Raw genomic sequence first — 57,671 nt, 5'->3', positions numbered from 1 at the left:
TCGAGGCACTCGTCCGCCGGGCCTTCCCCGAGACCCCGCCGCGGCCGTCCTTCGTCGACACCCTCACCGCCGTGACCGGCGGCAGTCCCCTGGAGCTCCAGCGCATCCTGCACAAGTTGCGCACCGCCGGGATGAGTCCCGACGACACGGGCGCCCGGCGGATCACCGAGCTGGGCGGACGGGTCGTCGCCACCTCCGTGCGCGAGGTGCTGGACAGCCAGCCGGCCGGCGTGCGCGAGGTGGCCCGGGCGCTGGCCGTGCTCGGTCCGGAACGGCCCGAACACCTCGCCGCCCTCGCCGGGGTGTCCGCCGTGCGGGTCGAGGAGGCCGTGGACGTCCTGCGCCGATCCGCCCTCGTCCGGCCCGACCGGACCGAACTGGCGCACGATCTGGTGCGTGCGGCGGTTCTCTCCACGGTCGGTTCCGCGGCCCTCGCCGATCTGCGCACCCGGGCCGCCCAACTGCTCAGCGACGTCGGACGCTCCCCCGAGCAGATAGCCGGCCAGCTGCTGCTCCTCCCACGAGCCGACCAGCCGTGGATGACCGCCGTCCTCCTGGACGCCGCCGCGCAGGCGGAGCAGCGGGGAGCTCCGGAGGCCGCCGCGCGCTACCTGGAGCGCGTCATGGAGACCGGGCCGGACACACCGGAGATCCGGATGCGGCTCGCCGGAGTCCTCTCCGAGACGGATCCGGCCCGCTCCCTGACACTGCTGCACGAGGCACTGGAACTCACCGGTGACGTCCGCACCCGCGCGACGGTCGCGACCCGGCTCGCACTGATCTGCCTGCGCGTCCAGCGGTCACCCGAAGGCGCCCGCATACTGACCGAGGCCCTGGACGCCCTCCACACCGCACTCGGCACCGATCCCGAACCCGCCGACCGCGAACTCCTCACCCTGGCCGAAGCCACCCTGCTGATCGTCGGTGCCGACGAGAAGAGCACCCTGCCCGCGGTGCGCGAGCGGGCCGCCCTGCTGACCCCGCCGCCGGGGGACACGCCCGCCCAGCGCCAGCAGCTCGCCATGCTCACCGTGCTCACCGCGATGGACGGCCGTTCCGCCGCCGAGTCGGTCCGCCAGGCCCGACGTGCCCTGCGCTCCCCGGACGCGGCACTCGGCGCGTGGTCGCTGCTGCCGGCCTCCCTCGCGCTCTCCCTCGCCGACGAGACCGGCGAGGCACTCGACGCGCTGGAGACGGTGCTGCGCGACAGCCGACGGACCGCGGCGGTGTGGACGTACGTCCTCGCGCTCTCCACCCGCTCCTTCGTCCACCTCGACCAGGGCGGCGTCCCCCAGGCACTGGCGGACGCCCACACCGCCCTCGGCCTGCTCGAGGAGGGGAACTGGGGCGAGGGCGCCGCCCTCCCGCAGATCGCCTGCGCGCTCGCCCTCACCGAACGCGGTGAGCCCGACCGGGCCGAGGAGGTGCTCGGCACCATCAAGCGCCCGCGCATCGAGGCCTTCGCGTGGGAGTACCACTGGTACCTCATGGCGCGGGCGCGGGCACGGTACGCGCGCGGCGACTCGGAGAGCGCTCTCGAACTGCTGCGCACCTGCGGGGACTCCCTGGCCCGGGCAGGACTCGCCAATCCGGTCCTGGCTCCCTGGTGGCTGGACGCCGCCTGTCTGCTGGCGGAGTCGGGCCGCTTCGACGAGGCCCGGGCGGCGGCCGGCCAGGGTGCCGGACCCGCCGGACGCTGGGGAACTCCGCGTGCCCTGGGCTACGCCGCCCTGGCCCGCGGCGTCGCCACGCCCGGCCCGGAAGGAATCGCCGGGCTCCGGGAGGCGGTGCGCCGGCTGGCAGCCTCACCGGCCCGTGCCGACCACGCCCGCGCGTTGCTGCTGCTGGGCCGGGCCCTGCTGGCCGACGGTGCGCCGGGCGAGGCACGCGAACACCTGCGGGAGGCGGTCGCGCTCGCCGGCCGCTGCGGCTGCTTGGCGCTCGCCCGGCGGGCCCGCGAGGAACTGGTCGGGGCCGGCGGCAGGATGCGCGAGGTCACGGTGTCACCGCTGGACATCCTGACCGGCACGGAACGCACGGTGGCCACGCTGGTCGCCTCGGGAATGACCAACCGGGAGGTCGCGGAGTCCTTGTTCGTGACGGTACGCACAGTGGAGCTCCACCTCACGAGCACCTACCGCAAACTCGGGATCACCCGCCGCGCCGAGCTCGCGGGCGTCCTGCGCGAGGACACCCCGCCCGCTCCCGATCTCCGCGAGGGGCACACCGGCCCCGATGCGGCCAGGTGAGGCCATGTCGGCACAAGGCGATGCGATGAACGTCCCGGACCGGACGGACGAGGAAGGGGGCGGGCGTCCCCGCGGCCACGAGCCGCCGCTCGCCGATCTCCCCCTCCTGGAACGTGACCGCGAGCAGGCCGTGCTGTCCGCCGTGATCGGCGAGCTGCGATCGGGCCGCCCGGCCGTGGTCACGGTGACGGGAGAACCCGGCGCGGGACAGGGCGAGCTGCTGCGGTGGGCGGCCCGGCACGCCGCCGAGCGGGGACTGCGTGTTCTCACGGCTCGCGCGACACCCGCGGAGCAGGACCTGCGCTACGGTGTGGTCGGCCAACTGCTGGCGGGACACGAGGAGTTCGCCGGTCATCTGCCGCACCTCCTCCTCGACCAGGGCGGACCCGGCCGGTTCCCGGGGCTCACCCGTCTGCTCACCGTGGCCCGTGACCGGCCCACCCTCCTGGTGGTGGAGGACGTCCACCAGCTCGACCCCGACTCGCTGCGCTGGCTGGAGGCCCTGATACGCCGGTTGCCCCGCGCACCGCTGGCTGTGCTCACCGGCAGCATCCGCACGGCGGACATCGGCCTCGACTGGTGCGCGGGCAGCCCGCTCACCGGTTCGGCCACCACCGTCGAACTGGCGCTGCCCGGCCTCACCCACGCCGGGACGGCCGACGCCGTACGGGCCGTCTGCGGCACCCTCGGCGACCGTTCCTTCGTCGCCGCCGTGGCCGAGGCGACCGGGGGCAACCCCGCCGTCGTACGCGACACCCTGCGCCGCTTCGCCCGAACGGGGCACCCGCCGGACGCCGAACACGTGGAGCACGTCCGTGCCATCGCGACCGACGTGACCGGCGAGCACGCCGCCGCGGCGCTCGGCGGGGTGCGGGACCCCGCCGCCCTCGACGCCCTGCGCGCCCTCGCGGTCTGTGACGACCTCCTCGACTTCCCGTTGGTCCTGGCCCTGGCCGGGCCGGGCGCCCTGTCCGAGACCCGGCTCCGCGCCGCCCTGCTGGACAGCGGTCTGGTCGCCGTGCGCGACGGCCGGTTCCGGGTGCGCGGTCCGGTCGTGCGTGCCCGTGTCATCGAGGAGATGCCCATCGCCGCACGTGCCGACCTGTACGCACGCGCCGCCGAACTGGCCCACCGGGCGGCCGCGGACGACCAGGGCATCGGCGATCTGCTGCTGCCGGCCCGCCCGGTCGGCGCTCCGTGGGCGGTGGACACGCTGTGCCGTGCCGCCGCCGCCGCGCTCCGCGGTGGCCGCCGCGACCGTGCCGCCGCCTATCTCTCCCGCGCCCTGGCCGAACCGCTGTCCGAGGAGACCCGTATCCGTATCCTGCTCCAACTGGCCGGCGTGGAGCTGGTGATCGCGCCCGTCGCCGCCGGGCGCCGCATGGACGGCATCATCCGCGACCCCGGAGAGGCGGCCGAGGCGTTCCGGGCGCTGGCCGGCGACCTGTGCCTCCTCGGCGGTGACGCGGACACCGCCTGGCATGCCCTTGCCGAGTGCCTCGCCGGCAGCCGGCCGGACGGGGAGCGGGCGGCACCGTCCGACCCGGGGGCGGCGGAGGCCGCCACCGCCCGGCACGAGGAACTCACCGCCCTGTTCCGGGTGGCGCAGCCGTTGCGCCGGGCGCCCGTCGGGATCGCCTTCCCGCCGGCACCGGACGTGCCTCGTGCGTCGTGGAACCCGGCCATGAACGGTGTGCGGGCGTGGGAGGCCGCCGTGCGGAACGCCGACCGCGAGGAGGCCCGCCGGCTGGCCCGTGCGGCCCTGGCCCCCGATCCCTCCGGCCGGCCCCCGCTCACCGTGCCCAGACTGCTGGCCTGCCGCACGCTCCTGCTCACCGAGGACGGGGAGGAGGCCGAGACACACCTGTGCGCCCTGCTGGCCGAGGCCCGCCGCGAACACTGTTCCGTGGCCGTCGCCCGGGTGCTCGCCCTCCGCGCCGAACTCCACCTGCGGCACGGCCGTCCCGACTCCGCCGCCCGAGATCTGGCCGCCGCCGACCTCGAACTGCCTCCGGACAGCAGGCACCCGCTGTCCTACCCCTACTGGACGGCGCTCGGTGTCCTCACCGATCTGGCCAACGGCCGGCCGGACCGGGCGCGTGCCGCCGCCGGGCGCCCCGTGCCTCCTGTGGCCGAGGAGTCCGTCGGTGTTGCCCCCCTGCTGTTCGCCCGAGGCCTGCTGGCCCGGGCCGACGACGATCCCCACCGGGCCCGTTCGCTCTTCCGGGCCTGCGGGCGCTGGCTCCTGCAGTACGGCTGGACCAACCCGGCGCTCCTGCCCTGGCGCTCCCAGGCCGCCGAGGCGGCCCACGCCCTCGGTGACGCCGCACAGGCCCTGAGGCTGGCGCGGGAGGAACTCGAACTCGCCGAACGCTGGGGCACGCCCGGCTCGATCGGCGCGGCCCAGCTCTGCCTGGCCATGATGAGCGGTGAGGAGCGCGTCCAGTGGCTCCGGTCGGCCGTCGACAGCCTCGGCCGGGCTCCTTCCCGGGGCGCCTACACGCGCGCGGTCGTGGCACTGGCCTCCGCCGAGAGCGGCGAGCCCGACCGCGGAACGGCTGTCGCCGCCCCGATGGCCGGCACGGCCGGCACCGCAAGCGCCGGACCGCACGGTGTCGCGGTACGGCGGCCGGGCGTTCCCGCGCCCTCGCCCACGCGGGCCCGGACCGACGAACCGCCGCCCGCGTGGCGGACCCTCGCACCGGGGGAGCGGACCGCCGCCGCGCTCGCCGCCCGGGGTCTCGCCAACCGGGAGATAGCCGCCGCGCTGTCGGTGACCACCCGCACCGTGGAGCTGCGCCTCAGCGGTGTCTACCGCAAGCTTCGCATCCGAGGACGCGACGAACTGCGCACCCTGGTTCAAGGCACGAAGGATGACTGACCGCATGCTGCTGGAGCGCACCACCGAAACATCCCTGGTCGACGCGGCGCTGGCCGCCGCGGGTCGGGGCAGATCCTCTCTGATCCTGGTCACCGGACCGCTCGGCATCGGGCGGTCGGCCCTGTTGCGGTCCCTGCCCGCGCTCGCCGACGGCCACGACGACATCCGGGTGCTGCGGGCCAACGCGGCGCCCATGGAACAGGACTTCGCCTTCGGAGTCGTACGGCAGCTCTTCGAGAGCCTGCTGTCCGACTCGTCCGAGGACACCCGCGCCCGCTGGATGGACGCCCACGCCTCCTTCGCCCGGCACGTCTTCGCCGACGACAGCGTCTCACCCGGAGCGGACCAGGCCGCCGCGGCCACCGAGGCGGTCCTGCACGGCCTGCTGTCCCTCCTGGCCAACGTCAGCGCCGACGGCAGGCTCCTCGTCCTCGTCGACGACCTCCAGTGGTCCGACGTGCCTTCCCTGCGCTGGCTCACCTACCTGGCCAAACGGCTGCACGGCCTGCGGGCCGTGGTCGTGTGCGCCCTGCGTGACGGGGACCCCCGCACCCATCACACCCTGGTGCGGGAAGTCAGGGAGGCCGCCACCCAGTCCCTCCGGCCCGCGTCGCTCAGCCTCGACGCCACCCACGAGCTGGTGCGTGAGCGCTTCGGTGAGCCCGGCGACGACACCTTCGTGCGCGCCTGTCACGAGACGGCCGTCGGCAACCCCCTGTTCCTGATGTCCATTCTGCTCGGCATGGAACACGCCGGCCTGCGGCCGCTCGCCGAACACGCCGACCGGGCACGGTCGCTGCGCCCCTCGCAACTGCGGGAGCGCCTCGCCGGCATCCTGCGCACCCAGGCCCAGCCGGTCCGTGACCTCGCGGCCGCCATCGCGGTACTCGGCGACCACGTCGACCCTGACAACGTTGCCTGCCTGGCGCGCCTCGACTCCGTGGGCTACCCGGCGGCGCTGCGCACCCTGGCGGCCCTCGGCCTCGTCACCGCGGACGACGAGCCGCGTTTCGTCCACCGCGTCGTACGGGACGCCGCCGAGTCGACCCTGACCATGGTCCGGCGTGAGCAGCTCCACGACGAGGCAGCCGCCCTGCTCTACGCCTCCGGCCGTCCCGCCGAGCAGGTCGCCGCACAGCTCATGGCCGTCGTCACCCGGCACCAGCCCTGGATCGTGGACGTCCTGCGGTCCGCCGCCGACACCGCCCTGCGCCGGGGTGCTCCCGACGCCGCGGCCCGCTACCTGCGACGCGCCCTTCTCGACAGCGCCGCGCAGGGCATCGACCGGGCCCGCCTGCTCGTCGAACTCGGCACCGCCGAGCGCGTCTTCGACCCGCCGTCCTGCGAACGGCACATCGCTCAGGCGATCAGCCTGCTGCCCGAGGCACGGGACCGCGCCGCGGCGGTGCTGCGCATCGCGCCCACCCCCCTCGGCCCCGCTCCGTCCGGTGTGGTCGACCTGCTGCGCCAGGCCGCGGAGGGACTCGGGCCGGCCGCCGCGCTCACCGGAACCGATCGCGACCTCGCCCTGCGCCTGGAGGCCAGGCTGCGTCACTGCGCCTATGAGGATCCCTACGAACTCGCCGACGCCGCCGAGCGGTTGCGGCAGCTCGGTTCCGCCCCGCCGTTGGACACCGGCGGCGAGCGGGAGCTGACGATCGCCCTGCTCCTCGCCGCCACCTTCGGCGCCGGCCTGCCGGCCGCGGACGTGGTCCGCCGGGCGGAACGCGTTCTGGACCGGGAGCCGGCGACCTCCGCCCGCGTCCAGTCCACCCTTCCCCTGGTGGTCATCACCATGGTCGCCGCCGACTCCGTGGAGGCACTCGACTCCTGGCTCGCCGTCGAGTACCGGGCCCGGGAACAGCCCACCACGCCGACCGACGCGCTGGTGCACATCGAACGGGCCCTGATCCACATCGGCCGGGGCCGGCTCGACCAGGCCCGCGAACAGTCCGAGACCGCCCTGCGCATGACCGAGGCCGACCGGCACAGTCTCGGCACGGTCGCCACCCTCGCGCACGCCATGGTGGCGTTGGAGACCCGGGACCCCTCACTGGCCCGACGCGTGGTCCGGCGTGCCGAACACATCCGCGGCGAGGGACTGACCGTCACCACGATGCTGCGGCTGCTGCGGGCCGCCGGTGACGTGGCGGCCGGCGACCTCACCGGAGCGCTGGACTCCCTCCAGTCCTGCGGCCGCCGCCTGGACGCCGCCGGCTGGCAGAACCCGGTGTTGTTCCCCTGGCGTCCCTGGGCCATCGGTGTCCATCGCCGCCTCGGAGACCTCCGTGCAGCGCGTTCCCTCGCGGAGGAGGAGCACGCACGGGCCGAACGGTGGGGGGCGCCGGTGGGTCTGGGCCGGGCGCTGCGCCTGCTGGGCGTGCTGGAGGAGGGCGGCCGGGGAACGGCTCTGCTGCGTCAGGCGGTCACCGTACTGCGCGGCTCCGCCCATCAGCTGGAACTCGCCCGTGCCCTGCTCGCGCTCGCCGAACGTCTGGGCGGGGGAGCGGAGTCGGAGGCCCTGGCCCGGGAGGCCGCCACGCTGGCCACCGCGTGCGGTGCGCCGTGGCTGGTGGAACGCGCTGCCGTCGGCGCAGGGCCCTCGCTCTCCGCCGTCCCCGCCCCGGAGGTCGTCCTCACCCGCACCGAACGCCGGGTCGCCGCCTTCGCGTGCAAGGGGCTGACGAACCAGGAGATCGCCGAGACCATGGGAGTCAGCTCCCGGGCGGTGGAGAAGCACCTCACCCATTCCTACCGGAAACTCGGTATCGCCGGCCGAAGAGAACTGATCGCCCTGATTTCCGGAACGTAATGGGCATCCGGCCCGAGAGAATGAGCAGTTTCCGAACGCCCGGAAACGGTGCGCAGAATTCAACCACCGTGCCCGGGCGTTTCCGTGTGGCGGGCCCGCGGTGTGGCGAGGGCTCCGTCCGGAGGGCGCCCGCCCGCCCCGTCGGGCCGACCCCATCGACCCCACGTGCCGAACGTACTCCTCTGACTGCTCCCACCAGGGATTTCGTTCGGTATGGGCGGTGTGCCCGCTCGCGGTCGCCACGGGCACACCGAACCCCCGGACACCGAACCCCTTCGGTACGGGACCGTACCTGCCGAAGGGACGACCACAGTATTGGCGGACCGGCCCCGGTTCACATTGACCTGCGGATACCCGTCTCCGTAATCTCCGCATCATTCAGTCACCAGCACGGCGTTTCAGCGGGACCGGGCACTTCCGTGTCCTCTCCGAAAGACGTCCGTTTCCTGGTTCCCTCGCCGCACGACGCAGAAGGGTCTGAGTTCCTTGACGCTCTTCCCCCACGACCTCGTCATGGATCGTCCGCACGCCGTCGACGGGACCGAGGCGCTGGACGCCGCGGCCGCCGGTGTCCACGGGTCCCACACCTCCGTGGCCTGCCTGGATCCCACCCTGACCATCCAGCAGGTCAGCCAGGAGTTCGACCGCCGGTTCGGCAGTCCCGTGGAGGACCTCTGCGGCCGGCCCTTCTGCGACCTGGTGCACCCCGGCGTCCGGCAGCCCCTGATGCAGCAGTTCTCCCGCATGCTGGAGGGCAAGCGGCACCGGTTCACCACCGAGGCCATCATCGTGGGCCAGGACACCGCGCACACGCTTCCGCTGACCGCGATGGCGGTGCGCGGCGGTCACATCCCGGACGTCGCCGCGATCCTGGTGATGCTGCCCGCGGCGGAAGGCGAGAGTGCGGACGCCGGGGTCGTGGTGCCCCGGAAGAAGCTTCTCAGCGAGGTCGACGCCCGTATCCTCGAAGGCATAGCCGCCGGTGTCTCCACCGTGCCGCTCGCCTCCCGCCTCTACCTCAGCCGCCAGGGAGTCGAGTACCACGTCTCCGGTCTGCTCCGAAAGCTCAAGGTGCCGAACCGGGCCGCCCTGGTGTCCCGGGCCTACTCCATGGGCGTGCTCAAGGTCGGCACCTGGCCGCCGAAGGTCGTCGAGGACTTCATCAAATGAGTCCGGTACCAGCTGAGCGGTGCGCGCTCCGCCGAGGGGGCGACCGGCTGCCCCTCTCTCCCCGACGGGTGGCACGGTGGGCTCCACGACCGAACTGAACGGCTCGCCCGCCGACCCGCAGGCGCTGCGGACACTGGCCCTGACCAACTACGGCCACTTCACCACCATGGCGGTCGAGGACGGCCGGGTCCGCGGACCGGAACTGCACCTCGACCGGCTGGCCCGTGACTGCCGCGTCCTCTTCGACGTGCCGCTCGACCTCGGGCGGGTGCGGGCCTGGGCGCGCCGGGCGGTGCCGGCGACAGGCCGGTGCACCGTACGGATCACCGTCTTCGATCCGGCCCTCCACCTCGGCAACATCGGCCAGGACGCGGATCCGCAGGTTCTGGTGACGGCCAGGCCCGTGCCCGCCACCGGGGTGGAGCCGCTGCGGGTGCGGTCCGCCGTTCACCTCCGGGACCTGCCGGAGGTGAAGGGCGTCGGCCTGTTCGGCGTACTGCGGCTGCGGCGCGAGGCGCGCAGGGACGGCTTCGACGACGTCCTGTTCACGGACGGCGACTCGACGGTGCTGGAGGGCAGCACCTGGAACGTCGGCGTCGTCCGCGGGGGCCGAGTGGTCTGGCCCGCCGGCCCGGCCCTGGCGGGCACCGCCCGTGAGCTCCTGCGCCGTGCCGGGGCCGGGACGACCGCCCGCGTCGCATTACCCGAACTGGCCGCGTGCGAAGCCGTGTTCGCGACCAACGCCGCCGTCGGGGTCGTCCCCGTCACCCGGGTGGACGACCTCGTGTTCCCCGTCGACCACCCCACGGTGACCGGCCTCGCCGAACGCTACGCGTCGCTCCCGGCCGAGAGGCTGTAGTCGGCACGCGCCCCGGCCCGGGGCGCGTGCACGCCACACCATTGACAGGTCTACATCAAAGCGACACGCTTGAGAGCGCTCTCAGATCCTCCCCCCACCGACGAAGTCGAACGGAGACGGAGCATGTTCCGCTTACCCGGACGCCACATCCTGACCGTGGGGACGGCCGTCGCCTCGGTGATCGCCGGCTCACTGCTCACCGCGGGGACGGCCACCCCCGCCCACGCCGCGGTCCCGGACACCATCCCCCTGACCATCACCAACAACTCGGGCCGCGGCGAGCAGGTGTACGTGTACAACCTCGGCACCCAGCTGTCGACCGGCCGGCAGGGCTGGGCCGACGCGAACGGCACGTTCCACGCCTGGCCCGCGGGCGGCAACCCCCCGGCCCCCGCACCCGACGCGGCGATACCGGGCCCGGCGCCCGGGCGGTCCGCGACCATCCGCATCCCCAAGTTCTCCGGGCGCGTCTACTTCTCCTACGGGCAGAAGCTGGTGTTCAAGCTGGCGACCGGAGGGCTGGTGCAGCCTGCGGTGCAGAACCCGACCGACCCCAACCGGAACATCCTGTTCAACTGGTCCGAGTACACGCTCAACGACTCGGGTCTGTGGCTCAACAGCACACAGGTCGACATGTTCTCCGCGCCCTACTCCGTGGGAGTGCGGCGCGCCGACGGCAGCACGGCGAGCACCGGGCGGCTCAAACCGGGCGGCTACAACGGGTTCTTCAACGCCTTGAGAGGACAGTCCGGAGGCTGGGCCGGTCTGATCCAGACCCGGTCCGACGGCACCGCGCTGCGCGCGCTGTCCCCGCTGTACGGGGTGGAGACGGGCGCTCTGCCGGCGTCGGTCATGGACGACTACGTCAACCGTGTCTGGCGGAAGTACTCCACCTCGACCCTGACGGTCACACCTTTCGCCAACCAGCCCGACGTCAAGTACTACGGCCGGGTCTCGGGTGACGTCATGAACTTCACCAACGGCGCGGGAGCCGTCGTCACCAGCTTCCAGAAGCCGGACGCCTCGTCCGTCTTCGGCTGCCACAGGAGGCTCGACGCCCCCAACGACCAGGTGCGCGGCCCGATCTCGCGCACCCTGTGCGCCGGATTCAACCGCTCCACGCTCCTGACCAACCCCAACCAGCCCGACTCCGGCTCCGGCGGCTTCTACCAGGACTCCGTCACCAACCACTACGCCCGCGCCGTCCACGCGCAGATGGCCGACGGCAAGGCCTACTCCTTCGCCTTCGACGACGTGGGCAACCACGAGTCGCTCGTCCACGACGGCAACCCGAGCCAGGCCTCACTCACCCTCGACTCCTTCGACTGACCGGTCCGGTGGCGGCGCGCGGACCGGACGCGCCGCCACCGGACCACCGGAGGACGGCGGTCAGCGCGGCGGTACGGGCCGTACGGCCAGGACGGCGATGTCGTCGTCGCTGTCGGCGCCCAGCCCGATGAGCAGCTCGTCGCAGAGCACGTCGAGCGGCTCCCGGGCCAGCGCGGCGGCATGCCGGCGGAGCCGCTCCATGGCGTCGTCCAAATGCTCTCCCCGGCGTTCGATCAGTCCGTCGGTGTACAGCAGCACCGTCGCATGCGCCGGGATCGCGTCCCGGGCCCGGGGCCGGAGCATCCGTGGGTCCACCCCGAGCAACAGCCCCGAGCCGTCCTCCAGATAGCGGGTGCGGCCGTCCGGCTCGATGAGCAGCGGCGGCGGATGCCCGGCGGAGGAGTGCACCAGCTCCCACGGGCCGTCCCCGCGGCCCTTGACCAGAGCGTAGACACAGGTGGCGGTGGACTCGCGGTACAGGCTGTGGTTCGCCAGGTCCAGGCGGTGCAGCACGGTCTCGGGCGGCTCCTGACGGTCCACGGCGATGCCCCGCAGCATGCTGCGCAGCTGGCTCATGGCGATGGCCGCGTCCAGGTTGTGCCCGGTGACGTCACCGATGACCAGCGCCGTGTCCCCGTTGGACAGGACGAAGCTGTCGTACCAGTCACCGCCGACCTGGGCGGTGGCGGAGGAGGCCGCGTAGCGGGCGGCCAGCCGCAGGTTCTCGACCTCCGGCAGCCTCGGCAGCAGCGAGCGCTGGAGACGTTCGGCGATGTTGCGCGTCTCCTGGTAGAGACGGAGGTTGTCCACTCCCAGGGCGAGACTGCGCACCAGGTCGTGGACCAGCGGCAGATCCTCTTCCGTGAACGGCGAGTCACGTCCGCGGCGGGCCACGGTGAGGACGCCGATGATCTGCCGACGGGCCCGGAGCGGGGCGACGACCGCGCTGTCCGCGCCCATGGTCCGGAACAGCCCCAGGTAGTGGGCGTCCAGAGGGCTCGTGACCTGGCTGGGCGACGGCGGCCCGGTGAGCAGCAGCGGGCCCGCCCCGCGCAGCGCACGGGCCAGGGGACCGCGGGCGGCGTCGGACACCGGCGGGAGCCGGCCCTCGTACTCCTCGGGCCAGGGACCGCCGGGCGGACGGTGGGTGAGGGAGACCCGCTCCACCTGGCCGCTCTCCGTGAACAGGTCCACCGCGCACCAGTCGGCCAGCCGCTGGGTGAGGATCCGGCCCACCTGTTCCAGACCCCCGTCCAGGTTCGGGGCGTTGCTCAGCGCGGCCGCGGTGTCGGCCAGCAGCGACAGCCGCTCCAGCGCGGACCGGTCCGCGGCCCGGCCGGTGGCCGGCGGGGGCGGCAGCTCCGGTTCCCCCTGTGTCAGGGACCGGACACGGCCGGGCGGGTCCGCGGAGGGACCGGGGACCGCCGCCCGCGGGGCGAGCTGGGCGACGAAGACGGTGCGGCCGTCGGCCGTCTCCTGCGGCTGGATGAACAGCCGTACGGGGATCAGCCGGCCGTCGCGGTGCAGCGCGGGCAGCGGCACCGAGCGGTCCAGGATCCGCGGCTGCCCGCTGAGCAGCAGGGACGTGAACGCCGCGACGTGCCGTCTGCGGAGGTGCTCCGGGATGAGCGTGGTGAGCGGTCGTCCGGCGAGATCGTCCGGGTGCCAGCCGAGCAGGTCGGCCGCCGGACCGTTCGCCGCGATGATCCGGTTGCGCTCGTCGGCGGCGATCGTCGGAGTTCTGCTCGCCTGCACCTGCCCGGCGTCCCACGCCACGGGTTCCGAGGGGCTGGCGCCCGGTTCCCCGGGCACCACCGTCCACGCCGTGGGGTGCGCCCCGGCCAGCTGTCCGACGATCTGGTCGAACAGCCACTGGTGGAAGAGGCGCTGCCGCGGCAGCGCCGGGAGCGTCAGCAGGCGTTCCTCACGGGCTCCCTCCTCGGCCAGGTCGAGCACCGCGCGCAGGGTCTGTACCGACGGCTCGGCGTCCGGCGGCACCGACAGGGGCAGTGAGCGGATCGCCTGTCCGGAGGGCTCCCGCCGCAGCGCGGCCGTCACGGACGTGGTGATCAGCTGGCTCATGTCCAGCGCGACGGCGAGGTCCTTCGGGGGGACACCGAGATCGTGGCCGGCGCCGACGGCCAGGGTCACCTCGCGCAACAGGGTGTGCCGGTGCTGCTGAGCCGCCGCGTAGAGCGCCGCCGGCACGTCGAGCAGCGTCACCGTCGTTCCGGAGCCGGAGGGTGCCACGACGGGCTCCCAGTCGTCCGGGTACCGGGGCGGTCCCCCGGGCCGCAGCTCGAACCACACCGTCTTGCCCCCGCCACCGGTTTCGACGCCCCGCCGGGACGACAGCCTGGCGACCAGCGGCAGACCCTGTCCCGTACCGGCGTAGGGCGGGCATCCGTGCGGCACGAGCCCGCGGTCCGGCCGGCGGTCGCCGACCCGCACATGGACCGTGCCGTCGTCGACGCGGGCCGCCACCTCGACCTCGGTGCGGGCATGCAGGACGACGTTGGTCACCAGCTCACTGACCAGCAGCTGAGCCGTGTCCACCAGGTCCGGCGCGGCACCACCGAGAGCGGCCCGCACGAACCGCCGGGCCTCCGCCACACTCTCCGGAGCCTGGGGGAAGCGACGCGATGACGTCCCGCGGGCCTTGAGGTGGTCGCCCATGTCCTCAGTCTGCCCCACCGGACCCGGCCGTTCCCCGGCCGACACGGCGCGAATCCCGCCGTACGCCCCTCCCGAACGGGTCCCTGACGATCACCGCGAACGGCGGGCCCCATAAGGTGCCTCCATGTCTGCCACGTTGAACGCGGGGAGAACCCGCGCCGCGCTGCGTACGTCGGCGCGTGTCTCCGGTGAACTGCTGCTGGTCCTGGTGGCGTCGGCGGTGGCGCTGTGGGTGCTGGGCCGGATGTGGTCGGTGGTCTGGCCGCTGATAGTCGGTCTGCTCCTCACCACGCTCACCTGGCCCCCGACCCGATTCCTGCGCCGCCGCGGGCTGCCACCCGCGCTCGCCGCGGCCCTGGTGACCGTGCTGTTCCTGCTGGTGGCCGCGGGCACCGTGGCACTGATCGCGGTGCCCGTGGCGTCGGAGTCCGGCGAGCTGGCCGACGGCGTCGTCGAGGGCGTCGAGCGGCTGCGCGAATGGGCCGCCGGGCCGCCGCTGAACATCGACGACGCCCAGATCGCCGGTGCCTTCGACACCGCGACCGCTCGCATCCAGGACAGCGCCGGCGCCATCGCCACCACCGCCGTCACGGGCGTGAGCACCATCTTCAGCGGTGTGGTCACGGCGCTCCTGGCGCTCTTCCTGATGTTCTTCTTCCTCAAGGACGGCCCGCGCTTCCTGCCGTGGCTCGGCCGGCAGCTCCCCGGGCGGCTCGCCACCGACGTCCCGGCCGTGGCCGAGCGGTGCTGGCTCACCCTGGGCTCGTTCGTGCGTTCCCAGGCGCTCGTCGGCCTGCTCGACGCCGTCTTCATCGGACTGGGCCTGTGGATCCTCGACGTCCCCCTGGTGCTGCCGCTGGCGGTGCTCACCTTCGTGTCCGCGTTCGTCCCCATCATCGGCGCCCTGTTCGCCGGCTTCGTCGCGGTACTGATCGCGCTGGTCTCCAACGGGCTGACGGACGCGCTGCTCGTGCTGGCCGTCATCATCGTGGTGCAGCAGCTCGAGGGCAACGTGTTCCAGCCCATGATCCAGAGCCGCGGTCTCGGACTGCACGCGGCGGTCGTCCTGCTGGCGGTGACGCTCGGCGGCAGTCTGACCGGCATCGTCGGCAGCCTGCTCGCCGTACCGGTCGCCGCCCTGATCGCGGTCGTCTGGAACTATCTGCGCGAGCAGCTCTCCGACCCGCCGCTCGAACCGCGGACCGACGGCCCCTCCACCTGACCGGCGCCCTCACCCACCGCATCGACAGGAGGCCTCACGTGACGTACGACCTCACCGCCCTGCGCGCCCAGGTGCCCGCGCTGGCCGCCGGCACCGCGCACTTCGACGGCCCCGGCGGCACCCAGACGCCGCTGCCCGTCATCGAGGCGATCGCCGCCGCGCTGTCCCGGCCGCTCTCGATCCGCGGCGACGGTCTGCCCGGCGAGCGCAACGCCGAGACCGTCGTCGTGGAGACCCGGCGCGCCATGGCCGACCTCCTGGGCGCCGACCCGGCGGGCATCGTCTTCGGCCGCAGCGCCACCCAGCTCACCTACGACTTCTCCCGCACCCTCGCCGACACCTGGTCACCGGGCGACGAGGTGGTCGTCACCACGCTGGACCACGACGCCAACATCCGCCCCTGGGTCCAGGCGGCCGGGCGGACCGGCTGCACCGTCCGCCGGGCGGACTTCGACCCGGCCACCGGCGAGCTGACCGCCGACGACATCCGCGCCGCGCTCTCCGGACGCACCCGGCTGGTGGCCGTCACCGCGGCCTCCAATCTGATCGGCACGATGCCCCCGATCGCCGAGATCGCGCGGATCACGCACGAGGCGGGCGCCCTGCTGTACGTCGACGGCGTGCACTACGCCGCACACGCCCCGGTCGACGTCGAGGCGCTCGGCGCGGACTTCTTCGTCTGTTCCCCGTACAAGTTCCTCGGCCCCCACCACGGCGTCCTGGCAGCCCGACCCGAGCTCTTGGAGACACTGCGCCCGGACAAACTGCTGCCCTCCACGGACGCGGTGCCCGAGCGCTTCGAACTCGGCACGCTGCCCTACGAGTTCCTCGCGGGCACCCGTGCGGCGGTCGACTTCCTGGCCGGGCTGGCCGCCGGGCCGGGCGGCAGCCGCCGTGCACGGCTCGCCGCGGCGTTCGAGGGGATCGAGGAACACGAGGGCGTCCTGCGCGACCGGCTGGAGAAAGGGCTGGCGGCCCTGGAGCAGGTCACCGTCCACTCCCGGGCGGCCCGGCGCACCCCGACCCTGCTGCTCACCCTCGACGGCCACCGCACCGAGGACGCCTACCGCTTCCTCGCCGAGCGCGGCGTCCACGCGCCTTCCGGCAGCTTCTACGCGCTGGAGGCGTCCCGCCGCCTCGGCCTCGGCGACACCGGCGGCCTGCGCGTCGGACTGGCCCCGTACACCAGTGGCGAGGACGTCGACCGGCTGCTGACGGGCCTGTCCGCCTTCCTGGGGCGGAAGACGGACGCGCGTGGGTGAGGACGGCGGTCTCACCTACGGCCCCCGCGGCGCCACCGCCCCGCAGGCCCTGGTCTGGTCTGCCTCCCCGCCCGGCTTCCGCCGGTTCGAGACGACCGTGACGATCGGACGGGGAGAGGACGTCTGGACCGCCGCCAGGGAGGCGGTGCTGCGGTGGGAGGTCAAACGGCGCAGCGGCTTCGCCGTCGCCCCGGCCGACGGGGGCGGCGTCGGAGTGCGCGAGCGCGGACGGTACACCGTCACGGCGGGCCTCGGCCGGTGCGTCGTGCGGGAGCCGGTCGAGGTCGTCGCCGTGGTGGCGAGCGGGGACCGGTGCGGTTTCGCCTACGGCACCCGCCCGGGCCACCCGGTCAGCGGGGAAGAGGCCTTCATCGTGCACCGGGAGGACGACGGCCGGGTCCTGCTGACCCTGCGTTCCCTGACCCGGGCGGCGCCGGCGGGCCCCTGGCGCCCGCTCTTCCCCGTTCTCCTGCTGGCACAGCTCCACGTCCGCAGGCGCTACCTCCGTGCCCTGCGGGACGCCGGGGTCAGGAGTACAGCGCCTCGATCTCGTCCGCGTAGGCCTCCTGCGCCGCCCGCCGCTTGACCTTGAGGGACGGCGTCAGGAGTCCGTTCTCCTCGGTGAACTCGCCCTCGATCAGGGTGAAGGCGCGGATGGACTCCGCGCGGGAGACGGCCTCGTTGGCGTAGTCCACGGCCTTCTGCACGTCGGCGCGCATCCGCGGGTCGCGGACGACCTCGGACATCGGGGTGCCGGCGGGCAGCCTGCGCACCGCCAGCCAGTGGGCGACCGTCTCGGGGTCGAGGGTGATCAGCGCGGCCACGAAGGGCCGGTTGTCGCCGACGACGAGGCACTGGCCGACGGGCGGGCGGCTGCGCAGCCGGTCCTCCAGGACGGCCGGGGAGACATTCTTGCCGCCGGAGGTGACGAGGATGTCCTTCTTGCGGCCGGTGATGGTCAGGTAGCCGTCCTCGTCCAGTGAACCGAGGTCGCCGGTGGTGAACCAGCCCTCGTCGAGCACCTCGTCGGTGGCGGCCGGGTTGTTCCAGTAGGAGCCGAAGACGATGCCGCCGTTGATCCGCACCTCGCCGTCGCCGGCGATGCGGACCGCGGTGCCGGGGACCGGGAGTCCGACCGTGCCGGGGCGGGGGCCCAGCGGCGGGACGATGGTGGCCGCGGCGGTGGTCTCGGTCAGGCCGTAGCCCTCGTAGACCATGATCCCGGCCGCGTAGAAGAAGAGGTTGAGGTCGCGCTCCAGCGGGGAGCCGCCGCTGATGGCGTAGCGCATCCGGCCGCCGAGTTCCTTGCGGACCTTGCGGTAGACCAGCAGGTCGTACAGTGCCCAGGCGGCGTACAGGCCGGGGCCGGGGCCCTTGCCGCGGCCCAGGAACCTGTCGAGGTGGGCCTCGCCGAAGCGGACGGCGACGCGGTGGGCGCGTTCGAAGGAGGCGCCGCGGCCGATCTTCTCGGCGGTGGCCCGGCCGGTGTCGTGGATCTTCTCGAAGAGGTAGGGAACGCCGACCAGGAACGTCGGGCGGAACGACTTGAGGGCGGGCCGGAGTTCGTCGGGCCTGATGCTCGGGAAGTGGCCGATCTCGATGCGGGCGAGCAGGCAGGCGATCTGGATGGTGCGGCCCAGGACGTGGGCGAGCGGGAGGAAGAGCAGGGTCGAGGCGGCCTGGCCCGTGACCTCCTTGAAGACGGGGTGCAGCAGCTCGACGGTGTTGGCGGCCTCGGCGTACAGGTTGGCGTGGGTGAGGACGCAGCCCTTGGGGCGTCCGGTGGTGCCGGAGGTGTAGCAGACGGTCGCGACGCTGTCGGGGGTCAGGGCGGTACGGCGCTTGGTGACCTCCTCGTCGGGGACGTCCCGGCCGAGTGCGGTGAGCTCGGCGAGGGCGTCCGCGTCCAGCTCCCACACGTGCGGGGGCCGGGGGTGGGCGGCGGTGCCGGTGGCGACGGCGGCCGTGTTCTGCGCGGTCTCCGTGACGACGTACCGGGCGCCGGAGTCACGGACGATCCACCCCACCTGCTCCGCGGAGGAGGTGGGGTAGACCGGCACGGTCCGGCCGCCGGCCGACCAGACCGCGAAGTCCAGGACCGTCCACTCGTAGCGCGTACGGGACATCACGGCGACCCGGTCGCCCGGTTCCAGCCCGGCGGCGATCAGCCCCTTGGCCACGGCGGTGACCTCATGGGCGAAGGCCGCCGCCGTGACCGGGCGCCAGACACCGCGCTCCTCGCGCCGCAGGACCACCGCGTCGGGGGCCTCGGCCGCGTTGGTGAACGGGATGTCGGCCGTACTGCCGGTGGTCCGCCGCGGGGCCAGGGCCGCCGTACGGGCCTCACGCACGACGCCGTGCTCGTCCCTGACGATCTCGACTCCGGTCCTGCTCGCCAGATCCGTGCGTCGTTTCGCCCGTTTCAGATCCTTGCGTACGCCCATGACGGCTCCCGGTCGCGGCTGATGCTCTCGTGCTGGCCCTGCCTTACTTACTCGGGAGTCAACTTACCCGTGCGTAAGGAGGAGTCAATGGGCCGGGGTCACTCCAGGCGGTTCGCCGCGCGGATCGACTCGGCCAGCTCACGGATGTCCTCGTCCTCCGTCCGGTCCGCCAGGTCGTGGACCCGCTCGGAGAGTTCACCCAGACCGGGGGCGCCGGGCAGCGCGCTGTAGCGGTGGTCGAAGGAGCGCAGGGCGTCGGCGAAGTAGGCCGCGGCGGCGGTGACCGTCAGACCGCGCCGCGCGCTCCACACGGAGTCGACGAGGCCGTCGGCCTCCAGATCGCCCGTCTCCTCGTGCGGGGCGCGGCTGTCGGGATCGAGCCAGCGCACGGTCGCCGTGGCGAGGTGGCCGTCGGCCCCGGCCCTGGTGCGCACGGCGTACAGGGCGGTCACGGTGTGGCCGGGCCCGACCTCGCCGCCGTCCACCCGGTCGTCACGGAAGTCCTCGTCGGCGACCCGCCGGTTGTCGTAGCCGACGAGCCGGAACTCGGCGACCGTCTCCGGGTCGAAGGCGACCTGCGCCTTGGCGTCACGGGCCGTCAGTTCGATGTTGCGGGGCAGTTGCTCGCAGAACACCTCGCGGGCGTCCTCCTCGCCGGACACGTACACCGTGTGGCCGTCGCCCCTGTCGGCGAGCGTCTCCATGAGTTCGTCGCCGTAGTCGCTGCCGACGCCGACGCCGAACAGGGTGATGCCGTGCTCGCGGCGGGAGTCCGCGATGCGTTCGAGGATCGCGTCGGCGTCCGTGTCACCGGTGTTGGCGAGGGCGTCCGAGACGAGCACGACCCGGTTGGTCGCGCCCTCGCGCAGCCCCTCGACCGCGGTCTCGTACCCGGTCTCGACACCCGCCCCGAGGTTGGTGGAGTCGGTCGGCTCCAGGCTGTCGACGGCGTCGTGCACCTCGCCCCGGTTGCCGCCGAGCCGGGTCATCGGCAGGACGGTCTCGGCCTCGTCGCTGAAGGTGACGATGGCCACCGAGTCGTCGTCGCGCAGCCGGTCCGTCATGGTCGCGAGGGAATCCTGCGCGAGGTCGAGGCGGCCCGGTTCCGCCATCGAACCCGAGATGTCGATGACGAACGTCAGAGCGGCGGGCGGGCGTTCACCGCCTGGATCGGCGGCCCTGGTGGCCAGGCCGACCCGGACCAGCGACCAGTCCTCCTCCTCGGTGCGGGCGCCGTCCACGGTGACCGTGAAGCCGTCGCCGCCGGGACGCTCGTAGTCCTGCCGGAAGCTGTTGACGAACTCCTCGGGACGGACGGTCGACGGATCGGGCAGCCGGCCCTCCGCGAGGGTGCGGCGGGCATAGCCGTACGAGGCGGTGTCGACGTCCAGCGCGAAGGTCGACAGGTAGTCGGGATCGGGCGCGACCTCGCGGGAGTCCTGCTCGCCCTCGTCCCGTTCACCGTCGTACCGCCCTCCCGGGCCCCGGTCGGGTCCGGGCAGCGGCGCCGAGCCGTCGCCCCCGCGGTCGTAGGACGCGTCGCTCGCCTTGGAGCCGCTGTCGCTTCCCGCACTGCAGCCGCCGGCCAGCAGGCAGCTCGCCGCCGCGAGCGCGAGCAGCGCTCCGGCCGGCCGTCGTGTCCCGTGCCACTTCATCGTCCGTGTCCCCTCGGTTGGTCGACGCCGACTTCAGTGACTGTGACGGCGCGACGGGCCGGAACGTGCGGTACGGAGCGTTGCAGGTGAGTCTCGAAGAGGGCACGGAGGGGGTCCGCCGAGACCGGTAGGTGATCTTCCGTTGACCTGCGGTCCCGTGTGCTCGCCGTCGAAACCGCGCCGGGCCGGGGTGAACGGCGCGCGGACGGACGTTGTGCCGCCCGCCGGGCGGTGGTAGTGCCTGCACCACCACCGTCCGGTCACTGGCTGCATGGGCGGCGGCGTCCGCACCTCCTACCGTCGTGGATGTTCCCCGACGAGCTCCGCCCGGAAGGCGCCCCACCATGTCAGTGACCCCGGCCGACGTCGCCGTCGGCCTCGACCATGTGCACAAGACGTACGGCGGTGATCAGCCGGTCGTGGCGCTGGACGACGTGAGCGCCGTGTTCGCGCGCGGCACGGCGACCGCCGTGATGGGACCGTCCGGCTCGGGCAAGAGCACCCTGCTGCACTGCGCGGCCGGACTGGACCGGCCGGGCTCGGGGACGGTGCGGATCGGGGCCACCGATCTGTCGTCGATGTCCGAGAAGCAGCTGACCGAACTGCGCCGCAGCCGGGTCGGCTTCGTCTTCCAGGCGTTCAACCTGGTGGGCGCGCTGAACGTGGAGCAGAACATCCTGCTGCCCTCCCGGCTGTCGGGCCACCGGCCGGACCGGGCCTGGGTGGCCGAGGTGATCGGGCGGGTCGGACTCGGCGACCGGCTGCGGCACCGGCCCGCGCAGCTCTCCGGCGGCCAGCAGCAGCGCGTCGCCATCGCCCGCGCGCTGGTCACCCGCCCCGAGGTGATCTTCTGCGACGAACCCACCGGGGCCCTGGACACCCGGACCGCCGCCGACGTCCTCGCCCTGCTGCGGTCGGCGGTCGACCAGTTCGGGCAGACCGTCGTCATGGTGACCCACGACCCGGTCGCCGCGTCCTGCGCCGACCGCGTGCTGGTCCTCGCCGACGGGCGGATCGTGCGGGACATGCCACAGCCCGGCGCCGAGCGGATCGCCGAACACCTGGCGCTGCTCGGCCGCCGGCAGCCCGTCGTGAGCCGGGAGGGCTGAGCCGTGCTCCACCTGGCCGCGCGGATGGTGCGCTTCCGCAAGGGCGGCTTCGTCGCCACGTTCGTCGCACTCGCCGCGGGTGTCGCCGTCCTGATGACCTGCGCCCTGCTCGTGGAGTCCGGATGGCGCTACAAGGGCGAACCGCAGCGCTACGGCGCCACGGTCGCCGTCGTCGCCGACCGGGACCTGCGGGTGGCCGGCCCCACGGTGTTCGGCGAGACCGAGTACACCACCGTGACGCTCCCCGAACGCGGCGGTGTGAGCGCCGCGTTGACCGGCGAGCTGGCTGCGGTGCCCGGTGTGGCGCGTGCGGTGGGCGACCGTGCGATCGCGGTCACCACGACGGTGGCCCCGGACCTGCCGGCCACCGGCCACGGGTGGGCGAGCGCCGCCCTCGCCCCGTACCGGCTGGTGACCGGCGCGCCGCCGCGCGCCGACGGGGAGATCGCCGTCGACGCCCGGCTCGCCGACGGCCGCGGACTCGCCCCCGGCGGCACCATGGACGTCATCACCGGGGGAGAGAGCCGGCGGTACCGGGTGAGCGGCGTGGTCGAGACCGACGGCGCGCCGGGGGAGCGGGCGGCGCTGTTCTTCACCGACGCGCGGGCGGCCCGCCTCGATCCGCACCCGGACCGCTTCGACGCCATCGGCGTCCTCGCCGAACCGGACGCCGACCGCTCCGCCGTGCTCGACGCGGTGCGCCGGGTGGCGGGCGGCGCGGACGCCACGACGTACACCGGTGACGAGCGCGGACTGGCGGCACAGCCCGAGGCCGCGGCCGCACGGGCGTTCACCCTCCAGGCGGGCGGCGCGTTCGGCGGATACGCCGCGATGATCATCGTCTTCGTCGTCGCCGGGACCGTCGGCCTGTCGGTACGGCACCGGCGGCGCGACCTCGCCCTGCTGCGGGCCGTCGCGGCCACCCCGGGCCAGGTGCGGCGGATGCTCCTCGCGGAGGTGGGTCTGCTCGGTCCGGTCGCCGCCGTCGTGGGCGTCCCGGCCGGGCTGCTCGCCACGCGGTACATCCGCGACGAACTGGTGTCCCGGGAGTTCGTGCCCGACGGTTTCACCGTCCGGGGCGGACCGCTGTCCGCGGCGGCCGTGATCGTGGCCGTCGCCGCCGTGGCACTCCTGGCCGCCTGGATCGCCGCGTTGCGCGTCACCCGGATCAGACCCACCGAAGCGCTCGGGGAGGCGGCCGTGGAACGCGGCCCCGGCAGCAGGGCCCGTGTGGTGACGGGCCTGGTGTTCCTCGCCGCCGCGGTGTCCCTGACCGGCCTCACCGGCGCCACCGACGGTCAGACCGCGCTGGGCGCCGCGATGGGCATGCTCTACGCGTTCGTGCTGGGGGTCGCGCTGCTGGCGCCCTGGATCAACCAGGCTGCCGCCCGGCTGCTCGGGCCCGTTCTGCGGGCCGTGTGGGGCGACAGCGGCTACCTCGCCGCAGCGAACCTGCGGGCCAACGCGCGCGGCATGGTCGCCGTACTCACCGCGCTGGTGCTCTCCGTCGGCTTCGGCGGCACCGTCTGGTTCCTGCAGGACAACCTCCAACGGCAGACCGTCGTCCAGAGCCGCGACGGCGTCCTCGCCCAGCACGTCCTGACCGGTGCCGCCGGCCTGCCCGCCTCCGCCACCGCCGAGGCCCGCCGCATCCCCGGCGTGCTCGCCGCGACCGGGGTGCGCCGCACCTCGGTCGTCGTGCCGGGCCGACTCGAGGCGCAGGCCGTGGTCGCCCAGGGCATCGACCCGAAGGGCGTGGAACGCACGATGGATCTGAAGGTCCGCGCGGGCGGCCTCGCCGCGCTGCGCGAGGACACCGTGGCCGTGTCCACCGCACGGGCGGACGCCGCCGGCTGGGACCTCGGGGACAGGGCCCGGCTGTGGCTCGGCGACGGCACACCCGTCACCCTGCGCGTCGTCGCGCTGTACGAACGCGGCTGGGGCTTCGGCGACGTCACCCTCCACACGAAGACCCTCGCCGGGCACACCGTCACCGGACTCGACGACCGGGTGCTGATCCGCACCGCGCCGGACGCCGACGCCGGCACCGCCCTGGCCGGCCTCGCCCGCCGCCACCCGGCCGCCGCGGTGGTGGACACCGACCGGCTGACCGGCGACATCGCCCAGGACCTGGCCATCAGCGGCTGGCTGAACAGACTGCTCATCGCGGTCCTGGTCGGATACGCGGTCCTGGCCGCCGCCAACACGCTCGTCATGGCCGCCCTGGCCCGGACACGGGAACTCGCCCTGCTGCGCCTGGCCGGCGTCACCCGCCGTCAGGTGAAGCGGATGGTGCACGCCGAACAGGCCGGCCTGCTGGGCGTGGCGCTCGTCATCGGCGGCGCGATCGCGGCCGTCACCCTGACCTCGATCGTCAACGCCGTGGCCGGGCAGCGCGTGCCCCACGTTCCGGTCGCCGGCTGGGCCGCCGTCGTCGTCGGCACCGTCGTCCTGGCGCTCGTCGCCACGATGCTGCCCATCGGCCGGCTGCTGCGCACTCCTCCGGTCGAGGGCATCGGCATCCGCGAGTGAGCACCCCGCGCCGTTCCCGGGCCCGGAGCACTCCCGGCCGCGTACCGCACGCGGCCCGCGGCGCCGCCGGCCGCGTACCACTGGGCGGATGGCCCGGCGGGCTCGGAACCGGATGTTCTATCCTCCGCGCCTGGGAGGTGCGGACGGTGGTGACTCACGAGGCGGCGTCGGCGCGTCCACGGGCCGTGCCGGTCCGTGCCCGGGCCGCGCTGGACGCGCTGGAACACCTCATCGGCGGTATGGGCACCGGCCTGCTGGCGCTGCTCGCGATGCTGTGGCTGGTCCTGACGGCGGCGGCCTGCCTGGTCGGTGTGGGCCTGTGGCTGCTGCCGTCCGCCCTGCACGCGGTGCGGGCCGTCGCCGACCGGGAGCGGGTCCGGCTGTCCCGGTGGGGCCCGGAGATCATCGGTCCGGCGGAGCCGCCGGCCGGGCTCCGGGCGGCGCTCGCGGACCGCGCCGTACGCCGTGAGGTGCGCTGGGTCTGCACGCACGCGCTCTTCGGCCTGCTCCTCGGACTGATCGGGGCGACACTGCCGCTGAACGCGGTACACGACATCACCTTCCCGCTGTACTGGCGCCTCCTGCCGGAGAGCGAGGCCACCGCGGCCCTGGGCTGGTGGACCGTGCGCGACTGGCCCGGCGCCCTGTTCGTCACCTTCCTCGGTGTGCTGTTCGTCGCTGCCATCGTGCTCTGCGCCCCCGGGCTCGCCCGCCTCCAGGCATGGCCCGGACGGCGGCTGCTCAGCCCCGACCCCGGGACCGACCTCGTCCTGCGGGTCGCCGAACTCACCGCCACCAGGGCCGCCGCACTCGACGCCCACGCCACCGAACTGCGCCGCGTCGAGCGGGCGCTGCACGACGGCACACAGAACCGGATCGTCGCGGTCACCGTGCTGCTCGGCGCGGCCCGCCGCGCCCTGACCCGGAACCCCGCCGAGGCCGAGGCCGTCCTCGAGCGCGCCCAGGAGGCCGCCGAACAGGCGCTGGCCGAACTGCGGGCGGTCGTCCGCTCCATCCTCCCGCCGGTCCTGGCCGACCGCAGTCTGCCCGACGCCCTCACCGCCCTGGCGGCCGACTGCCCGGTGCCCTGCCGCGTCGACGCCGACGTGGCAGGCCGGTGCGCGGCGTCCGTGGAGGCGACGGCGTACTTCGTGGTCGCCGAGGCGCTCAGCAACATCGCCAAGCACAGTGGCGCCCGCGACGCCGGTGTCGTCGTGCGACGCCTGGACGACCGGCTGTACGTGGAGATCCACGACGACGGCCGCGGCGGCGCGGACGAGCGGAACGGATCCGGGCTCACCGGCATCCGCCGACGCACCGAGGCGCACGACGGAACACTGGAACTGGCCAGCCCTCCCGGCGGCCCCACCACCCTGAAGGTGACCCTGCCATGCGGATCGTGATCGCCGAGGACGACGCCCTGCTGCGCGAAGGGCTGGCGCTGCTGCTGCGCGCCGAGTCCCTGGACGTGGTGGCCACGACCGAGAACCCCGGCGCCTTCCTGGCCGCGGTGGACGCGGAGAAGCCGGACGTCGCCATCGTCGACGTCCGGATGCCGCCCACCCACACCGACGAGGGGATCACCGCGGCCGTGGAGGCCCGGCGGCGCCGGCCCGAGCTCGCCGTCCTCGTCCTGTCCGCCTACGTCGAGCAGGCCTTCGCCACCGATCTGCTCGCCCAGGGCAGCGCCCGGCTCGGCTATCTGCTCAAGGAACGGGTCGGCCGGGTCGAGGAGTTCCTCGACGCGCTGCACCGGGTGGCGGACGGCGGCACCGCCATCGACCCCGAGGTCGTCGCCCAACTGCTCACCCGCACCCGGCCGGACGCCCGGCTGCAGCGGCTCAGCCCGCGCGAGCGGGACGTGCTGGCGCTGATGGCCGAGGGACTGGGCAACGCGGCCATCGCCGAACGGCTCGTCGTCACCGAAGGCGCTGTCCACAAGCACATCCGCAACATTTTCGCCAAGCTCGATCTGGCGCCCGCCGACCGCGCGGACCGCCGTGTCGCGGCCGTGCTGCACTACCTGGAGGACGCCCGGCGCCGGGCCTGACCCGGCGCCGGACGCCGCGCGGTCAGGCGGCCAGCCGCTGGGCGAGGCTCTTGGCCTTGACGGCCGCGTCCTCGTGGGCGCGCTCCCGGGAACTCTCGAAGAGCGGGACCAGCTCGGCCATCGCCGGGTTCTGCGCGGCCATGGTCAGCTCCGGGACGATGAAGGCGAGCTCGAGACCGAGGAAGTCGACCAGTACCGCCCGCAGGTAGTTCTGGACGTACTCGTAGCCCTCGCGAGGGGTGCCCGGCGCGTAGGAGCCGCCGCGGCTGGCGATCACGGTGACCGGGGTGCCCTTGGCGGAGGGTTCCTCACCTGCCGTACGGCCCATGACGATCACGTTGTCCAGCCACGCCTTGAGGGTGGAGGGGATCGTGAAGTTGTACATCGGGGCGCCGATCAGCAGCGCGTCCGCCCGCTCGAACTCCTCGATCAGTTCCAGGCGCCCGGCGAAGGCGTCGGCCTGCTCGGGAGTGTGCGCCGACGGATCCGCGAAGGCCGCTGTGTGGGCGTCGGCGGTGAGGTGCGGAACCGGGTTCGTGGCGAGGTCGCGGTAGATCACCGTGCCCTCGGGGTGCTGCTCCTCCCAGGCCTTGCGGAAGGTCTCCGCCACGGCGCGGGAAGCGGAGGCGGACGCCGGGAACACGGAGGAATCGATGTGCAGAAGGGTGGCCATCTGGGGTTTTCTCCCATGAGTGCAGGGGCGGAGACGCGGGACACCGCCGCTGAGAATTCGTACTCGACTATGAATAACACAGGGACTTACTTTTTTTCATCCCCTTGCGGAGAGGTAGTACCCTGGGGGCATGGCGGTCGAGCAGGTGCATGGATCAGAGGCGTGCAGGAAGGTGGACGGCGGTATCACCCGCGTTTTCCAGCTGCTCGGCAAGCGCTGGACCGGACCGATCGTGGCCGTGCTGGTGGAACAGCCGGCGTACTTCGCCGATCTGCGCCGGGCCGTCCCCGGCATCAGCGAGCGCATGCTCTCCGACCGGCTGACCGAACTGGGCACCGCGGGACTCCTGGTCCGGGAGGTCGACGAGGGACCGCCGCTGCGGGTCACCTACCGCCTGACGGAGTCGGGCGCCGCGCTGGGACCCGCGCTCAGGGAACTCGGCAAGTGGGCCGAGACACATCTGCCCGAGAGCGGGCCCTGTACGGAGTCGACGGGCTGCTGAGGTCGCCGGCCCGCCGGACTACTCCTCGAACAACGTCTCCTGCTCGCCCTCCTTGGCCTTCCGCAGCCGCCGGACGCGCGCCCCCACCGCCGTCGTCGTGGCCGCCGCGGTCACCGCGAAGGCCACCGGGATCATCCAGCTCCGGTTGACCGCGTGGCCGAGGGCGTGGTCCAGGGAGAGCCGGCCGGGACCCGTGACGGCGAGTCCGGCGGCCGTCAGGCCCAGGGACGCGGCGTACTCGAAGCCACCCTCCTGGTTGAAGAAGCCGTTGGGCGCGTGCACGGCGGACGCGCCCGCCATCGCACCGGCCGCCGCGGCGCCCGCCGCCGGGGTGGCGAGACCGAGTGCGAGCAGCACGCCCCCGCCGGCCTCGGCGAGGCCCGCCGCCGTGGCGCTCGCCCTGCCGGGCACATAGCCGATGGACTCCATGAACTGGCCGGTGCCCTCGAGGCCGCCACCGCCGAACCAGCCGAACAGCTTCTGCGCGCCGTGCGCCGCGAGCACCCCGCCCGTTCCAAGGCGGAGCAGCAGCAGGCCCAGATCGCGTCGGTCGTCACAGGTCACGTCGTCTCCCGGGGCAGTGGCTCGGCCCGACCACAGTCGCACCCCCGCCACCGGTCCGGCGCGCCACCGGTCGCCGTTCGGGTGACGCGGGTGGCGGGGCCCGGCGGCCGGTACGACGCTGGCGGACATGACGATTCAGAGCACCCGTCTCAGCGACCCCGCCGTCCGTGCCTTCGTCACGGCCGTCAACAACCACGACCGGGACGGTTTCCTGGCTCTGCTGGCGCCCGGTGCCACCATGGCGGACGACGGTTCCGAACGCGACCTCACCGAGTGGATCGACCGGGAGATCTTCTCCTCCCACGGGCACCTGGAGGTCGACAACGAGTCCGGCGGCGGCCGTCGCCTCCTCGCCCGCTACCGCAACGACGCCTGGGGCGAGATGCGCACCCGGTGGTCCTTCACCGTCGACGACGACGGCCGCATCTCCCGCTTCGAGACCGGTGAGGCCTGACCCGGACGTCCCCGCCCGGCTCCGACCGCGGCCCACTCCGTCAAACGTCAGGGCGGTGAGGGCCGGGTGAGGGGATGGTCACCGATCTCCCCCAGCCGCTGGTTGGCGCTTCAAGCAACGCGCTCAGCTCGGCTTCTGCCCGCCGGTTGGCTCTGACATGGGTGGACGTTGTGGAGATGTGCCGTCGCGCCACGTCCGCCGTGGAACCCCGCCATTGATCTGACCGCGACAAGTGGTCACTCTTCTCGTCAGCCTCCGCGTGACACCGCGCCGGAGGTCAACCCCCCACACCTGACGAGGAGATCCCTCTTCATGACGCATCAGATGCGTACCGTCGCACTGAAGGTCACCGCCGCGGCATGCGCGGTGACGGCCGCCACCACGGCCGCTCTTCTCGGGGCGTCGTCCGCCCGTGCCGCCGAGCCCGCACACGGCGCCGTCATCGGCCTCGACGCCGAAGGCGCCGTCGCGGGCAGCTACCTCGTCCTGCTCGACGAGAAGACGACGTCCGCCGGCGAGAAGGACCTGGCCCGGGAGTACGGCGGCAGGCTCAGCCGGTCCTACGGAGCCGCCCTCGACGGCTTCGCCGCGGCGGGCCTGTCCGAGTCCGAGGCCGAGCGCCTCGCGGCCGACCCGGCCGTCGGCGCCGTCGTCGCCAACCGCACCCTCCACGCCACGGCCACCCAGGACGGCCCTCCCTCCTGGGGCCTCGACCGGGTCGACCAGGAGGACACCGCCGGCGACGGCAAGTACACCTATCCCGACAAGGCGGGCGAAGGGGTCACCGCCTACGTCATCGACACCGGCGTACGCGTCACGCACAAGGACTTCGAGGGCCGGGCGAGCCACGGCTACGATGCCGTCGACGACGACGGCACCGCGGACGACGGCAACGGCCACGGCACGCACGTCGCCGCCACCCTCGCCGGCGCCGCGCACGGCGTCGCCAAGAAGGCGGACGTCGTGGCCGTCAGAGTCCTGGACGACAACGGTTCCGGCACCACCGAGCAGGTCATCGCCGGCATCGACTGGGTCACCGAGAACCACAAGGGGCCCTCCGTGGCCAACATGAGCCTGGGCGGCGCAGCCGACCCCGCCCTCGACGCGGCGGTCGGCAAGGCCGTCGCCTCCGGGGTCACCTTCGCCGTGGCGGCCGGCAACGAGTCCGCCGACGCCGGACAGGGCTCACCCGCCCGCGTACCGGAGGCCCTCACCGTCGCCTCCAGCACCGAGGACGACGCCCAGTCCGACTTCTCCAACTTCGGTACGGCCGTCGACCTCTACGCGCCCGGCTCCGACATCACCTCGGCCTGGAACGACAGCGACGAGGGCACCAGGACGATATCCGGCACCTCGATGGCCTCCCCCCACGTGGCCGGCGCGGCGGCCGTGTACCTGGCCGGCCACCCCGTCGCCACCCCGGCGGCCGTGGCGACGGCGCTGACGGGCACGGCCACCACGGACAGGATCGGCAACCCCGGCACCGGCACACCGAACAAGCTGCTCAAGATCACGGAGTAGTACTCCACCGGCACGCATGAGGGCCGGGAGGGCCACGGAGGGGGCCACAGAGGAAATGTTTCCTCTGTGGCCCCCTCACACCCGCGGCGGGGCGGGGGGGGGTGGCCCGGTTCGCAAGGCGTCCCCGACCGGCCCCCCACCCCATGGGCTTGGTAACCCGCAGGCTGAAGGGATCGAGAATGTTCCGCAAGGTGCTGGTCGCCAATCGCGGCGAGATCGCGATTCGGGCGTTCCGCGCGGGCTACGAGCTGGGTGCCCGAACCGTCGCCGTCTTCCCGCACGAGGACCGCAACTCGCTGCACCGGCTGAAGGCCGACGAAGCGTACGAGATCGGCGAACCGGGACATCCGGTGCGGGCCTACCTCTCCGTCGAGGAGATCGTCCGCGCCGCGCGCCGCGCGGACGCCGACGCCGTCTACCCGGGCTACGGATTCCTGTCCGAGAACCCCGAGCTGGCCAGAGCCTGCGAAGAGGCCGGCATCACCTTCATCGGACCCGACGCCCGGATCCTGGAACTGACCGGGAACAAGGCCCGTGCCGTGGCCGCCGCCCGCGAGGCCGGTGTGCCCGTGCTCGGCTCCTCGGCGCCCTCCACCGACGTCGACGAACTCGTCGGCGCCGCCGACGGCATCGGTTTCCCCGTGTTCGTCAAGGCGGTCGCCGGCGGCGGCGGGCGCGGCATGCGCCGCGTCGAGGACCCCGACCGGCTGAGGGAGGCCATCGAGGCCGCCTCCCGGGAGGCGGCGTCCGCGTTCGGCGACCCCACGGTGTTCCTGGAGAAGGCCGTCGTCGAACCCCGCCACATCGAGGTGCAGATCCTCGCCGACGGGCAGGGCGACGTCATCCACCTGTTCGAGCGGGACTGCTCGGTGCAGCGCCGCCACCAGAAGGTGATCGAACTCGCGCCCGCGCCGAACCTCGACCCCGCGCTGCGCGACCGCATCTGCGCCGACGCCGTGAACTTCGCCCGGCGGATCGGCTACCGCAACGCCGGCACGGTGGAGTTCCTCCTCGACCGGGACGGCAACCACGTCTTCATCGAGATGAACCCGCGCATCCAGGTCGAGCACACGGTGACCGAGGAGGTCACCGACGTCGACCTCGTCCAGGCGCAACTGCGCATCGCCGCCGGCGAGACGCTCGCCGACCTCGGTCTCTCGCAGGAGACCGTCACCCTGCGGGGCGCCGCGCTGCAGTGCCGCATCACCACCGAGGACCCCGCCAACGGCTTCCGCCCCGACACCGGCCGCATCAGCGCCTACCGCTCGCCCGGCGGCTCCGGCATCCGCCTGGACGGCGGAACCACCCACGCCGGTACGGAGATCAGCGCCCACTTCGACTCGATGCTGGTGAAACTCACCTGCCGGGGCCGGGACTTCGGCGCCGCGGTGGGCCGGGCCAGGCGAGCGGTGGCCGAGTTCCGCATCCGCGGCGTCGCCACCAACATCCCCTTCCTGCAGGCGGTCCTGGACGACCCGGACTTCCGGGCCGGGCACGTCACGACCTCGTTCATCGAGCGGCGTCCCGAACTGCTCACCGCCCGCCACTCCGCCGACCGCGGCACCAAACTGCTCACCTACCTCGCCGACGTCACGGTGAACAAGCCGCACGGCGAGCGGCCCCGGCTGATCGACCCGCTCACCAAGCTGCCGCCGCTGCCCGCCGGTGAACCGCCGGCCGGCTCGAGGCAGCGGCTCGCCGAACTCGGCCCCGACGGCTTCGCCCGCCGGCTGCGCGACGCGCCGACCATCGGCGTCACCGACACCACCTTCCGCGACGCCCACCAGTCCCTGCTCGCCACCCGCGTCCGCACCAAGGACCTGCTCGCCGTCGCCCCCGTGGTGGCGCGCACCCTGCCCGAACTGCTCTCGCTGGAGTGCTGGGGCGGCGCCACGTACGACGTCGCCCTGCGCTTCCTCGCCGAGGACCCGTGGGAGCGCCTGGCCGCCCTGCGGGAGGCCGTGCCCAACATCTGCCTCCAGATGCTGCTGCGCGGCCGCAACACCGTGGGCTACACGCCGTACCCGACCGAGGTGACCGATGCCTTCGTCCAGGAGGCGGCGGCGACCGGCATCGACATCTTCCGCGTCTTCGACGCGCTGAACGACGTCTCCCGGATGCGGCCCGCCATCGACGCCGTACGCGAGACCGGCACGGCCGTCGCCGAGGTGGCCCTCTGCTACACCGCCGACCTGTCCGATCCGGCCGAGCGGCTCTACACCCTGGACTACTACCTGCGCCTGGCCGAGCAGATCGTCGAGGCCGGCGCCCATGTCCTGGCAGTCAAGGACATGGCCGGACTGCTGCGGGCCCCCGCGGCGGCGACGCTGGTGTCGGCCCTGCGCCGGGAGTTCGACCTGCCGGTCCACCTGCACACCCATGACACCGCCGGTGGCCAGCTCGCCACCTACCTCGCCGCGATCCAGGCCGGCGCGGACGCGGTCGACGGAGCGGTGGCCTCGATGGCGGGCACCACCTCCCAGCCCTCCCTGTCGGCGATCGTCGCCGCGACCGACCACTCCGAGCGCCCCACCGGCCTTGACCTGACGGCCGTCGGCGACCTGGAGCCCTACTGGGAGAGCGTCCGCAAGGTCTACGCACCCTTCGAGGCCGGCCTGGCCTCGCCGACCGGCCGCGTCTACCACCACGAGATCCCCGGCGGACAGCTGTCCAACCTGCGCACCCAGGCCATCGCGCTGGGCCTGGGGGACCGCTTCGAGGACATCGAGGCGATGTACGCCGCCGCCGACCGGATGCTCGGCCGTCTGGTGAAGGTCACTCCCTCGTCGAAGGTGGTCGGTGACCTGGCACTGCATCTGGTGGGCGCGGGCGTGTCCCCGGCGGACTTCGAGCAGGAGCCCGACCGGTTCGACATCCCGGACTCCGTGATCGGCTTCCTGCGCGGCGAGTTGGGCACCCCGCCCGGCGGCTGGCCCGAGCCGTTCCGCAGCAAGGCCCTGCGGGGCCGTGCCGAGCCCAAGCCCGTCCAGGAACTGACCGCCGACGACCGCGCCGGCCTGGCGAAGGACCGTCGGGCGACCCTCAACCGTCTCCTCTTCCCCGGCCCCACCCGGGAGTTCGAGACGCACCGCCGGTCCTTCGGTGACACCGGCGTCCTGGACAGCAAGGACTTCTTCTACGGGCTGCGCCCCGGCACGGAGTACAGCGTCGACCTCGATCCCGGCGTGCGGCTGCTCATCGGACTCCAGGCGGTGGGCGACGCCGACGAGCGCGGCATGCGCACCGTGATGTCCACCCTGAACGGTCAGCTGCGGCCGATCCAGGTCCGTGACCGGGCGGTGGCCTCCGACATCCCGGTCACGGAGAAGGCCGACCGGGCCGACCCCGGCCATGTCGCGGCTCCCTTCGCCGGTGTGGTGACCCTCGCGGTCGCCGAGGGCGACGAGGTGGCGGCCGGTGCCACGGTGGCCACGATCGAAGCGATGAAGATGGAGGCCGCGATCACCGCCCCGAAGTCCGGCACGGTCACCCGGCTGGCCATCAACCGCGTCCAGCAGGTGGAGGGCGGCGACCTCATCGTGGAAATCGGCTGAGCCGGGAGCCGGGAGCCGGGAGCCGGGAGCCGGGAGGCGCCCCGGTCGGCCCGGTTACCGAGAATGACGCCATGGACCGTCTGCTGCACCTCGACCGTACGCTCGACGAGCTGGATCCGCCCCGCTGGGAGGATCCGGCCGCCGACGCGACCCGCCTGATCCGCACGGTGCACGAGCTGCGGCGCGTGCCGCTGCGTGAACTCCGCCCGGCGGATCTGCGCATGCTCGTCTCGCAGCAGGTCGCCCTGCCGTACGTGCTGCCGCTCGCGGTGCGCCTGCTGCTGGAGGAGCCGCTGCTGGACGCCTGCTTCTACGAAGGGGACCTGCTGCTCGCGGCTGTCAGCGCCCCGGCCTCGGTCTGGGCCCTCTTCCCGGACCTCGCCGCACCGCTGTGCGAGGTGATCGGGGCGCTGCCGCCGGAGGCCGTCGAGGATCTGCCGCGCGGTGCGGCCGAGGACCTCGGCCGGTTCGCCGGCCGGCCGGTACCGTCCCGCTGATCCGCTGATCCGCTGATCCGCTGATCCGCTGATCCGCGCAGGCGGTGACCCTGTGTATCCGCGGACAAGCCTGCGCCGATGAGCTGTGGGACCGTAGATTATGCGTTGGCCAAAACAGCCCTCGAACGACTACGGACGGTACTCATGACCGACCCTGCCGCGGCACCGGGATCAGCGCAACAGAAGATCGACACCTCGGTTCCGCACTCGGCCCGGATCTGGAACTACTGGCTGGGCGGGAAGGACAACTACCCCGTCGACGAGGAGGCCGGCGACGCCTACACCGCCGTCTTCCCCGGGATCGTCACCATCGCCCGCAGCAGCCGTGCCTTCCTGCGTCGCAACATCACCTACCTGGCCGGCGAGGCGGGCATACGGCAGTTCCTGGACATCGGGACCGGACTGCCGACGGCCGACAACACGCACCAGGTCGCCCAGCGGATGGCACCCGAGGCCCGGATCGTGTACGTCGACAACGACCCGATGGTCCTGGCCCACGCCCGCGCCCTGCTCTACTCCACCCCGGAGGGAGCGACCGCGTACGTCGACGCCGACGTCCTGGACCCGGACCGCATCCTGGAGGTCGCCGCCGAGACGCTGGACTTCAGGCGTCCCACCGCTCTCATCCTCAGCAACATTCTGGGTCACATCGCCGACTACGACCAGGCGCGCTCCATCGTCACCCGGCTGATGGCCGCGCTGCCGTCCGGCAGCTACCTCTCCGTCAACGACGGCTCACGGGGCATCGACCCCGTGTTCGAGCAGGCCCAGGACGCCTACAACGAGAGCGGGGCCGTTCCCTACAACCTGCGTACGGTCGACCAGATCACGGCGTACTTCGAGGGCCTGGAACTCATCGAGCCCGGAGTCGTCCCGGTCCCGCTCTGGCGCCCGGACAGCGACGCCCCCGCGCCGGATCCCATCGGCGAGCACGGGGGACTCGCCCGCAAGCCCTGACGTAATTCGCTGGACAACACCGGGGGCCGATGGCGAGCGTTGGCGGAATGGAGCAAGAAGACATCTGGGACGCGGACGCCGCCCGGCGCTACGACACCCCCGGTACCGGAATGTTCGCGCCCGAGGTTCTGGGGCCGGCCGTGGACCGCCTCGCCCTGCTCGCCGGGGGCGGGGCGGCGCTCGAGTTCGCCATCGGGACAGGCCGGGTCGCCGTCCCGCTCGCCGGCCGCGGAGTCCCCGTCACCGGCATCGAGTTGTCCCGGCCGATGGTGGAACAGCTGCGGACCAAGGCCGACGAGGCCACGATTCCCGTAATCATCGGCGACATGGCGACCACCGCCGCCCCGGGCGATTACACCCTGGTCTACCTCGTCTTCAACACGGTCGCCAATCTGCTCACCCAGACCGAGCAGGTCGAGTGCTTCCGTAACGCCGCCCGCCACCTCGGTCCCGGCGGGCGGTTCGTGATCGAACTGTGGGTGCCCGAACTGCGCAAGCTGCCACCGGGCCAGCCGGCCGTCGTCTGTCAGTCCGAGCCCGGGTACATCCTCCTGGACACCTACGACACCCTGCGCCAGCACGTCGTCTCGCATCACTTCCACTTCGACGGCACCAAGCAGGCCGAGCTGTTCCGCACCCCGCACCGCTACATCTGGCCGGCCGAACTCGACCTCATGGCCCAACTGGCCGGTTTCGAGCTGGAATCCAGGCACGCGGACTGGGACGGCGCCGAGTTCACCGCCGAGTCGCGCTCCCACGTCTCCGTCTACCGCATCCCGCCCTCCCAGTAACCGCACCGCCGTCCCGCAGCCCGCCCATTACATCGATGAAGACTGCCCACCGGAAGGACTTTGAACTCATCGAGTACAAAGTCTGGACGAGTTGAGTAGAAGTCTCCTAGCGTGTCGCCGCAACCGTTGGCGTTTTCGCCCATCGGCACCGGAGTTATCCGGCCCTCCGGTCGACTCAGCAGGAGGAAGCATGGACGCACGGCTGTACCGGCGCGCCCGAAGATCCCTGACAGGACTGCTCGTCGGCGCGTTCGTCGCGGGCGGGCTCTGGGGAGCCCCCCTGGCATCGGCCAGGCCGGCCTCCGCACCACAGGCCGACGTGCCGCCACAGGAGCCCGGAGTCACCCTGCGCGTCTTCGACGTCCAGGTCCCGCTCGAGAAGATCTGCACACTCAAGCCCGGACAGACCCCGAACTACGACAAGTTGATGCCGACCGTCGACTGGAGGACGACCGCCGACTTCGGCGGGTTCGGCGACAACTTCGTCACCCAGGTCACCGGCAACATCCACGTGCCGGCCGACGGTTCGTACACCTTCCGGCTGACCAGTGACGACGGCTCACGGCTGCTGATCGACGACCGGCCGGTCATCGACCACGACGGGCTGCACGGTGCCGAACCCAAGGACGGCACCGTCCAACTCACCGAGGGCATGCACGCGTTGCGCATCGACCACTTCGAGCGCGGCGGTGACCAGGTGCTCAACCTCGCCTGGCAGCCGCCGGGCGCCGACGGCTTCACGACCGTGCCGAACACGGCGCTGAGCACCGACGCCGGCGTGGTCCGGGTCACCGCCCCGGGCCGCAAGGAGTGCGAGGGCGTCAGGGACTCGCCGGGCGACGGCCTGCCGCTCAACTCGGTGCGCCCCGACCACACCCTCACCGACCTGCGCCCGGAGGGCTTCGAACCCCAGGTCACCGGCATGGACTGGTTGCCCGACGGCCGTCTGGTGGTGAGCACCTGGGGCGGCACCGACAACACGGCCGGCGAGGTCTACGTCATGGACGAGGTCACCGGCACCACGGGCCCGGACAAGGTGAAGGCCACGAAGATCGCCGAGGGTCTCAAGGAACCGATGGGCCTCAAGGTCGTCGACGGCGCCATCTTCGTCTCCCAGAAGCACGAGCTGACGGAGCTGGGCGACAGCGACGGCGACGGCTTCATGGACAAGTCCAAGACCATCGCCACCTGGCCGTACGGCGGCAACTTCCACGAGTTCGCCTTCGGACTGCTGTACAGCAAGGGCTACTTCTACCTGAACCTGTCCGTCGCCATCAACTACGGCGGCGCCACCACGGACCCGCAGCTCGCACCCGGCCGCGGTGCGACCATCAAGGTCGACAAGAAGACCGGCAAGGTCAGTTACATAGCCGGCGGGCTGCGCACCCCGAACGGCATCGGCTGGGGCCCCGGCGGCGACCTCTTCGCCACCGACAACCAGGGCGGCTGGCTCCCCTCGTCGAAGCTGGTCCACATCAAGCAGGACCGCTTCTTCAACCACTACACCAACCCCGCGGGCCCCTTCGACTCCGAGCCGGTGACCCAGCCGGTGCTCTGGCTCCCGCAGAACGAGATCGCCAACTCGCCCAGCACACCGCTCCACCTGACCAAGGGCCGGTTCAAGGGGCAGATGCTGTTCGGTGACGTCACCTACGGCGGTCTCCAGCGCGCCTACCTGGAGAAGGTCAAGGGCCAGTACCAGGGCGCCGTCTTCCGTTTCACCCAGGGTCTCGAAGCCGGCGTCAACCGGATCACCATGGGCCCCGACGGCGCGATCTACGCGGGCGGTCTGGGAGCGGACGGCAACTGGGGCCAGGAGGGAAAGCTCAGGTACGGCCTCCAGAAGCTGACGCCGAACGGCGGCAACACCTTCGACATCCAGGCCATGCGGGTGAAGAAGGGCGGCTTCGAGCTGGAGTACACCCAGCCCCTGTCGCAGGAGACCGCTGACAACCTTGTCAGCCACTACGAGGCCGAGCAGTGGCGCTACACCCCGACGCGCGACTACGGCGGACCCAAGATCGCCGAGGAGACCCTGGAGGTGACCTCGGCCAAGCTGTCGGACGACCGCAAGAAGGTGACCCTGGCCGTCGAGGGACTCAAGCCGGGCCGCGTCGTGCACCTGCGCTCCCCGCGCCCGTTCGGCTCGGCGTCGGGCGAGACCCTGTGGAGCACCGAAGCCTGGTACACGCTCAACGCCATGCCGGGCAAGCAGCCCGAACAGGGCCCGCTGTACGAGGCCGAGGAGGCGTCCCTCACCGGCGCGGCCGGCATCAACACCGACCACCGGGCGTACTCCGGCAGCGGATTCGTCGACCGGTACGGCACCCAGGGCGCCACGACGACCTTCGACGTCGAGGCGGACCGGAGCGGAACGTACGACCTGGGGCTGCGCTACTCCAACGGTCCGGACCCCTTCCGGGGCACCAAGTCCCTGTCCCTGTACGTCAACGGACGGAAGGTGAAACAGACCGAGTTCCGCAGCACCGGCGACTGGGACACCTGGTCGACACAGACCGAGGTCCTGCGCCTGCGCGCCGGGCACAACAGCGTCGCCTACCGGTACGACGAGGGCGACACCGGCCACGTCAACCTCGACCTCCTCACCGTCGACCGGCACGGCAGAGCGATCGACCTGTTCGACGGCGACGGGCTCGACCGGTGGCAGCACACCGACGGGCGCCCGGTTCAGTGGCCCGTCACCGACGGTGCGACGGAGGTCTGCTGCGGGGACATCCGCACCAAGAACAGCTACGACGACTTCAAGCTGCACGTGGAGTACTGGCTGCCCCGGCTCCCCCCGGAGGTGACGGGCCAGGACCGCGCCAACAGCGGCGTCTACCTCCAGGACCGCTACGAGCTCCAGATCCTGGACTCCTACGGCGACACCACACCCGACACCAACGAAGCGGGAGCGATCTATCTGAAGAAGGCCCCCGACGTGAACGCCGCCAAGGCCCCGGAGACCTGGCAGTCGTACGACATCGTCTTCCGCGCCGCGCGCTACGACGCCGAGGGCACCAAGACGGCCGACGCGCGGGTCACCGTGGTGTGGAACGGCAAGAAGATCCACGACGACGTCGTGATCGACAGCCCGACCGGAGGCGGAGCGTCCGAAGGTCCCGCAGCCGGGGCGATCCGGCTGCAGGACCACGGGAACGCGGTGCGCTACCGCAACATCCGTATCGAACCGCTGAGTTAGCGCACGGGGACCGGGTCCGGCGTCCTGCCGTCCGAAGCGCCCGCCACCCGTGACCGGGTGCCCCCCCCCAACCCCCGTAACCGACCCATTCTGTTGGGGGGCGGCCCGGGGCGGGTGCTCATGGCCCCCCCCCGGGCCGTGCCCGACGCCGGACTCCTCGTCCTCGCCACCGTGCGCGCCCTTGGGGCCGATCATGCCGAACGCGGTCAGGGCGGCGGCGACGACGGCCGCCACGGCGCACACCGTGTACGCGGTGCTGAAGCCGCTGCCCAGGGCCTCCAGTGCGTCCACGTGCTGAACTACCCGAAGAACCACGAGGCCTGGTTCGACATCGTGATGAACGAGGTCGACGGCGAGTGGTACGAGGAGCGCAACCCGGTCACCCTCGCGCCGAACATCGACATCCCGGTCTGGCTCCAGATCGACCAGGGCCGCGGCTGGACACTGGACGGCACCATCGAGCTCTACAACCGCCTCAACGGCCCCAAGAAGCTGGACATCGGCCCCTACCCGCCCATGCAGTCGCGCCCCTTCATCGAAGAGCACGACAAGATGTTCCGCTGGTACGACTACTGGATCAAGGGCATCGACAACGGGATCATGGACGAGCCCGCCGTCACCGTCCACGTCGAGGGCTCCCGCCGGTACGCCACCGGCGCCCAGTGGCCGCCGAAGGACGTGGAGCACAAGTCCCTCTACCTCCGCCCGCGCCACAGGCTCTCCTTCGAGCCCGAGCCGACCCTCCCGCGACGCCCGGACGGCGAAGCCGGAGGGCGAGTGTCAGTGCCCGGTGGCACGCTGAGGCCAAAGGGAATCAGCGAAAGGACACCGCGGTGATCACCACTGACTTCGCCCCCGGCTCGCCCTGCATGCTCGACCTCGGCACCCCCGACGTCCGGGCCGCCGCCGCCTTCTACGGAGCGGTCCTCGGCTGGGACTACGAGCCCATGGGCGACGGGGAGGACGTGGAGGGCGGGATGCTCCGCAAGGACGGCAAGATGGTCGCCGGGCTCGGCAAGCTCACCGAGGAGGGCGCCCGTCCGGCCTGGATGATCTACTACACCGTCGCCGACGCGGACGCCACCACCCAGGCGGTGGAGCGCGCCGGCGGCACCGTGCGGGTAGCGCCGACGGACCTCGAACAATGGGGCCGGATGGCACAGTACAGCGACCCGCTGGGCGGCCAGTTCGCCGTCTGGCAGCCGGGGGAGAGCAAGGGCGTCGACCTGGTGGACCAGCCGGGCTCCCTGTCCTGGACCGAGCTCTACACCAGCGACGCGGCGGCCGCGAAGGAGTTCTACGGCGGTGTCCTCGGCTGGCGGTTCAGCGACACGGAGATGCCGGGAGGGGAGGGTACCTACACCCTGATCACCCCGGCCGGGCTGCCCGAGGAGCGGATGCACGGCGGCCTCATGGAGGTCGGCAAGGAGGACCTCGCCCTGGCGGACGGACGGCCGTACTGGCACCCGGTCTTCAACGTCACCGACTGCGACGCCGCGGTGGCCGAGGTCACCGCGAACGGCGGAAGCGTGCAGATGGGACCGGTCGACGCGGAGGGCGTCGGCCGCATGGCCGTCTGCCTCGACCCCTTCGACGCGGACTTCGTGGTGCTCACCCCGGCCGAGAGCTGAACGCAGGACATGCCGGACCGGCCGTCACCGGGCCGATCGCTGCGCGTACACCTCGATCTCGATCTTCATACGGGGATCGGCGAGACCGCACACGAGCATGGTGGCGGCCGGCCGCACGTCGCCGAAACAGCGGCGCAGGACCGGCCAGCAGGGCTCGAAATCGGCCCGCTCGGGCAGCAGATAACGCACCCGCACCACATCGGCGAAGGTGCACCCCGCCTCGGTCAGCGCGGCCCCGATGTTGCGCAGGCACTGCTCGGCCTGCTCCACCACGTCGTCGGAGATGGTCATGGTGGCGTAGTCGAACCCGGTGGTGCCGGACACATGCACTCCGTCGCCGTGGACCACGGCGCGGGCATAACCGATCTGCTCCTCGAACGTCGAGCCGCTGAGGACCGTACGTCGTTCCGTCACACGCCGCACGCTAGGCGACCGGCATCGATACGTCCAATACGGCAATGGTGACCCCCTGATATCTCTGGACGTATGACGCGCCCGGAGCTTCCCCTGCCGCAGCTGCACGCCTTCCTCGTCCTCGCCGAGGAACTCCACTTCGGTCACGCGGCCGCCCGGCTGGGCATCGCCCAGCCACCGCTGAGCCAGCAGATCCGCCGCCTCGAGGACAAGGTCGGCCATCCGCTGTTCCACCGCGGCCCGGGACGCGTCACCCTCACCCCGGCCGGCCGCGAACTGCTCCCAGCCGTACGACGGGCCCTGGGCGACCTCACGGACGGTCTGTCCGCCGCCCGGGCCGCCGGGAGCGGCCGGTCCGGGCGCCTGCGCATCGGCTTTGCCGCCTCCCTCGCCCTGACGGTCCTGCCCGGCCTGCTGCGCACCTTCCGGCAGCGGTTTCCCGACGTGCGCCTGGACATCCGCGAGATGACCACCGCACCGCAGATCGCCGCCCTGCACGAGAAGTCGATCGACATCGGCCTGCTGCGCGAGCCACCCACGGACGAGACCGGACTCGGCTTCGAGACCGTCCTGACCGAGCCGTTCGTGGCCGTTCTGCCCGCGGCCCACCCGCTCGCCGCCCGGCGGACCGTGGAAGTGGCCCGGCTGGCGGACTCGCCGTTCGTGCTCCTGCCCCGCGTCGTGGGCCCCCGGCTCCACGACCGGATCACCGGCCTGTGCGCCGAGGCGGGCTTCACACCCCGGATCGCCCAGCACGCGGTGGAATGGCAGACCGTCTGCGCCCTGGTGGAAACCGGCCTCGGTGTCTCCCTGGCCCCGGCGAGCATCCGGCGCATCCGCCTCGAAGGCGTCGCCTTCCGGGCCGTCACGCCCGGTACCGCCCGCACCCGGGTCGCCGTCGCCTGGCGGAGGGACGACCCGAACCCCCTGGTCGCCAACCTTCTGGCCACGGTCGGCCGGGAGCCGCAGGACGATGTCTAACCGGCCGGGTGCAGCTCTTTCAGGGCATCCAGTACCTCCTGGTCGGTGACCCGGTGGAAGTCGTCGTACCACTCACCGACCGACCGCACCTGCGGCGGCTGGTACAGGGAGACCACGTCGTCGGCCTCGTCCCGCAGCGCCGCGGCGGTCCTGTGGCCGCACACCGGCACCGCCAGAATCAGACGCAGGGGATCGCCGCGTCGAAGATGCCGCAGGGCCGCGCGGGCGGTGATCCCCGTGACCAGCCCGTCGTCCACGACCACGATGCTGTGACCGCCGGCCTTCGGCGCGGGGCGTCCACCGCGGTAGACCCGCTCCCGCCGGTGCAGCTCGACCCGCGCCCGCGCCACCTCCGAGCCGAGCTTGTCCTCCGAGAGGTCCAGGGCCCGCAGCCCCGTACGGTCGAACACCGGGGGATCGTCCCCGGCGATCGCCCCGATACCCACCTCGGGGGACCCGGGAACCCCGATCCTGCGGACCACGAGCACATCGAGGGGCACCTGCATCGCCCGGGCGATCTCCGCCCCGACCGGGACGCCACCGCGCGGCAGCGCCAGCACGGTCACATTCGCGAGATCGCCGCTGCTCGCCCACTCCAGCATCCTGACGGCCAACTCCTGTCCGGCATGCGCACGGCTCTGGAATCGCACGGCTCGCTCCCTTCCTCGGCCACGGCTGCCGGGTAACCGTCATCGGCCCCCACTCACCTGGGGATGCCATGGCGACGAGCCGCCCACCGCTCCGCCGCGCGCCGCACGGCCGGCCTCCCGAACATCGTCGCCCAAGGGCCCGGGCCAACCGGCTGACACCTTGGGCGCGCACCGCGGAACGTGCCCGCCGCTCACGGCACGGTGGAGGCACGAACGCACACGACGAGAACACCCTGGCCCGGGCCCGCGTGGCGACCAGGCTGCCGGCCCGGGACCTCGGCCGGGCCCGGCGCTTCTACGCCGAACGGCTCGGTCCGGAACCCGTCGACGAACGGCCCGGCGGACTCCTCCACCGATGCGAGGTCGCGGATTTCGTGCTCTTCCGGTCGACGGGGGCCTCCTCGGGCACCTTCACCCAGAGGGCGTTCGAGGTCGACGACATCGAAGGCGTCGTGGCGGAACTCAAGCGGCGCGGCGTGGTGTTCGAAGACGTCGACGTGCCCGGGTTCCGCACCACCGACGGCATCGCCGACATCGACGGCAACTACCCGAGCAAGGGTGCCCTCGCCGAACGCGGAGCCTGTTTCCGCGTTCGGCGAGGGCGACCTGCTGGGCGTCGGTGAGCCGGTCGCGTGAGAAGCGCCGCTGTTCTCAGCGGTCCCGGGACAGGCGGAGGAGGTCGGCGAAGGTGCCGGCGGCGTGGACGAGATCGTCGTAGGTGCCGTGTTCGGTGATCCGCCCCTTTTCCATGACGACGATGTGATCGGCGATCTTGGTGTTCTCCAGACGGTGAGTGACGACGATCGTGATGCGGTCGCCCGAGATCGCCTTGATCTTCTCAAAGATGCCGTGCTCACCACGCGGGTCCATCTGGGAGGTGGGCTCGTCCAGGATCAGCAGCGGCGGGCGACGGTACAGGGCCCGGGAGCAGGCCAGGCGCTGCCACTGGCCGCCGGAGAGTTCGGCACCGCCGAAGATCTCACGGGCCAGGAGGGTGTCGAGGCGAGCGGGCAGGTCCTCGACGGCGTCGCGCATTCCGACCGCGTCGACCGCTTCCCACACCTCCCCGTCGTCGAGGCTCCTCGGCTGCCCCAGCGTCACGTTCTCCCGCACCCGCAGGGGCCACTGGGCGAAGATCTGCGGCACCAGGCCGGTGCACTCCCACACCGTGGCCGGATCGGCGTGGGCGATGTCGGTGCCGTCCCAGCTGACCCGGCCCTTGTCCGCGAGGTAGATGCCGGTGATCAGCCGGGTCAGGGTGCTCTTGCCGGAGCCGTTCACGCCGACCACGGCGAGGATCTCCCCCCGCCGCAGGGTCAGCGAGACACCGTCGACGGCGGGCCTGTCCTTGCCGGGGTACTGATAGGTGACCTCGTCCAGCCGGATCTCCTCCACCGGGGCCCGGACGATGTGCGGGCCCCGCTCGGGCGCCCGCGCGGCGGCGTCGTCGAAGAACGCCTGCATGTCGCTGAGGTACAGGCTGGTGTGGAACACCGCCGCTCCGTTGACGACGACCTGGGACAGTGCCGCCAGGGTCGTCTGGACCGCGACGACGGCCGTGGCGGCGACGGCCGGTGCGATCCGCCCGGTGACGGCCAGCCAGGCGAGCATCCCCCAGGTGGCGGCCAGGAACGCCCCACTGGCGACGGAGGACACCAGCGCGATGCGCAGGGTCCGGGGAGCGGCGGTCAGGGACCGCTGGTCGACCCGCTCCGACAGGGCGCGGTACCAGTACAGGAGGTAGTCGGTCATGCCGTTGGCGCGGACCTCGTCCGCGTACTTCGGCGTGGTCGCCCACCAGCGGGTCATCCCGCGCACGTTGCGGTCCGCGACGTTCGCGTAGTGGATCTCGTAGTCGACGCGCGCGGTGAGGACGGCTCCCACTCCGGCGGGGGCCACGGCCAGCAGGAGCAGGGGCAGCATCAGGGGGTTGAGTACGGACAGGACGCCGCCGGCCGTGAGCATCCTGATCAGCGCGGCCATGAAGCGCTGGGCGTCCATGACCATCACGTGTGTGCGCATCACGCCCATCTCGGCCGCCTCCTGGCGGTCGGAGAAGCCGTCCGTGGCGTACGCCGCGGCCTCGACCCGGCAGACGGCCTCGACCAGCGCCGAGTCGGTCTCCGTCGACAGCCGGGGCGTGATCCGCCGTTCGGCGTACATGGCCAGGGCCGCCGACGCGCGGGTGACGGCGCTCGCCGCCGCGACGACGACGAGCGCGGGGAGCGCCCGGTGCAGGCGGTCCGCGACCGTGCCCGTCCCGAGGACCGGGCTCATGGCGCTCGCCGTGGCCGCCAGCAGCACCGCCGCCGACACGCCCGTGACCAGCTGGCAGGTGAGGAGCAGGACCACGGCCCGACGGTCGGTCCGCCACGCCATGGCGGTGATCCGGCGCAGGACGGAGGGGAGCTGGGAGCACAGGGAGCGGAAGCCGACCTGGCCGAGCGGGTTGACGGAGTAGTGGCCGGAGTACGTGATCTCGGCGGGCGGCGGGGGCGGGACGGACTGGGCGGTCTTGCGGGTCAACGGCACTTCTCCCTGCCTGGTCGATGGCGTGAAGGCGATGGCACGAGGCTCAACGAGGCAGGGAGCGATATCGAACACAGGTGTTTCGGACGAAGCGAATTCCGTGCGGGGCGCGGTGCCCGGGGGCGGGAGAGGCGCCGGTCCTTGAGCGGCGGGGATTCGTGCGCGGATCCGGGTGGCCGAAACGCCGACCGCCGATGCCCGTGCGACGGATGGGGTTCTCGTGCGGCTCGTTCAGAGGCGCGGAGCCCCGGTCACCGACATCACCAGGGAGTACAGGGAGGTGGTGGCCGTGATGAACAGGCGGTTGTTCTTCGGGCCGCCGAAGGCGATGTTGGAGACGGGCTCGGGCACGCGCAGCCTGCCGATGAGGGTGCCGTCGGGGTCGTAGCAGTGCACGCCGTCGTCGAGTGCCGCCGCCCACAGGCGGCCCTCGTCGTCGAAGCGGATGTTGTCGAAGCGGACGTCGCCGCGGGCCTCGGCGAAGACGTCGCCGCCGGACAGGCTGCCGTCCTCGCGGATGCCGTACACATGGATCCGGGCGGCCCGCGAGTCGGAGACGTAGAGCCGCTTCTCGTCGGGGGACAGGACGACCCCGTTGGGGCCGGAGAACCCGTCCGCGGCGAGGTGGACCTCCCCCGAGACCGGGTCGATCCGGTACACGTTGCACGCGCCGATCTCGGACTCGGCGCGATGGCCCTCGTAGTCGCTGGTGATGCCGAAGTCCGGGTCGGAGAACCAGATCGTGCCGTCGGAGCGTACGACGGAGTCGTTCGGGCTGTTGAGCCGCTTGCCGGCGTACCGGTCGGCGAGGACGGTCACGGTCCCGTCGGGCTCGGTGCGGGTGACGCGGCGGTTGCCCTGCTCGCAGGTGACCAGCCGGCCCCGCCGGTCGAGGGTGTTTCCGTTGCTGTGACCGGCCGGGGTGCGGAAGACCCCGACCGTGCCGGTGGCCTCGTCCCAGCGCAGGATGCGGTCGTTGGGGATGTCGCTCCAGACCAGCTGGCGCCAGGCGGGCAGATACAGCGGCCCCTCGGCCCAACGGCAGCCGTCGTACAGGACCTCCAGCCTGCTGTCACCGTTCGCGCAGCGTCCGGTACGGAAGCGGTCGTCCAGGATTTCGTACGGGCCGTTGCTCGGCATGGCGTCCCCTCGTCGAGAGTGATCGGAACTGGATTATCGGCCGTCGGCCGGTCGCACTGTCCCGGTGGGCCGCGGCGGGGGCGTACGGCGCCCCGGCGGCGCCGTCCGTACGCGGCCGGAGGGCGCGACGGTACCGGCGTCGGTCGGCCGGAGGTGCGGAGCGGCGCGCCGCTGCGGCCGTGGCGCCGTCCGGACCGCCGGTGACGAGCGCCTCCGTCTCGATCCCCGGCCCGGCAGGGGCGAACGGCAGTGGATGTGGGAACCGGACGAGGATGCCCGGGGGCCGCTCTCCCCCGGGAGCGGCGGCCACTTCTTCGCCGACGTGCACCCGGAACCGCCGGTTGTCAGGTCGTCGCCGGCCTCCTCGCCCTCGGCCGCGCGGTCCGCGCGCTCACCCGGGACGCGGCCCCGCCCCGGCCCGGGCATGACGCCCGAGGTAATCGACCCGCTCCTTCCTCCTCCGGCAGGATCAAGCACGTCCACCGAGACACCGAGACCCCGTGCCGGAATCCGGCCGCAGCCGCGAGGAGAGCGTCATGTCCACCCGTATCCCCGCCACCACCACGCATTCCGACGCCGAGGCCACCCGGGCCGTCGTGCGGGAGTTCCTCGCCGCCCGGTCGGCCGGGGACACCGGACGGCTCGTCGCGCTCTTCGCCGACGAGGTCGACTGGCTGCTCGCCGACAATCCCGCCGTCCCGTGGATCCGCCCTCGCTCCACTGCCGCCGAATGCGCGGCCCAGTTCACGGAGTTGATGGAGCACACCGTGCCCGAGGACGCGCGTGCCTCCGTCGGCGCCTTCCTCGTCGACGGGAAGGACGCGGTCCTGATGGGGCATCTGTCGGGGACGGTACGGGCGACGGGACGGTCCTTCCAGGGCCCGTTCGCCCTGCGCCTCACCGTGGAGGGCGGCCGGATCACCCGTCACCACCTCTACGAGAACAGCCTGTCCATCGCCGAGGCCTGCGCCGCACCCTGACGGCCGGGCGCGGGCCGACGCCCGGCTCAGCCGAGGAGTTCGGCGACCATGGCGGCGAACTCCTCCGGGGTGGCGAGACGGATGCCGAGCTGTTCGGCCTTCGCGCGCTTGGAACCGGCGCCCTCGCCGGCGACCACGAGGCCGGTCTTCTTGGAGACGCTGGAGGAGGAGCGTCCGCCGGCCCGTTCGACGAGTTCGTTCATCTCGTTGCGGGAGAGCTTCTCCAGCCTCCCGGTCATCGCGCCGGTGACCACCACCGTCATCCCGGTCAGCGGACCGCCTTCGGCCGGGCCGTCGGCCTCGGCACCCGCGGGCGGTGGCGGAGTGGCCCCGGGCTCCGTCATGTTGACGCCGGCGGCGGCCAGTTTGTCGATGAGCGGAGCGAGTTCGGCCAGCTCCGCGACGATCGAGGGCGCCTTCTCCGCCCCGATGCCCTCGACCCGCTGCATCGACTCGGCGTCGGCCGCGCGGATGTCGTCCATGGTGGCGAAGTAGCGGGCGATACGCCGTGACATGGACCTGCCGGTGCCGCGCACGCCCAGCGCGCACAGGACCCGCGACAGTGGCTGCTCCCTGGCCTTGGCGAGCGCGGCGAGCAGATTGTCGGTGCTGGTCTCGCCCATCCGCTCCAGGGCGAGCAACTGCTCGCGCCGCAGGGTGAACAGATCGGCGAGATCGGTCACCAGGCCCGCCTCGACCAGCTGTACCACCCGGGTGGCGCCGAGGCCTTCGATGTCGAGCTGGTCGCGGCCGGCGGCGTAGGCGAGGGAGGCGACGAGGTGGCAGTTGCGGCCCTGGGCGCACCGCCAGCGCTCCTCGCCGGTGTCGATGTCCGAACCGCAGCGCGGACACTGCGCCGGGAACTCGACCGGCCGCTCCTCGCCCGTGCGCAGATGGGCGACCGGAGCCTCGATGCGCGGGATGACGTCACCCGCGCGGTGCACCATGACGTGGTCGCCGAGGCGCAGGTCACGGCGGGTGATGTCGGCCGGGTTGTGCAGGGTGGCGTAGGTGATGGTGGAGCCGTCGATGACGACCGGTTCGAGGACACCGCGCGGCGCGATGATCCCGGTGCGGCCGACGTTCCACTCCACCTCCAGCAGCCGGGTGATCTTCTCCACGGCCGGCAGTTTGTAGGCGATCGCCCAGCGCGGTGCGCGCGAGCCGGACCCCGCGGCCCGCTGGTCCTCGGCGAGGTCGGCCTTGATGACGATCCCGTCGATGCCGAACGGCAGCTCGGCGCGGAGCGCGGCGATCTCCTTCACCCGGACCAGGACCTCCTCGGGCGTCCCGGCGACGACGTCCGGGACCGCCGTACGGGCGCTGGTGTGCACCCCGAGGTCGCCCGCCAGCGCCATCAGATCGCTGTGCGCGAGCTCGTTCAGCTTCCCGGCGAGGGCGGAGCCGGTGTCCGGCAGCGGCAGCAGTCCGTAGCCGAAGAACGTCATCGGCACCGTGTAGAGCCGCTCCTTCGCCCGCAGGGTGCCCGCGGCCGCGTTGCGCGGGTTGGCGAACGGCTGCCCGCCGTGACCGGTGCGCACCTCGTTGGCGTACTCGAACTGGGCCGCCGTCATGAGGACTTCGCCGCGCACCTCCACGGTGACCGGCTCGTCCAGCTTCTCGGGCAGTCCCTCGATGGTGCTGATCGCGTGCGAGACGTCCTCCCCGGCCGTCCCGTCCCCGCGGGTGATCAGCCGGGTGAGACGGCCTTCGCTGTAGCGGGCGGCGATCGCGAGCCCGTCCAGCTTCGGCCCCACACTGAAGCGTGTCGCGTCGTGGCCGATGCGGCGGGACAGGGACGCGGTCCAGGCGGTGAACTCCTCGGCGGAGAACACGTTGTCGAGGCTGAGCATCGGCACCGTGTGCGGGACGTCGCCCTCCACCGCCCCACCGGCGACCTTCCCGGTGGGGGAGTCGGGGAGTATCCCGTCGGGATGCTCCGCCTCCCAGTCGGCGATCCCGCGTACCAGCCGGTCGTACGTGTCGTCGTCCAGCGGCGAGGTGCCGCCCTCGTAATAGGCGGCCGACGCGCGCACGGCGTCCTCGACCGCCTGCGCGTAGGCGGCGGCATCCACGATCACTGCTGCAGGTGTTGTCATGCGTCGCATCTTGCCTCCCACCACTGACAACGAGGTCCGCCGGTGATCACGGCCGGTTCCATTTGCCTAAACACTTTAGGTGAATGCATAATCGATTCAGTTGATTGGGAGGATGGTTATGGCGGCGCGTGCAGGACTCACCCCCGAACGCCTGACCCGGGCGGGGGCCGAGCTCGCCGACGAGGTCGGCTTCGACCGGGTGACCGTCTCGGAGCTCGCCCGGCGTTTCGACGTCAAGGTGGCGAGCCTGTACTCCCATCTGAAGAACTCCCACGAACTCAAGACGCGGATCGCCCTGCTCGCGCTGGAGGAGCTCGCCGACCGTGCCGCCGACGCCCTGGCCGGACGGGCCGGCAAGGACGCCCTGACCGCCCTGGCGAACGTCTACCGCGACTACGCGCGTGAGCATCCCGGCCGTTACGCCGCCGCCCAGTTCCGGCTCGGTCCGGAGGCCGCCGCGGGCAGTGCGGGAGTGCGGCACGCACAGATGACCCGTGCCCTCCTGCGTGGCTACGACCTGACGGAACCGGACCAGACCCACGCGGTCCGCCTGCTGGGCAGCGTCTTCCACGGTTACGTCAGCCTGGAGATGGGCGGCGGGTTCAGCCACAGCGCCCCCGACACGCAGGAGACGTGGACACGCGTCCTCGACGCGCTGGACGCCCTGCTGCGCACCTGGCCCGCGCCCTGACGGCGCCGTCCACCCCGTTCATCCACCCGCCCCGACAGACGGAACGAAGCGATGCCCTCCACCCCGCGCACCTGGACCACCACACCCGTCACCGCGGACCTCGTGCGCGGCGCCCTCGACCTGGAGCACACCGCGAAGGGGGTGCTGCCCCACCGCCTGCCCTCCTGGGCCCGCGCCCAGAACGCCGACGGACAGCTCGCCATGGCCGAGTCCCAGCCCTCCGGAGTGCGGCTGGTCTTCCGCACCAGGGCGACCACCGTCGAGCTCGACACGCTGCCCACCAAGCGGGTCTACGCGGGGGCTCCGCCCCGCCCGGACGGCCTGTACGACCTGCTGGTCGACGGACGCCCGGCAGGCCGGGCGGTCGCGACCGGTGGCAACACCCTGACCATCGACATGAGCACCGGAACCGCCGAGCGCGGTACCGGCCCCGTCGCCACCCTCCGCTTCACCGGCCTGTCCGAGGGCGACAAGACCGTCGAGATCTGGCTGCCGCACAACGAGACCACCGAACTCGTCGCCCTGCGCACCGACGCCCCCGTCGAGCCCGCACCCGCCTGTGGACGCCGCACTTGGCTGCACCACGGCAGCTCCATCAGCCACGGCTCCGACGCCGCGAGCCCCACCACCACATGGCCCGCGCTCGCCGCCGCGCAGGGCGGCGTGGAACTGGTCAACCTGGGGTTCGGCGGCAGCGCCCTGCTCGACCCGTTCGTCGCACGCACCATGCGCGACACGCCCGCCGACCTGATCAGCGTCAAGATCGGCATCAACCTGGTCAACGCCGACCTGATGCGGCTGCGCGCCTTCACGCCCGCCGTCCACGGCTTCCTCGACACCATCCGCGACGGCCACCCCACCGTACCGCTGCTGGTCGTCTCACCCATCCTGTGCCCTCTCCACGAGGACACACCCGGCCCCACCGCCTACGACTTCAGCCGGCTCGGCGAGGGGCAGCTCCTGTTCACCGCCGTCGGTGATCCCGCGGAACGGGCCGCGGGCAAGCTGACGCTCAACGTCATCCGCGACGAGCTGAAGCGCATCGTGGCACAGCGTGCGGCGGACGACCCGAACCTGCACCACCTCGACGGCCGTGACCTCTACGGCGAGGCGGACCACGCCGAGCTGCCGCTGCCCGACCGGCTCCACCCGGACGCGGCCGCGCACCGCCGCATCGGGGAACGCTTCGCCGCCCACGCCTTCGCGGCCGGCGGCCCGTTCACCGGCCGCCGGCGCTGACCTACTCGAAGAACTTCAGGCTCCAGCCGGTGTCGGTGTCGGGGCCGGGGACGTTGGCGCGGCTGTAGGTCGTGCTGCCCCACCACGCGAAGGTGCCGGTGTACCAGAAGCGGTTCTCCCAGGCGTACGGCGTTCCCTTCGGGACGGCATGGAACATCAGGGGGAACCGCGGGCCGGCCGGCGGGCTCGTGTCGATGTCTCCGTCGAGCAGGACGAAGGTGTGATGGCCGGGGCCGTTCACGTGCAGCGTCGGATCCCAGCCGGCCATCATCGTGGCCCTGTTGGAGCCGAACAGGCAGCCGTTGGACTTGTACCAGTCCCACACGTACGTCGGATCGCCGCCGGCCCGCAACCGCAGGTCGGCCAGGCAGTACTGGTCGCTCCAGCTGCCGTTGGCGGAGTACGCGATGTGCAGCTGCCCGTTGGGGTCCTTGATGGGCTCGGGGCCCTCGTTGATGAACGGGTTGCCGACCACCCGCTCCCAGCTCTCCCGGGGCTGCGAGATGACGTACCGCGCGCCGGTCGGTGTGGTCGGACTGCTCATCCGGGCGATGTACAGGTTCTGTTCGACGTCGGTGTCCCCGGCCCAGCCGGACCAGACGAACCAGCGCTGACCGTTGAAGGTGAACAAGGTCCCGTCGATGGCCCACTTGTCGTCGGGCAGGGCCAGTTCCGTCTCGGCGGAGTAGCCGCCGGCCGGGCTGGCGGAGCTGATCACGTACATCCGGTGGGCCGCGCCGCGCCCGGCCGTGAAGTAGATGTAGTAGCGGCCGCCGTCCCGCACGATCTCCGGCGCCCAGACCTCACCGCGGCCGCGCGTGTCCGACCAGACCTGCCGCGGGGTCGCCGAGTCCAGAGCGGCCGTCGAGGGGGCCTGCCGTACGACGAGGCCTCCTCCGGCCGACTGCACGGAGATGTACGTGCCGCCGACCCGGAGCACGCTCGGGTCCGCGGCGCGCAGGCCGGTCCGGTCCGCCCGGGCGGGCTCCGCGGACGTCAGGGTCAACGCGGCGGCGAGAACGCCGGACAGCACGAAGCCGACGACGCCGGCCGGACGGCGAGAGAGTCTCATCGTCCCGTTGGGGAGCCTGGCCATCGTGTCCCGTCACCTCCGCGCCGAGGTTTACATCGATGAAATATGCCCCACAGGATGGTGACTGGTGTCGGACATGTCAAGAGAGCCCGCAGGGCCGAGTCGCCGCCGCGCGAACCGCCATCCCGTCGTGGAAACACATGTGCTGACGAGCCGTCAGCTGTGTGCGAAGCCTGGACAGCCGTCGGGCGGCGTGTTGTCATTCCGCTGCACACCGGATTTCCAACGTTGGAATGAAGGGTCGGCCGAGCCGACGGCCACCCCTGTTTCGTCCTGGCCCCATGCCCTCTGCGCGAGGAAAGGTTCGATGACAAGACAACTCACCCGCCCGGGATCCAGATCGTGGGCTCTGCTGACCGTGGCCGCCCTGGCCCTGTCCACGGGCGCCCTGGCGCCCGCCGCGTCGGCCGCCGTGCCGATGGCCGGAGTGTCCGTCGGCCGGACCGCCGCCGACGCCGATGTCGTGGTGCACGGCCTGAAGGGCGAGTACTTCAGCATGTCGGCACCGGGCGCCCGGGACTTCGCCGAACTCGGCGGCACCCTGCTCGAGCCGCAGATCAACTTCTCCGGACTGACCGGCACCTTCGAGGAACTGACCGGGCGGACGGAGCACACGACCGCCCGCTGGACCGGGCAGATCGAGGCACCGGAGACCGGCGAGTACACCTTCCACGCCATCGGCGACAACGGGTTCCGGCTCTTCATCGACGACGAACCCGTCATCGACCACTGGGTGGGCGACTGGGACAAGGAACAGACCAGCGCGGCGGTCAGGCTGACCGCCGGCGAGAAGCACGACTTCCGCATGGAGATGTTCCAGGACGTCGGCGGCGCCAACATGTTCCTGCGCTGGTCGACGCCGACGATGCCCAAGCAGCTCGTGCCGACGACGGCGTTCACCCCGCCCGCCGGTTTCGAGGTCTTCCCGGTGGAACCGACCGTCACCGAGGACGGCCGGAAACTGCGCGCCCGGTTCGAGGACCCGGTGAGCGACCTCACCGGGGTGGCCGGCCACCTCAAGATCGAAGCCGACACGACCGCCATGCCTGTCAAGTCGGTGGCGGCCGACCCCGGCGACCCCGACTCCCTCCTGATCACACTCTCCGAGCCGATCCAGAAGGACCAGCAGGTCCGGTTCACCTACGACGGCGAGGGCGGCCTCACGGCCGGCGGCAAGACCGTGCCCCGGATCGTCCGCTACGCCACGAACACCTCCACCCACCGCATCACCACCCCGTGGGGCGACAAGGTCGACACGAAGAACCCGCTGCCGGAGTACCCCCGCCCGCAGCAGGTCCGCACCAAGTGGAAGAACCTCAACGGACCCTGGCAGTTCAGCGGCGCGAAGGCCGGCGAGCAGCCGGTCTTCGGCAAGGACCTGGACGAGAAGATCATCGTGCCGTTCCCGGTCGAGTCGCAGCTCTCCGGGCTCGAGCGGCACGAGGACCACATGTTCTACCGCAAGCTCGTGGACGTGCCGAGGAGCTGGAAGGTCGGCAAGAGCGGCCGGGCCGACCGGCTGAAGCTCAACTTCGGCGCCGTGGACTACCGGGCCACCGTCTGGGTCAACGGCGAGAAGGTCACCGAACACACCGGCGGCTACAACGCCTTCAGCGCCGACATCACCGACGCCCTCAAGGGCCGGGGCAAGCAGGAGATCGTCGTCGCGGTCACCGACACCGGTGGTGCCGACCAGCCGACGGGCAAGCAGTCCACCAACCCCGGCGGCATCTTCTACACCCAGTCGTCCGGCATCTGGCAGACCGTCTGGATGGAGCCCGTCGCCGACACCTCCATTGACAACGTCGTCACCACGCCCGACATCGACACCAGCAGCCTGGCGGTGACCGTCGAGTCCGACGACGCCTCCTCCAGGGCCCGGGTCGAGGCCGTGGCCCGTGACGCCCGCGGCAAGGTCGTCGGCCGGGTCAGCGGTCCGGCCAACAGCAAGCTGAGCCTGCCGGTGGCCAAGCAGCACCTGTGGAGCCCGGACGACCCCTACCTCTACGACCTCGACGTCAAGCTGACCGACGGCAGGTCGACCGACAAGGTCGCCGGCTACTTCGGCATGCGCGAGATCGGCATCGAGAACGTCGGCGGCTACCAGAAGCTGGTGCTCAACGGCAAGCCGGTCTTCTCCCTCGCCACCCTCGACCAGGGCTTCTGGCCCGACGGCCTCTACACCCCGCCCAGCGACGCCGCGCTCGCCTTCGACCTTCAGGCGCACAAGGAGCTCGGCTTCAACGCGGTCCGCAAGCACATCAAGGTGGAATCGCCGCGCTGGTTCTACCACGCGGACAAGCTCGGTCTGCTGGTCTGGCAGGACTTCGTCTCCGGGAACCTCACCAACGAGACCGGGCAGAAGGCCTTCGTCGACCAGGGCCGGGAGATGATGCGCCAGCACCACAACTCGCCCTCCGTCATCGGCTGGATCGTCTTCAACGAGGGCTGGGGCGAGTGGAACCGCGAGGAGAGCGGCCGTATCGCCGAGTCGGTGAAGGCCGCCGACCCGTCCCGGATCGTCAACGCCCACAGCGGTGTCAACTGCTGCAACTCCAAGGGTGACTCGGGCAAGGGCGACATCATCGACCACCACGACTACAACAACGACGACCCGCCCTTCCCCGACCACCGGGCGGCGATGGACGGCGAGCACGGCGGCTTCACCCTGCGCACCCCTGGCCACATGTGGCCGGGCACGCCGACCGTGATCTACAGCGGCGTGGCGGACAAGGCGGCGCTGACCCGCAAGTACGTCGAGAACACCGAGAAGTTCTACCTCGACCAGGCGGGCGCGGAACTCTCCGGTTCGGTCTACACCCAGATCTCCGACCTGGAGAACGAACTCAACGGCCTCTACACCTACGACCGCCGTGAGATCAAGGTCGACCCGGGCCCGGTGCGCGAGATCAACCGCAAGGTCATCGCGGCCGGTGCCGCGGCCGGCGAGCACAAGCCGCTGAAGGGCGGCGGCTCCTGGTCCCTCGACGAGGGCACCGGCACCACCGCGAAGGACGACGGCCCCAACAGCCTGCCGCTGAAGCTGAGCGAGGGCACCGGCTGGACGGACGGGGTCAGCGGCAGCGCGCTGAAGTTCGACGGCCAGGGACAGTACGCCCAGACCGAAGGACCGGTGCTCGACACCACCGGCAGCTACACGATCTCCGCCTGGGTCACCCTCGACGCGCTCCCCGGCAACTACGCGACCGCCGTCAGCCAGGACGGACGCCGCCAGGCGAGCCCGTTCTACCTGCAGTACGGACAGGGTGCCTTCGCGTTCAGCACGCCCGACGGGCAGCGCGCCCGGCTGGAGACCAGGCCCGAGACCGACCGCTGGTACCACCTGGTCGGTGTGCGTGACGACGCGACGAACCAGATCACGCTCTACGTCGACGGCAAGCGGGCCGCGACCTCCACGGCCGGCCCCGCCTACGTCGGCTCCGGGCCGCTCGCCGTGGGCCGCGCCCAGTGGAACGGCCAGAACACCGACTTCTGGAACGGCTCGGTGGACCAGGTCCGCGCCTACGACAAGGCGCTCACCGCCGAGGAGGTGAGCGCCCTCCACGACCAGGAGGCGCCGTAGTCCCGCGCCAAGCGGCCGGCGGTCCCGGCGGTAGGGTGACGCCCTCCCGCCGGGACCGCGCCGGTTCACTGCGCGGGGCTGATCGCCACGTTGTCGAAGGAGGCGGCGGTGTCGAAGACGCGGACGCCGTTGGCGCCGCTGCGGAACGTGTCGTCGGTGACCGAGATCCTCGGTGTCAGCAGGTCGTCGACGTACACCTTGATGGACGAGCCGACGGCCGTGACCCGCAGCCGGTGGGTCGAGCCGGGGGCGATGGACATCCGGGCTGTTCCCAGCGGGGTCCAGGAGTCGTTCGCCCGTCCGAGGACCACCTTGCCGTCCGCTCCGATGCCCGCGTAGTACCCGGAGTAGGCGTCGACGCCGGTTCCCGGCCGGGTCGCCCGGAACACCAGACCGGCGTCGCCCCTGCCCGAGGCCGGCGTGACGTCGACGTCGTGGGTGAAGTCGGCGAAGTTCGTGTCGAGCAGTGCCTTGCCTCCGAGCGAGCGGCCCGCCCGGTAGCGCCCGCCGGCCGCCGCCCAGGACCCGCCGTGGGTCTTCCAGCCCAGCGCGTTGCCGTCGGCGAAGTTGTCCCGCACCTTCATCTCGATGCGCTCGATGGTGCCGTCGGCGCGGAAGTGCATGCGGTCGTAGGCCAGTTGACGGTGGTTGCCGTCCGTCTCGCTGAGCGGGCGCCGGTGGTAGAAGATGTACCAGATGTCGGTGCCGGGCACATTGACGACCGAGTTGTGGCCGGAGCCCTTGGCGACCGCCGGATCCTGGGCGAGTACCTTGTCGATCTTCTCGAAGGGCCCGGTCGGCGAGTCGGAGATGGCGTACGACACGGAGTAGTCGGGCCCCGTCCAGCCTCCCTCGGACCACATCAGGTAGTACTTCCCGCCCCGCTTGAACATCTGCGGGCCCTCGACGTAGTCGGCCGGGGTGATCTCCTTGTAGGTCGATCCGTCGGCGAAGGTGCCGAGGCTGGTCATGTCCGGGTTGAGCTTGACGACGTTGGCGTGGCCCCAGCCGCCGTAGTACATGTACGCCTGGCCGTCGTCGTCGATGAAGACGTCCTGGTCGATGGGCTGGGCCCCGTTGTGGAACCGCGAGATGAGCGGCCGTCCGATGGCGTCCTCGTACGGGCCCTCGGGACGGTCGGCGACGGCCACCCCGATCCCGCCGAGCTGGGAGTCGTTCTGGATGTCGTTGGCGGCGAAGTACAGGTAGTACTTGCCGTTGCGTTCGATCGGGGCGGGCGCCCACATCGCGCGCTCGGCCCACGAGATGCTCGCCTTGGTGAGGATCTCGCTGTGCTTGGTCCAGTGGACCAGGTCGGTGGAGGAGAAGGCGTCCAGGTGGGTCTGCTGGTCGTAGGGCCTCGAGGTGGTGGGGAAGACCCAGTAGGCGCCGTCGTAGACCGCGATGTCCGGGTCGGCGTACCAGCCGTCGACGAAGGGGTTGCCGGCCTCGGCGGTCGTGTACTCGGGTACGGCCGCGGCGGCGGGGGAGGGCGCGAGCATCGTCAGCAGGCCGCCGGTGAGGAGGAACGCACAGCATTTGGCGGCGAGTCCGGTTGTCTTGGCAGTCATCGTCCAGGAACTCCAGTGGGGTGGGAAAACGGGTGCGGTGGCGGCCCGCTGTGGGCCGCCACCCCTCTTATCACGGGGAAGATTTAGGCGCGCTCACGGGGCCCC

General features: G+C 72.2%; 40 protein-coding genes and 1 pseudogene (1 of these 41 running past the window's edge). 29 read left to right on the top strand and 12 right to left on the bottom strand.

All coding sequences use genetic code 11. From position 1 onward, the window contains the following. The 6 genes from ACFXAE_RS24845 to ACFXAE_RS24820 form a co-directional block, all read left to right on the top strand. Window positions 1-2,249, top strand: the 3' portion of a protein-coding gene (locus ACFXAE_RS24845; RefSeq protein ID WP_384718577.1) for an AAA family ATPase. Its footprint begins 655 nt before the window's first position; only the last 2,249 of its 2,904 coding nucleotides appear in the window; its start codon lies off the left edge, out of view; its stop codon occupies window positions 2,247-2,249. A gap of 25 nt (window positions 2,250-2,274) precedes the next feature. Beyond that, window positions 2,275-5,130 carry an AAA family ATPase gene (locus ACFXAE_RS24840; RefSeq protein WP_384718575.1) on the top strand — a complete coding sequence of 952 codons (2,856 nt, stop codon included), beginning with the start codon at window positions 2,275-2,277 and terminating at the stop codon, window positions 5,128-5,130. Window positions 5,131-5,134: 4 nt separating this feature from the next. Beyond that, window positions 5,135-7,942 (top strand): ATP-binding protein, encoded by a 2,808-nt coding sequence (locus ACFXAE_RS24835; protein WP_384718589.1) that lies wholly within the window; start codon window positions 5,135-5,137, stop codon window positions 7,940-7,942. 513 nt (window positions 7,943-8,455) lie between these two features. After that, on the top strand, window positions 8,456-9,112 hold the full coding sequence (locus ACFXAE_RS24830; RefSeq protein WP_384718573.1) for a LuxR C-terminal-related transcriptional regulator: 657 nt from the start codon (window positions 8,456-8,458) through the stop codon (window positions 9,110-9,112). A 76-nt stretch (window positions 9,113-9,188) separates the two neighbouring features. Next, entirely contained in the window at window positions 9,189-9,971 is a 783-nt protein-coding gene (locus ACFXAE_RS24825) for an aminotransferase class IV (RefSeq protein WP_384718571.1), read from the top strand. Between the two features lie 123 nt (window positions 9,972-10,094). Continuing rightward, entirely contained in the window at window positions 10,095-11,300 is a 1,206-nt protein-coding gene (locus ACFXAE_RS24820; RefSeq protein ID WP_384718569.1) for a glycoside hydrolase family 64 protein, read from the top strand. A gap of 60 nt (window positions 11,301-11,360) precedes the next feature. Here the strand turns inward: ACFXAE_RS24820 and ACFXAE_RS24815 are convergent, their stop codons facing one another. Beyond that, on the bottom strand, window positions 11,361-13,976 hold the full coding sequence (locus ACFXAE_RS24815; protein ID WP_384718567.1) for a SpoIIE family protein phosphatase: 2,616 nt from the start codon (window positions 13,974-13,976) through the stop codon (window positions 11,361-11,363). A 124-nt stretch (window positions 13,977-14,100) separates the two neighbouring features. Here ACFXAE_RS24815 and ACFXAE_RS24810 point away from each other — a divergent pair, with 124 nt between their 5' ends. The 3 genes from ACFXAE_RS24810 to ACFXAE_RS24800 are packed head-to-tail and all read left to right on the top strand — an operon-like array spanning window position 14,101 to window position 17,046. Next, on the top strand, window positions 14,101-15,198 hold the full coding sequence (locus ACFXAE_RS24810) for an AI-2E family transporter (protein WP_384718565.1): 1,098 nt from the start codon (window positions 14,101-14,103) through the stop codon (window positions 15,196-15,198). 38 nt (window positions 15,199-15,236) lie between these two features. Next, entirely contained in the window at window positions 15,237-16,460 is a 1,224-nt protein-coding gene (locus ACFXAE_RS24805; RefSeq protein WP_384718563.1) for a cysteine desulfurase-like protein, read from the top strand. Next, window positions 16,453-17,046, top strand: a complete 594-nt coding sequence (locus ACFXAE_RS24800) for a DUF1990 family protein (RefSeq protein ID WP_384718561.1) — start codon at window positions 16,453-16,455, stop codon at window positions 17,044-17,046. The genes ACFXAE_RS24805 and ACFXAE_RS24800 overlap by 8 nt, the downstream gene beginning before the upstream one ends. Here ACFXAE_RS24800 and ACFXAE_RS24795 read toward each other — a convergent pair. Further along, a complete protein-coding gene (locus ACFXAE_RS24795) occupies window positions 16,988-18,904 on the bottom strand; it encodes an AMP-dependent synthetase/ligase (RefSeq protein ID WP_384718559.1) in 1,917 nt (638 codons plus the stop codon). The two genes, ACFXAE_RS24800 and ACFXAE_RS24795, sit on opposite strands and share 59 nt — an antisense overlap. Window positions 18,905-19,002: 98 nt before the next feature. Beyond that, entirely contained in the window at window positions 19,003-20,559 is a 1,557-nt protein-coding gene (locus ACFXAE_RS24790) for a von Willebrand factor type A domain-containing protein (RefSeq protein WP_384718557.1), read from the bottom strand. A 344-nt stretch (window positions 20,560-20,903) separates the two neighbouring features. Here ACFXAE_RS24790 and ACFXAE_RS24785 point away from each other — a divergent pair, with 344 nt between their 5' ends. The 4 genes from ACFXAE_RS24785 (at window position 20,904) to ACFXAE_RS24770 (ending at window position 26,250) form a co-directional block, all read left to right on the top strand. Further along, entirely contained in the window at window positions 20,904-21,668 is a 765-nt protein-coding gene (locus ACFXAE_RS24785) for an ABC transporter ATP-binding protein (protein WP_384718555.1), read from the top strand. Window positions 21,669-21,671: 3 nt separating this feature from the next. After that, window positions 21,672-24,200 (top strand): FtsX-like permease family protein, encoded by a 2,529-nt coding sequence (locus ACFXAE_RS24780; RefSeq protein ID WP_384718553.1) that lies wholly within the window; start codon window positions 21,672-21,674, stop codon window positions 24,198-24,200. Between the two features lie 149 nt (window positions 24,201-24,349). Further along, window positions 24,350-25,603, top strand: coding sequence for a sensor histidine kinase (locus ACFXAE_RS24775; protein WP_384718587.1), 1,254 nt, complete (start codon window positions 24,350-24,352; stop codon window positions 25,601-25,603). After that, window positions 25,591-26,250 (top strand): response regulator, encoded by a 660-nt coding sequence (locus tag ACFXAE_RS24770; protein WP_384718551.1) that lies wholly within the window; start codon window positions 25,591-25,593, stop codon window positions 26,248-26,250. Before ACFXAE_RS24775 ends, ACFXAE_RS24770 begins: the two co-directional genes overlap by 13 nt. 22 nt (window positions 26,251-26,272) lie before the next feature. Here ACFXAE_RS24770 and ACFXAE_RS24765 read toward each other — a convergent pair whose 3' ends face one another. After that, complete coding sequence (locus tag ACFXAE_RS24765; protein ID WP_384718549.1) at window positions 26,273-26,923, bottom strand: FMN-dependent NADH-azoreductase; 651 nt, start codon at window positions 26,921-26,923, stop codon at window positions 26,273-26,275. 130 nt (window positions 26,924-27,053) lie between these two features. Here ACFXAE_RS24765 and ACFXAE_RS24760 point away from each other — a divergent pair, with 130 nt between their 5' ends. Beyond that, window positions 27,054-27,425 (top strand): winged helix-turn-helix transcriptional regulator, encoded by a 372-nt coding sequence (locus tag ACFXAE_RS24760; protein WP_384718547.1) that lies wholly within the window; start codon window positions 27,054-27,056, stop codon window positions 27,423-27,425. Between the two features lie 18 nt (window positions 27,426-27,443). Here the strand turns inward: ACFXAE_RS24760 and ACFXAE_RS24755 are convergent, their stop codons facing one another. Continuing rightward, complete coding sequence (locus ACFXAE_RS24755; RefSeq protein WP_384718545.1) at window positions 27,444-27,989, bottom strand: DoxX family protein; 546 nt, start codon at window positions 27,987-27,989, stop codon at window positions 27,444-27,446. Between the two features lie 127 nt (window positions 27,990-28,116). Between ACFXAE_RS24755 and ACFXAE_RS24750 the strand changes: the two genes are divergently transcribed. The 9 genes from ACFXAE_RS24750 (at window position 28,117) to ACFXAE_RS24710 (ending at window position 40,596) form a co-directional block, all read left to right on the top strand. Beyond that, window positions 28,117-28,443, top strand: coding sequence for a nuclear transport factor 2 family protein (locus ACFXAE_RS24750; protein ID WP_384718543.1), 327 nt, complete (start codon window positions 28,117-28,119; stop codon window positions 28,441-28,443). A gap of 312 nt (window positions 28,444-28,755) precedes the next feature. Beyond that, complete coding sequence (locus ACFXAE_RS24745) at window positions 28,756-29,964, top strand: S8 family serine peptidase (RefSeq protein WP_384718541.1); 1,209 nt, start codon at window positions 28,756-28,758, stop codon at window positions 29,962-29,964. A 179-nt stretch (window positions 29,965-30,143) separates the two neighbouring features. Next, window positions 30,144-33,518 carry a pyruvate carboxylase gene (locus ACFXAE_RS24740; protein ID WP_384718539.1) on the top strand — a complete coding sequence of 1,125 codons (3,375 nt, stop codon included), beginning with the start codon at window positions 30,144-30,146 and terminating at the stop codon, window positions 33,516-33,518. Between the two features lie 71 nt (window positions 33,519-33,589). Continuing rightward, window positions 33,590-34,015, top strand: coding sequence for a contact-dependent growth inhibition system immunity protein (locus ACFXAE_RS24735; protein WP_384718537.1), 426 nt, complete (start codon window positions 33,590-33,592; stop codon window positions 34,013-34,015). Between the two features lie 144 nt (window positions 34,016-34,159). Then, window positions 34,160-34,972 carry an SAM-dependent methyltransferase gene (locus tag ACFXAE_RS24730; protein WP_384718535.1) on the top strand — a complete coding sequence of 271 codons (813 nt, stop codon included), beginning with the start codon at window positions 34,160-34,162 and terminating at the stop codon, window positions 34,970-34,972. 47 nt (window positions 34,973-35,019) lie between these two features. Beyond that, window positions 35,020-35,763, top strand: a complete 744-nt coding sequence (locus ACFXAE_RS24725) for a class I SAM-dependent DNA methyltransferase (RefSeq protein ID WP_384718533.1) — start codon at window positions 35,020-35,022, stop codon at window positions 35,761-35,763. A gap of 190 nt (window positions 35,764-35,953) precedes the next feature. Further along, window positions 35,954-38,965, top strand: coding sequence for a family 16 glycoside hydrolase (locus ACFXAE_RS24720; RefSeq protein ID WP_384718531.1), 3,012 nt, complete (start codon window positions 35,954-35,956; stop codon window positions 38,963-38,965). A gap of 120 nt (window positions 38,966-39,085) precedes the next feature. Continuing rightward, window positions 39,086-39,802: a hypothetical protein gene (locus ACFXAE_RS24715; protein ID WP_384718529.1), complete on the top strand. Its 717-nt coding sequence runs from the start codon at window positions 39,086-39,088 to the stop codon at window positions 39,800-39,802. After that, on the top strand, window positions 39,799-40,596 hold the full coding sequence (locus ACFXAE_RS24710; protein ID WP_384718527.1) for a VOC family protein: 798 nt from the start codon (window positions 39,799-39,801) through the stop codon (window positions 40,594-40,596). The genes ACFXAE_RS24715 and ACFXAE_RS24710 overlap by 4 nt, the downstream gene beginning before the upstream one ends. A 24-nt stretch (window positions 40,597-40,620) precedes the next feature. On the opposite strand, the gene ACFXAE_RS24705 is transcribed toward ACFXAE_RS24710, so the two are convergent. Next, window positions 40,621-41,010 carry a RidA family protein gene (locus tag ACFXAE_RS24705; protein WP_384718525.1) on the bottom strand — a complete coding sequence of 130 codons (390 nt, stop codon included), beginning with the start codon at window positions 41,008-41,010 and terminating at the stop codon, window positions 40,621-40,623. A 72-nt stretch (window positions 41,011-41,082) separates the two neighbouring features. Here ACFXAE_RS24705 and ACFXAE_RS24700 point away from each other — a divergent pair, with 72 nt between their 5' ends. Continuing rightward, entirely contained in the window at window positions 41,083-41,991 is a 909-nt protein-coding gene (locus ACFXAE_RS24700; RefSeq protein WP_384718523.1) for a LysR family transcriptional regulator, read from the top strand. Here ACFXAE_RS24700 and ACFXAE_RS24695 read toward each other — a convergent pair. Beyond that, window positions 41,988-42,641, bottom strand: a complete 654-nt coding sequence (locus ACFXAE_RS24695; protein WP_384718521.1) for a phosphoribosyltransferase — start codon at window positions 42,639-42,641, stop codon at window positions 41,988-41,990. The two genes, ACFXAE_RS24700 and ACFXAE_RS24695, sit on opposite strands and share 4 nt — an antisense overlap. 233 nt (window positions 42,642-42,874) lie before the next feature. On the opposite strand from ACFXAE_RS24695, the pseudogene ACFXAE_RS24690 reads away from it, so the two are divergent. After that, window positions 42,875-43,277 (top strand): annotated as a pseudogene (locus tag ACFXAE_RS24690) (VOC family protein). Between the two features lie 15 nt (window positions 43,278-43,292). Here the strand turns inward: ACFXAE_RS24690 and ACFXAE_RS24685 are convergent. Next, window positions 43,293-45,167: an ATP-binding cassette domain-containing protein gene (locus ACFXAE_RS24685; RefSeq protein ID WP_384718519.1), complete on the bottom strand. Its 1,875-nt coding sequence runs from the start codon at window positions 45,165-45,167 to the stop codon at window positions 43,293-43,295. A 234-nt stretch (window positions 45,168-45,401) separates the two neighbouring features. Next, the gene (locus ACFXAE_RS24680) at window positions 45,402-46,310 is read right to left on the bottom strand and encodes an SMP-30/gluconolactonase/LRE family protein (protein WP_384718517.1); all 909 of its coding nucleotides are present in this window, start codon (window positions 46,308-46,310) and stop codon (window positions 45,402-45,404) included. 536 nt (window positions 46,311-46,846) lie between these two features. Between ACFXAE_RS24680 and ACFXAE_RS24675 the strand changes: the two genes are divergently transcribed. Next, a complete protein-coding gene (locus tag ACFXAE_RS24675; RefSeq protein WP_384718515.1) occupies window positions 46,847-47,290 on the top strand; it encodes a nuclear transport factor 2 family protein in 444 nt (147 codons plus the stop codon). A gap of 26 nt (window positions 47,291-47,316) precedes the next feature. On the opposite strand, the gene ligA is transcribed toward ACFXAE_RS24675, so the two are convergent. Then, on the bottom strand, window positions 47,317-49,389 hold the full coding sequence (ligA, locus tag ACFXAE_RS24670) for an NAD-dependent DNA ligase LigA (RefSeq protein WP_384718513.1): 2,073 nt from the start codon (window positions 49,387-49,389) through the stop codon (window positions 47,317-47,319). Between the two features lie 118 nt (window positions 49,390-49,507). Here ligA and ACFXAE_RS24665 point away from each other — a divergent pair, with 118 nt between their 5' ends. After that, complete coding sequence (locus tag ACFXAE_RS24665; protein ID WP_384718511.1) at window positions 49,508-50,080, top strand: TetR/AcrR family transcriptional regulator; 573 nt, start codon at window positions 49,508-49,510, stop codon at window positions 50,078-50,080. A 51-nt stretch (window positions 50,081-50,131) separates the two neighbouring features. After that, a complete protein-coding gene (locus tag ACFXAE_RS24660; protein WP_384718509.1) occupies window positions 50,132-51,319 on the top strand; it encodes a GDSL-type esterase/lipase family protein in 1,188 nt (395 codons plus the stop codon). 1 nt (window position 51,320) lies between these two features. Here the strand turns inward: ACFXAE_RS24660 and ACFXAE_RS24655 are convergent, their stop codons facing one another. Further along, window positions 51,321-52,391: a glycoside hydrolase family 43 protein gene (locus ACFXAE_RS24655; protein ID WP_384718507.1), complete on the bottom strand. Its 1,071-nt coding sequence runs from the start codon at window positions 52,389-52,391 to the stop codon at window positions 51,321-51,323. Window positions 52,392-52,719: 328 nt separating this feature from the next. On the opposite strand from ACFXAE_RS24655, the gene ACFXAE_RS24650 reads away from it, so the two are divergent. After that, window positions 52,720-55,995 carry a LamG-like jellyroll fold domain-containing protein gene (locus ACFXAE_RS24650; protein ID WP_384718505.1) on the top strand — a complete coding sequence of 1,092 codons (3,276 nt, stop codon included), beginning with the start codon at window positions 52,720-52,722 and terminating at the stop codon, window positions 55,993-55,995. 65 nt (window positions 55,996-56,060) lie between these two features. Here the strand turns inward: ACFXAE_RS24650 and ACFXAE_RS24645 are convergent, their stop codons facing one another. Continuing rightward, entirely contained in the window at window positions 56,061-57,566 is a 1,506-nt protein-coding gene (locus tag ACFXAE_RS24645) for a glycoside hydrolase family 43 protein (RefSeq protein ID WP_384718503.1), read from the bottom strand. Window positions 57,567-57,671 lie beyond the last annotated feature (105 nt).

This window comes from Streptomyces sp. NPDC059454 (assembly GCF_042749965.1).
Taxonomy (GTDB): Bacteria; Actinomycetota; Actinomycetes; order Streptomycetales; family Streptomycetaceae; genus Streptomyces.
This window is presented reverse-complemented; position numbering and strand designations above follow the sequence as displayed.

Bases quoted from the DNA above. Each gene is read 5' to 3' on its own strand.
- ACFXAE_RS24840 (WP_384718575.1), top strand. From the start codon at position 2,275: ATGAACGTCCCGGACCGGACGGACGAGGAAGGGGGCGGGCGTCCCCGC.
- ACFXAE_RS24835 (WP_384718589.1), top strand. From the start codon at position 5,135: ATGCTGCTGGAGCGCACCACCGAAACATCCCTGGTCGACGCGGCGCTG.
- ACFXAE_RS24830 (WP_384718573.1), top strand. From the start codon at position 8,456: ATGGATCGTCCGCACGCCGTCGACGGGACCGAGGCGCTGGACGCCGCG.
- ACFXAE_RS24820 (WP_384718569.1), top strand. From the start codon at position 10,095: ATGTTCCGCTTACCCGGACGCCACATCCTGACCGTGGGGACGGCCGTC.
- ACFXAE_RS24815 (WP_384718567.1), bottom strand. From the start codon at position 13,976: ATGGGCGACCACCTCAAGGCCCGCGGGACGTCATCGCGTCGCTTCCCC.
- ACFXAE_RS24810 (WP_384718565.1), top strand. From the start codon at position 14,101: ATGTCTGCCACGTTGAACGCGGGGAGAACCCGCGCCGCGCTGCGTACG.
- ACFXAE_RS24795 (WP_384718559.1), bottom strand. From the start codon at position 18,904: ATGGGCGTACGCAAGGATCTGAAACGGGCGAAACGACGCACGGATCTG.
- ACFXAE_RS24790 (WP_384718557.1), bottom strand. From the start codon at position 20,559: ATGAAGTGGCACGGGACACGACGGCCGGCCGGAGCGCTGCTCGCGCTC.
- ACFXAE_RS24785 (WP_384718555.1), top strand. From the start codon at position 20,904: ATGTCAGTGACCCCGGCCGACGTCGCCGTCGGCCTCGACCATGTGCAC.
- ACFXAE_RS24770 (WP_384718551.1), top strand. From the start codon at position 25,591: ATGCGGATCGTGATCGCCGAGGACGACGCCCTGCTGCGCGAAGGGCTG.
- ACFXAE_RS24765 (WP_384718549.1), bottom strand. From the start codon at position 26,923: ATGGCCACCCTTCTGCACATCGATTCCTCCGTGTTCCCGGCGTCCGCC.
- ACFXAE_RS24760 (WP_384718547.1), top strand. From the start codon at position 27,054: ATGGCGGTCGAGCAGGTGCATGGATCAGAGGCGTGCAGGAAGGTGGAC.
- ACFXAE_RS24750 (WP_384718543.1), top strand. From the start codon at position 28,117: ATGACGATTCAGAGCACCCGTCTCAGCGACCCCGCCGTCCGTGCCTTC.
- ACFXAE_RS24745 (WP_384718541.1), top strand. From the start codon at position 28,756: ATGACGCATCAGATGCGTACCGTCGCACTGAAGGTCACCGCCGCGGCA.
- ACFXAE_RS24740 (WP_384718539.1), top strand. From the start codon at position 30,144: ATGTTCCGCAAGGTGCTGGTCGCCAATCGCGGCGAGATCGCGATTCGG.
- ACFXAE_RS24735 (WP_384718537.1), top strand. From the start codon at position 33,590: ATGGACCGTCTGCTGCACCTCGACCGTACGCTCGACGAGCTGGATCCG.
- ACFXAE_RS24730 (WP_384718535.1), top strand. From the start codon at position 34,160: ATGACCGACCCTGCCGCGGCACCGGGATCAGCGCAACAGAAGATCGAC.
- ACFXAE_RS24725 (WP_384718533.1), top strand. From the start codon at position 35,020: ATGGAGCAAGAAGACATCTGGGACGCGGACGCCGCCCGGCGCTACGAC.
- ACFXAE_RS24720 (WP_384718531.1), top strand. From the start codon at position 35,954: ATGGACGCACGGCTGTACCGGCGCGCCCGAAGATCCCTGACAGGACTG.
- ACFXAE_RS24715 (WP_384718529.1), top strand. From the start codon at position 39,086: ATGGCCCCCCCCCGGGCCGTGCCCGACGCCGGACTCCTCGTCCTCGCC.
- ACFXAE_RS24700 (WP_384718523.1), top strand. From the start codon at position 41,083: ATGACGCGCCCGGAGCTTCCCCTGCCGCAGCTGCACGCCTTCCTCGTC.
- ACFXAE_RS24680 (WP_384718517.1), bottom strand. From the start codon at position 46,310: ATGCCGAGCAACGGCCCGTACGAAATCCTGGACGACCGCTTCCGTACC.
- ACFXAE_RS24675 (WP_384718515.1), top strand. From the start codon at position 46,847: ATGTCCACCCGTATCCCCGCCACCACCACGCATTCCGACGCCGAGGCC.
- ligA (WP_384718513.1), bottom strand. From the start codon at position 49,389: ATGACAACACCTGCAGCAGTGATCGTGGATGCCGCCGCCTACGCGCAG.
- ACFXAE_RS24665 (WP_384718511.1), top strand. From the start codon at position 49,508: ATGGCGGCGCGTGCAGGACTCACCCCCGAACGCCTGACCCGGGCGGGG.
- ACFXAE_RS24660 (WP_384718509.1), top strand. From the start codon at position 50,132: ATGCCCTCCACCCCGCGCACCTGGACCACCACACCCGTCACCGCGGAC.
- ACFXAE_RS24655 (WP_384718507.1), bottom strand. From the start codon at position 52,391: ATGAGACTCTCTCGCCGTCCGGCCGGCGTCGTCGGCTTCGTGCTGTCC.
- ACFXAE_RS24650 (WP_384718505.1), top strand. From the start codon at position 52,720: ATGACAAGACAACTCACCCGCCCGGGATCCAGATCGTGGGCTCTGCTG.
- ACFXAE_RS24645 (WP_384718503.1), bottom strand. From the start codon at position 57,566: ATGACTGCCAAGACAACCGGACTCGCCGCCAAATGCTGTGCGTTCCTC.